Genomic DNA, 56,940 nt, shown 5'->3' with positions numbered 1-56,940 from the left:
TGAAAAAAGATGTGGAGAAAGCCAAGGGTTTGAGTTGTCATGTAGGGATCGATGTCGAATATTATTTCGATGCTATACTCGGGCGGAATGTTCTTCTGACATGCCAGTATTGCTTAAAAATTGGAGACCAGGAATTGAACGGCATTGTTTACATAAAAAGTGACAAAGCTAAGGATCGCCCTCGCTTTCAGCAGTTTATTGGTCAAATATTACATAATGCGAAGCAGAAAGGTGTTATTGAAGAGTATCCAGCCATTGTATATATTTATGGTCATTTCTTGCGCGCTGATATAACCCATTTCAGTGATTTTTGGGCCAAATATAAAACAGTGGTCTCTGGAATAAGACGTACCATTAGTTCCTTGAACGGAGCCTATGCTGTAGATATTGATGATATTGGTGCTCGTCGAACTGGCTCTGGATTGATGAAGCTACGCGATAAGTTCCGAAAAGAAATAGAATGTAAGGTGAAGTTTGTTGACACCTTGCCTTTGACTCCAAGTAGTGCAGGGCTTGATATTGTTGGTGATCTGATCGGTATACCAAAATTAGTCTTACCTGAGGGCTATAGTAAGTCTGATATGAAGCGGTTCATGCTGGAACAGCCCGATTTGTTTCGTGACTATGCTCTACGTGATGCCAAAATTGCAGTGGTTTATGGGCTGAAAATGCAGGGTTTTGCTGAGGGGTTGGGCTTGAAGTCTTTGCCAGCGACCATTGGTTCAATTGCGGTAAATATATTCATCCTGAGCTTGGACAAGCTTGGCCTGGACCTCAATAGCGCAATTGGGGTTGAGGAAATCACAGAGGAGATCTGGGATGAACGTCGAGGCAAACCCCGTACAATTAAGCGTAACCAAGCTACCGCTGCTCGCCTGATATTTGAGGAGTTGGCTCGTCTTTGCTATGCCGGGGGGCGAAATGAAACGTATATGTTCGGGCCTACAGTGTATTGTGTTTTCCATGATGTAGATATTGTCGGTGCCTATTTAACCGCCTTGCTTGGTTTGCGTGTACCTGATTATGAAAATGCACGCCTTGAAAGGGACCCCGATGCCTACCGTGGTGATGTGATGGGTTTTGCGCGGGTACGTTTTAGCTTTCCTGCTGGCACTTCTTACCCTTGCCTGCCTGTTCGCTCACGTGCAGGCTTGATATTCCCTTTGCGTGGGGTCGGCTATTGTGGTGCTGCTGAGATTGAAGCTGCACTGAATATGGGGTGTGATATAGAAATCCTTCAGGGTTGTATCGTGCCATGGGTGAAGGGCAGCCCTCGTATATTCAGTGCCTTTGCTGAGCAAGTGAGGGCTAATCGAGCAAAGTATCCGAAGGGGAGCTTTGAAGAACAGCTATGGAAAGAATGCGGGAACTCATTGTATGGTAAAACTGGGCAGGGTCTGAAAAATAAATCGACCTTTGATATACCAACAGGGTTGAGTAAGGCTATTCCTGCGTCAGCAATCACCAATCCATATTTTGCTGCTTATGTGACTAGCTTTGTTCGCGCAGTTCTTGCGGAGTTGCTGAACAATATTTCGCACCATTACGGGTTAATAAGTGTGACCACAGATGGATTTATTACAACGGCAGACCTTTCCGAGATCCCATTAGACGGGCCCGTGTCTAGTCGCTTTCATAGCCTCTGCCACTCTTCGGAGATGCTGGTAGAGAAGCACCGAGTGCAGCAGTTGATTGCGATGAAGACTCGTGGGCAAGTTACATCCGTTGCGTGTGATGGGTACCCAGAAATACTGGCAAAGGCAGGCGTCAAGCCGCCAGTGCCTCGGCCAGAACATAACAGCTATATGCTCGACCTGTTTCTTCAGCGCGAGCCCGACCAACGTACTGATGCAAGCCACCTAATATCGACGTCTGAGCAGTGGAGAACTGAATCAGACCTCGTGATGTTACAAAAAACACGGCGCTTAAATTTAGAGTTCGACTGGAAGCGGCGACTGGTGAACCCTCGGATGACTGGTGTTGCTGGAGTCGAGCATATCTCTTGTGACAGCGAGCCTTGGGAGACCATCGAACAATGCGAACACGCACGCGCCCTCTTTGATGGTTGGCGTTTACAAGGTAACTGCCTCAAGACCATGGCTGACTGGGCCAGTTGGGAGGACTACTACGAATCGGCCTTGGCTTTACAGGGTTCCAAGATGCGGGTCTGCGCGGATGGCTCGCTGGGCATCTTTACCCGCATTCTGACCCGCTCATTGGTGCAGAAAGCGTGGTACGGCCATACCATGAGCTACAGCGAGATTTCGGCGTTGCTGACGTCGGTGGGCTTGCCCGTGACAGTTGACACCTGCAAGAACAGCAAGCGGGCCAAGCTCTTTGAGCATGTTGTACCGGTGACTGGCGAGGTGCTGCGGGTGCTTGGTCTGCTGCTACGTCAGCTCCCTAGATACCCTCTTGAGCCACTGTTTAAGCCCGGGCGGGTGGATGAGGTTAAACGTCGTTTGGCTGAGATGGGGGTTACCCATGGGTGAACAACAATACGGTCCTCAGATCCTGTTTGAAGCGCAGGCCATGTATCAAGCTATGAAGGTTAAGACCAACTACAATCGGCGAGAGATTTCGGACTTGATCACGCAGCATGTGCCTAGCTTAGCAAATGCGCCCCAGTTCAGGATGGAGTTATCGTCTTTAGTTTTGCGGAAGACTGGGTGGGGCCGGAGGGTCTTCATCAACCAGTTGTTTGACTTGATCGCGGGTCACTTTGGGATCGATGCTCCTCATGATGTGGCCCCTGTTTATGCTTGGGCCACAGCAGCAGCCCCAGAGCCTGTGAATTTAATGGTGGAGGTTGATGACATCCTAGATCTTGATCTAGACCTCCTTGGTCCCGAATCCCCTCCTTGGGGGTAATTATCAAAACGCCGCAGCGAGTTCTGCGGCGTATTTACAGTGACTAATGGCGATTAGGGAGTTCTAAGTCATCTCCCCATTGAATTATCTCATTAGTCCAAGCTAGGACAAGGCATAGACCTAGTCTTTCCACCCCCCACTTACGTCGTTCACTTCCAGCATAACCACCATAAATTTGATATATTTTCTCTTCATAGTAATTTTCAAAGTCACCATAGGCTGTGCTTTCAAGATGAATGCTCAAATCTATATCAGAGCCACATCTTTCTTTTATAAATCTCAAAAGCCTTTTTGATTCAATGGCTTGATGTACTTCATCGATTGTAATGTCGTTATATTTACCTGAGTCAATCAGGCTGTTTATTTGCAGGATGAGTAATGTTAATGCTGTTATCTTCATTTTTTATCCTTATAGTGGAACGGTTTGAAGGGGGGGGGGCACAGCACACTCTACTAATATATATGTAATGCGCTGTGATAAAAATTTCTTTTAAGTGGCTATGTTGATAACCATGTTGCTGCATAGTTAGGATTTATTAATATATACGATATTGCCAGCAGTACTAGTGAAAATATGAGCCATCCTTTTCCTGAAAATGAATATGTGAGCCCTGTCAGTTTCAACCAAAGAGGCTGCATAATCCCATAAGATCTCTGGTTCATTAAAGATATAATATGTAATTGGGATAAGAATATAAATAGTACGACAACAAATAAAATGCCAACACCTAAAACATGCATTAAAACAAAGTAGCGTCCGTAATCACTTAATGCTTTGAAATAAAAACTCCATAGCGAATATTCACTGGCAAGCTTTGATATCTCCGGGTCGAAACTAGAATGTGCTAGATTAAATAAATATAAACATCCACAAAGAAGTACAGATGGGGATATCAGATGAAAAATCCAATCCCTCGATGTTATCTGCCCCTTCAAAAATGCCATTAGTATAGAAGTCATAGAAAACGTTATTGCGAACAGCAATGCGAAGGACATGTAATAATGAATCTGATTTACATATATTGCGTATTTCCAAACTATAAAACCAAATCCCAATAGGAATAGCATCCCTAATCCTTCATCAGATTGGGTATTGGTGGAACTTGACTTTACGTGGGTTACGTAAATGTTTTTAGTCTGCACGACTGTTACGGGGGTTGTGCTTTGGGGTTTTTCAGTTAGACCTGAAAAAATAGCTCCAAATACAATCCCCATTATGGGGCCTATGACCATGCTTTGGAATATAGGGTCGTTGAAGGCACTAATTAGAACGTCCATATTTACTCACTGTTAAATAAAGTGTTTTCCAAATGAGCATTGATGATAAATGGTCCATCATCAATGCTCCTCAGTTATACGCCTAACCTCAATGAGGCAATGATCGCCAATGTGAACAGACGTACTCCAAGCGACCCTGACGACGACGTACATAGGCACAAACATGAACCGATTTATCGTTGTTCATAGCTGACCCCCTCCATTTAGTTGGATTTGTTAGGGAGGAATCTCTGGACATCAAGGCACGAAGAGTACAAAATTGCGTGTGAACAACAAGTTATACCCTGGGGGGAGACCTCCAATATGAATCCCTACACACCTATTGCTTCTTACGTGGGTGTGTAACTGCCCTGCTAAATAGCCGTTATCGTTGGCGCGATGCGGCTATTTTTTTTTACCCCGTCAAACAGGGCTCAATCACATTTGTGTCGTTCTGACTTACCTGTGCTGTATCACTTTCCCCCTTCTTTACCTTCCTGTGCACTTGGCTTTTTAATGATATTGCCATACCATACACATACGAGACTATCACAGAACAAAATGGAGATCAACACAATACATTTTGTGTATCCATGTGGAGGTTGAAATGACATCAAATGTGAGTTCCTTTCGTTCCCTTGTGGAAGACCGCTCTTTGTCACAGGCTGAGCGACTTGCATTTATTGATTATAAAATCATGTACTTAGGTGAGGTTTCACGTCAGGATATCATCGAGGAATTCAGCATTGGTCAGGCTGCGGCTTCAAATGACATGCGACTTTACAGAGAGTTGAGGCCTGCAAACTCTCGCTTAGATCACGCAACGAAGCGAACGATCATAACTCCTGAAACATATGTACCATTGGTTAATATTGATGCTCATACGGCTCTTGATTTTATAAAGAATGGGTTTTGTAGGAGCAGGTTAGAGCCTGGGGTACCAAGTCTACCAGTTGAGACCATTGACCCCCGTTTGGCGCCTGGAGCCCTTAACGATGAGCAGGTTGCTGCTGTTACTAGAGCAATGAAAGGGCAGTATGGGGTCGAATGTGAGTACGAATCTCATAATAGTGCTAACACGGATAAACGGGTGTTATTTCCTATTGCGTTGTTTGTGGATAGACAGAGTTGGTATGTGCGAGCTTTTGACCAAGGTGCAGCTAGGTTTAAAAACTTCAAACTCTCAAGAATAAAAAGCACACCGTGTGCGTTAGGCTCTGACCTTCAGTTTCCAAAGGTCGGCGGGTATCTGGAAAAAGATACTCAATGGCATACATTGGTTCCACTTGAGTTGATTGTGGCGGATCCTGAAAACGTTCAGCAGCTTACAAGAGAGTTTGGATTGGAGCATGGGCGTAAGATAGTTATCTGTAGGGCCGCGCTAATATATTTCGCTAGGGTTAATTGGCGTATTGATGTAGAGAATGGTGATAAAAATATATTTTATTTCAAACTTTCGAATTTAACTGCATTAAAACAGATGGGTTTGGGGGATGAATTGATGAAATCTATTAAGTTTGGCTCATGACTTAATACTCTTGTAAACAGGAAGGTATATTAAATCTGGTAATAAATAGGTATACATAATAATAAGTGAGCTTAGTTTCAGTTGAAGTGAGCAACCAGATTGGATGCCTTGGGCTGATTTGAAGCGGTACATGGACTGTTAATCCGCAGGTCGCTGGTTCGAGCCCAGCAGGAGGAGCCAAACCGAAAAGCCCTTGTCGCAAGACAAGGGCTTTTTTTCTTTGGTTCAATACCGCTTTTTTACCATAACAACAATCACACACGCACAGAATGACGGCAGGATAGATATGGAAAATCAAGTAGTTATAGACTCAAAGGGGCGACTGGCCACCATCCGCGAGTGGCTTGAGCCCGTGCTGGTGCTGCTGATCCTGGGCAGCCTGTTTGGCTACCTCGGCAGCCAGATGGGCCTCTCCGCCATGGTCAACACCCTGTTCAATACCGCCCACCAGCTGCTGCTCAATACCGTGCTCTTCATCATGGGGATCACCGTACTTTCCGGCGCTCTCAGCCAGCTGTTGAGCGAATTCGGGGTGATCCGGCTGCTGGAGGTGCTGCTGGCACCCCTGATGAAGCCGGTGTTCCGCTTGCCGGGGCGCACCGCGCTGGCGGCGCTGATGACCTTCTTCTCCGATAACCCGGCGGTGATCAGCCTTGCTAAGGACAGCCGCTTTCGCAAGGGCTTCACCCCCTGGCAACTGGTGTCTCTGACCAACTTCGGTACCGCCTTCGGTATGGGCCTGATCGTGGTGACCTTTATGGCCACCCTGCAGCTACCGGGCGGGGAGTCCACCGCCAGCGCGGCGCTGATCGGTCTGCTCGGCGCTCTGGTTGGCTCGGTGGTATCTACCCGACTGATGCAGCGGATGATCCGCCCGCTGGTGGGTGAGGTGCTGGACGATGAGCCGACTGATGCCAAGGGGCACAAGGTCGGGGTCAGCAAGGAGGCTGCGCCGGGCTGGCTGCGGATCCTCAACTCATTGCTCGATGGCGGCAAATCCGGTGTGGAGCTGGGGATGGCGGTGATCCCGGGCGTGCTCATCATCAGTACCTTCGTCATGCTGCTCACCTTCGGTCCGGGGGAGAAGGGCTATACCGGCGAAGCATTTCAGGGGGTTGCCCTGCTGCCGGTGCTGGCTGCCAAGGTAAGCTGGCTGTTTGACCTGCTGTTTGGCTTCCAGCAGCCGGAGCTGGTCGCTTTCCCGGCTACCTCGCTCGGTGCGGTCGGTGCCGCCATGTCGCTGGTGCCTCCATTTATTGCCAAGGGGTGGATCACCGGCAACGAGGTGGCAGTGTTTACCGCCATGGGGATGTGCTGGAGCGGCTTTTTGAGCACCCACACCGCCATGCTCGATGCCCTCGGCTATCGTCATCTCACCTCCCGTGCCATTGTCGCCCACACGGTCGGTGGTCTGTGCGCCGGGGTGGCAGCGCACCAGCTTTATATGCTGCTGGGCTGAGCAGAGTGAAAAAAGAGAGGGGCGCTGCGGTGCCCCTCTCTGTATCCTGCTGACGAAAATCGCCTATTCGTTATGGCCGATCAGGCTCTGCGTGATCACCGCTTCCGGCATCATCTCCCGCAGCCCGGCAATCAGTTTTTTCCCCGCCTCATGCAGCGCAGCCAGCGGCATCTCGGGCAGGCTCTCCAGAATGAACCACATCTGGCCCGAATCGATACTCAATCTGGTGCGTACACCCTGCCGCCAGTTCCAGCGCCGACAGGTGACCCCCTTGTCATCCCGCCAGACCACCTCGCCGGGCTCCACCGCTTCGTGGGTCGGCTCGCCTCCCTTCATGGTATCGAACAGCTCGCTGCCATCGGCCACCACCAGTCGCGGCAGCCCCTCATAGGCGAGCAGGTTTTCGCCCCCCACCGGAATGGCGTAGCGGATGCTGATGGCGTTGTAGAGATCGACCACGGGATCGATGGCCGGCAGGTTGCCATCGCGGGCGACCCGTTTTCTCAGGGCCTCGGCGGAACAGGGAGTCCGCTGTGGCTTGGCGCCGAACTTTCTGAACAGATCGCCCCAGGCTGCGAGATGCGCCTCTGCCCACGGTACATCGGCGGTCAGCATGGCGGTGCAGGCCTCATCAAGGGCGCGTGCGCCCACGTTCGGGTCGACCACGGCGGCGGCCTGCACCGTGATGCTCAAAGCGCGAAAGCCGGGAGCCAACTGGCTGACTTCGGGGGAGATATGGGGGGTGATCAGGGACATAGCGACTCCATAAACGAAAAAGGCAGGGAGAAGGCGGCTGCCGGCCAGCATAGCGGTGACGGCAAATCCGGTTTGAGAGCCATCTTGCGCGAACATGTCAGATAAGAAAATTTACATGATCTTAATAGCTATAAGTTTCATGAATGAAAAATGATGTGATCGAGGGGATGGCGGGCATGTACCGGCATATAGCGAAGAGGAGCCCTGCCGCCTCCGGTTTGCTGCGGCAATGCCTCTTTGCCGCTTCGATCTGCAGCGGCAGCCGCTGGCCGCCCGGCCCTCTTGTGATGACCCCAGTTGCAATGCCAGAACACAAGGCGGCGATTCAAATCACTCGGTGACTCAATGAGTTGGTTTCGCCCTGCGCTGTTCACTAAATTCTGGCCCCGCTTATGCACTCATCTAGGCAACACCATCAAGGGTCGTTGTCGCGGAGAGATATCATGATCAGCTGCCTGCTTCCCCTTGCCTCGATCGCCCTCAAGCTGGGCAGCCAGCTGCTTGGCAGCAGTAGCAAACCCCAGCCCGTGCAGCCTGCCGTACAGGAGGAGCACCTTGCCCCGACCGTCCAGAGCCTGTTCCAGCGGCTCGGTATCAGGGATGCCGACAGCGAACAGAACCGCTCGGCCATCAACCACTTTATGGGGGGGCTGATGCAGACCCTGGGGCAGGAGAATAGTGGCCAATCCCTCCCGGCTGCCATCGACAGTGCCCGCAACCAGCTGGCGAGCGGTACCCAGAGTACACGCCTCGATGCCCTGCAAAGTGAACTCGATACCCTCAAGGGCACCCTTGGTGCCAGCGATCTCAATCTCGATCGGTTGCTCGGCGCCTTTAAACAGACCCTGCCCAATGGCAAGGGAGATGGGGTTGGCAAGCTGCTAAATGCCAGCGCGTGAGTTAAAAACAGCTATTAAAAATGCGATAATTCCAGCGGGAGTTTTAGTTATCAAACCAAATGTAGTAATGCTGAGCAGGTGCGCTGATATGACTGTTAACCGAAGCTGTGTAGAGATAAGGAAATATAAAGTCGGTGATGAAACTCGATTATTTAGCGTTTTCTTGTCGGCAGTGCACGATATAGCCTCATGCGACTATACCGCTGAACAGATTCAAGCGTGGGCTCCTGATGATATATCTCCAGAACTGTGGGCTGACCACATAAGAGCTTTGAAGCCTTTTGTAGCCGAAATTGATGGTGACATTGCCGGGTATGCAGATATTCAGCCAAATGGTTATATTGATCATTTCTTTGTGGCTGGACATTACGCTAGACAGGGGGTGGGAACCAAGTTGATGACGCGTATCCATGAAAGCGCCAAGGAGCAAGGTATTTTCGAATTAACGGCTGATGTAAGCAAAACCGCTGAGCCTTTTTTTTCATATCATGGTTTTCAGGTGGAAGAGCGGAGATATCCTGTTCGTCGTGGTGTGACATTGCAAAATGCATTGATGCGGAAAAAATTATTACCAACAGGCTAGTTTGGTGAAACTGAAAAGCATCAGCGAAATCTGTTGTTCAATCTAATTTCTCCATTACTTATCCTGAATTGAATTCGTTATTTACCATAAAAATGGCAACCATTGGTTGCCATTTTTGTTCAATGTCAGGTAACGATCATCGTGGCTTAACCCACCCGTTTGGCCAGCCACTGCTCTGCGGCGGTAAGGGCCGCTTCTATCTGCTCGCGGGCGACACCGCCTTTGGCAACCCGCTTGGCCAGGGTCGCTTCCAGTTCCAGATTGGGGTAGACGTCGAACTCGATCACCGGGCTGAAGCGCTGGAACTCGCCGATGGAGAGCTCCTCCAGCGGGCGGCCCACGCTGATGGCAAAGACCACGGTTTCGCCGACGATATGGTGCGCTTCACGGAACGGGATCCCCTTGGCCACCAGATAGTCCGCCAGCTCGGTGGCGTTGGCGTAGCCGCCTTGCGCCGCCGCCATGGTGCGCTCGCCATTCACTTTCAGGTCGATCAGCACCAGCGCCGTCATATCGAGGCAGTCGTGCCAGGTATCGAGGGCATCGAATAGCCCCTCCTTGTCTTCCTGCATGTCCTTGTTGTAGGCCAGCGGCAGCGCCTTGAGGCTCATCAGCATGCCCATCTGGGCGCCGACTACACGACCAGTCTTGCCGCGAATAAGCTCCAGCGCATCGGGGTTTTTCTTCTGCGGCATCAGCGACGAGCCGGAAGTGACCGCATCGGAGAGCTCGACAAAGCCCGCCTCGCCGGTGTTGTAGAAGATAAGGTCTTCGGCAAAGCGCGACAGGTGGGTCATGGAGAGGGACGCTACGTGCATCAGCTCCACCACGTGATCCCGATCGGAGACCGAATCCAGACTGTTGCGGGTGGCACCGGTAAAGCCCATGTCGAGCGCCAAGGCTTCGCGGTCGATGGCATAGGCAGTGCCCGCCAGCGCGCCGCAGCCGAGTGGGCTGGTGTCGAGGCGCTTGAGGGCATCCTGCAGCCGGGAGTAATCCCGCTCCAGCATCTCCACATAGGCCAGCGCCCAGTGGGCATAGGTGACCGGCTGGGCCCGCTGCAGGTGGGTGTAACCCGGCAGCACGGCAGCCTGATTGGCACGGGCGGAGGCGACGAGCCCTTGCTGCAGAGCTGTGATGGAGCCGAGCAGCAGCTCGCCCTGTGCCTTGCACCAGAGTTTCAGGTCGGTGGCGACCTGATCGTTGCGCGAGCGGCCGGTGTGCAGCTTCTTGCCAAGATCGCCGACGGCGGCGATGAGCTGGCTCTCGACCCAGGAGTGGATATCTTCGGCGTCCGAGCTCAGGATCTGCTGAGGATCCTGCTGCACCGAGGCGAGCAGCACCTCCATCGCCTGTTGCAGTTTGCCCTGCTCATCGGCGGTCAAGACGCCCACTTTCACCAGCGCTTTGGCCCAGGCCATGGAGCCCTGAATATCCTGCTCCGCCAAGCGGTAATCGAACCGCAACGAATCGTTGAACTGCTTGAACCGGCTATCGGCTCCCTGACTGAAGCGTCCACCCCAAAGTGCCATACTGCTCTCCTTGAATGCGTTGTCGGCGGCGCCCTGGCCACCGAGCTTGAAATCGTGCCCTGTTTTTCTGCGAGCCTGTTATCTCACAGAAGCGGCCGGGGCGCTGCCGCTCTTGTCACACCTGCCGATGATGGCTAAGGGGCCATCATCGGCCTATAGAAGAGGGGGCCATGCCCCCTCAATGGAATCAACGGGTTATCGCGCTTGCTTAACCGTGGGTGTGGTCGCCACCGATAGCCTGATGTTGCTCCTTCATGGCGCGGATCCGGCTGGCCAGGGTGTAGAGACGGATAAAGCCTTCGGCATGGCTCTGGTCATACACTTCATCGGCCCCGAAAGTGGCGAAGTCTTCGGAGTAGAGGCTGTTCGGCGACTTCTTCTGCACCGCGGTGACCTGACCCTTGTACATCTTCAGCACCACTTCACCGTCCAGATCTTCGGCGATGGCGTTGGCAGAGGCGAGGATCGCCTTGCACAGCGGGGTGAACCAGCGACCGTCATAGACCAGATGGGAGAACTCGGCACCCAGCTTCTCCCGCCAGGCGCGGGTCGGGCGATCCAGTACCAGCTCTTCCACGGCGCGCAGCGCGGCGACCATCACGGTACCGCCCGGGGTTTCGTAGCAGCCGCGGGACTTCATGCCCACCATCCGGTTTTCGGTGATGTCGATGCGGCCCACGCCGTGCTTGCCGGCACGCTCGTTCAGGGTCATCAGGATCTGGTGCGGGCTGAGCGGCTGGTCGTCAACGGCCACCACTTCACCCTGCGCCACGGTCAGCTTGACGTACTCCGGCTGGTCCGGTGCCTGCTCGGCCGGTACGGTCCACTGCCAGACCGCTTCGGAGGGCTCGTTCCAGGTGCTCTCCAGCTCGCCACCCTCGGTGGAGATGTGCCAGGCGTTGGCATCGCGGCTGTAGATCTTCTTCAGGGTCGCCTTGCAGGGGATGTTGCGGGTCTCCAGATAGGAGAGCAGATCTTCCCGGGAGCGCATGTCCCAGATCCGCCACGGGGCGATCACTTTCAGCTGGGGCGCCAGCGCGGCAACCGCACCTTCGAAACGCACCTGATCGTTACCCTTGCCGGTGCAACCGTGGGAGATGGCATCGGCCCCTTCCGCCAGTGCGGCCTCGACCATCGCCTTGGCGATCACCGGACGGGCCATGGAGGTGCCCAGCAGATAGGTGCCTTCATAGACGGCGCCGGTCTTCAGGGTCGGATAGACGTACTCTTTGACGAACTCTTCGCGCAGATCCTTGATGATGCACTTGGTAGCGCCGGAGGCGATGGCTTTTTGCTCGATCCCTTCCAGATCGTCGCGCTCCTGACCGACGTCGGCCACGAAGGCGATGATTTCGGCATCATAGTGCTCTTTGAGCCAGGGAATGATGGCCGAGGTATCCAGTCCACCCGAGTAAGCCAGTACGATCTTGTTGATTCCGCTCATTTTACTTCTCTCCATGATGATTCGATAAAGGGTCGTGATTCAGGTTGATTGCCGCGTTACTTGTTGCCGAGAAGGGTCAGCAACACGGCGTTCTGGATATGCATCCGGTTTTCGGCCTCGTCCATGATGAGGGAGGCGGGGCCATCCATCACCTGCGAGGTGATCTCCAGCTCGCGGTGGGCCGGCTGGCAGTGCAGCACATGTGCAATGCCGGTGCGGTCGAGCAGAGCCTGGTTGATCTGGTAAGGCATAAAGAGGTCTTTGACCTGCTCCATCGGGGTGTTGTCACCCATGGAGACCCAGGTGTCGGTGTAGGCCACGTCGAACCCTTCGATATCCGCCACGTCATCGCTGATGTGGATGGTCGCTCCCGACTTGGCCGCCAGTGCCTGCGCCTGCAGGAAGATCTGGGTATCCGGGCCGTGGCCTTTCGGGCAGATCAGGGTGACGTCGGTGCCCAGGGTCGCCCCCAGCAGCAGCAGAGAGTGGCTGACGTTGTTGCCATCACCGAGGTAGGCAAGCTTCACCTTCGACAGGTCGTCGTAGTGCTCGGCAATGGTCATAAAGTCGGCCAGCCCCTGACAGGGGTGGTAGAGGTTGCACAGGCTGTTCACCACCGGCACTGTGCCGTGCGCTGCCAGCTCGACCAGGGTCTGGTGATCGAACACCCGGGCGACGATGGCATCACACCAGCGCGACAGGTTGGCGGCGAAATCCTTCACCGACTCCCGCTTGCCCAGCGCGCCGTTCTGCTGATCCAGATAGACGCTGTGGCCGCCCAGCTTGGCGATGCCGATGTCGAAGGTGACCCGGGTGCGCAGGGAGGGTTTCTCGAACAGGGTGACCACGCTCTTGCCGGCCAGCGCCTGGCTGTACTTCTTCGGGTCGGCCTTCACTGCTTTGCCCAGCGCAATCAGCGCCTCGATCTGGGCTTTGTTCAGATCACTGTCTTTCAGAAGATGTTGCATCGGATGTTCCTTGTTCCGGTGGAGATCAAATGGCCACTTGAGTGCCGACGGCGCCGCCAGCCAGCAGCTTGAGCAGCTGGTCCGGGTAACGCCAGCTGGCGACACAGACCGGCTTGCCGAGGGTCTGGGCGGCGTGCAGGGCGGCTTCTACCTTGACCGCCATGCCATCGCGGATCACCCCTTTCTCCATCAGATCCAGTGCGGTCAGCTTGTCGAGCTGGGGCACCAGCTTGCCCTTGCCATCGAGGATGCCGCTCACATCGGAGAGCATCACCAGATCGGCACCGAGCGCCTCGGCAATGGCGGTGGCCGCCTGATCCGCGTTGACGTTCATCAGTTGCCCGTCGGCGGTGATGCCGATGGAGCTCACCACCGGCAGGAAGCCCTGACCGAGGATCCCCGCCACCAGTGCCGGATTGCCCGGCTTGCACTCGCCGACCGCGCCGAGATCCGGGTCGAGCTGGGTCACCTGACAGAGGCCGCCATCCGCCAGACAGAGCCCCACCGCCGGAATGCCGGTGGCGATCGCCTTGGCCATCATCTGCTTGTTGGCCGTCCCCGCCAGCGCCCCGGCAATGAAGGGGATCTGCTCGAACGGGGTCACCCGCAGGCCATTCTTCTTGGTGGAGGTGAGACCCAGCCCCTTGAGCAGGTCATCCACCAGACAGCCACCGCCGTGCACCAGCACCAGCGGACGGTGCTGATCGTCGAGAAAGGTTTTGAGGGTGGCGAACAGGGCGGTCAGCGCCTCGTCGTTCTCGATAAGGGCGCCGCCCAGCTTGATTACCAACGTCTGTTTGTCCATGTTCGAGATCCTTCCTAAGTCCTTAAATCAGGCCGGTGGCCGGTTCAAATCCAAATTTGATATTTATGCACTGCATGGCTTGCGAGGCGGCACCCTTGAGCAGGTTGTCGATGGCAGAGACCACCACCAGCATGTTGCCCTGCTGTTGCCAGGCGATATCGCAGTAAGGGGTGTTTGCCACACCGCGAATAGAGGGCATCTGGCCGGTGAGGCGCACCAGCGGCTTGCCTTCGTAAGCCTTGAGGAAGGCCTGATCCACTTGCGTGGGGGTGACGCCGTCCGCCAGCTGCACATAGATGGTGGCCAGAATGCCGCGCACATAGTTGCCAAGGTGGGGCTGGAACAGCACCTCCTTGCCGAGGTGATGGCTGATCTCCGGCTGGTGTCTGTGATTGAAGGTGCCGTAAGGGTTGAGGCTCACTTCGCAGAAGCTGGTGTTGATGGCCGCCTTGCGCCCGGCCCCGGATACCCCGGAGACGGCGTTGATGATGGGCTGCCACCCTTTGGCAATCAGGCCATCCTGCTGCAGCGGCTTGAGGGCGCACAGCGATGCGGTCGGGTAGCAACCCGGCACCGCAATCAGCTGGGCGCTGGCGATGGCATCGGTATTCCACTCGGCCAGGCCGTAGGCGGCCTGATCCAGCCACTGTTCGCTCTGGTGGGTGAAGCCGTAGAAGCTGTCGTAAAAGCCCTGATCCTTGACCCGGAAGGCGCCGGAGAGATCGAACACCGGCAGCCCCTTGGCGAGAAACTTGGGGGCGAGCTCGGCGCTCACCTCGTGGGCGGTGGCCAGCAGCACCAGATCGGCCTGGGTCAGGATCCGGGTCATGCCATCCTCGTCCAGCGGCAGCAGCGGCTGATCGAGGGCGCCGACCCACTGGGGATGCAGGGAAGAGAAGCGCTTGTGGGCATCCTGACTGCCGGCGGAGACATAGAGGCCGAACAGTTTGAGTTGTGGATGGTTCTGTACCAGTGCGGCCAGTTCGGCTCCCGCGTAGCCACTGGCACCGACGATAACGGTGTTGAGCATGTTTGAATATTCCAAATCAGAGTTCGAGATTTACAGCGTGGTGCTGCGGTGCACAAGGGGGTTCGATCGCCCCTGTGCACAAGTGCGGAGGGGCAATTCAGGCGGGTGTGTGTCGTCGGTTATAGATCAGGTGACAGAACATTAACTTTCCCTTACAACTAGAAGCCTTTGTTGGCGAGCTGCTTATCCTGGCAAAAAGACAGAATATTCATGCATTCGCATTGCATTTGTATTTTCTAACAGAAACGTTTTGGGGAAGCAAGGAGGAGCTGATGGCCAATCTGGATTTTTTTTCACTCTACAAGAATATTATTGCGATCCCCTCTATCAGCAGCACGGATCCCAAGTGGGATCAGAGCAACGAGGCGGTAATCCGGCTGCTGGCCGACTGGTTCGGTCAGCTCGGTTTTCAGTGCGAGGTAACGGCGCTCCCCGAACTGCCGGGCAAGTTCAATCTGGTGGCGACGATCGGTCAGGGGGAGGGCGGTCTGCTGCTGGCGGGTCACACAGATACGGTGCCGTTCGATGAGGGGGGCTGGAGCAAGGATCCTTTCAAGGTAACCGAAGAGGGCAACCGCCTCTATGGCCTCGGCACCATCGATATGAAGGGCTTCTTCGCTTTCATAGTGGAAGCGCTCAAAGAGATCGACCTCACCAAGCTGACCAAGCCCCTGCGCATTCTCGCCACTGCCGACGAAGAGACCACCATGGCGGGGGCCCGCGCCATCGCTGCGGCAGCCGAACTGAAACCCGACTACGCGGTGATTGGCGAGCCGACCGGGCTGGTGCCTGTAGTGGCCCACAAGGGGCATATGTCGGAGGCGATCCGCATCACCGGCAAGAGCGGTCACAGCTCGGATCCCGCCAACGGCGTCAACGCCATGGAGATCATGCACAAGGCGATGGGGCAGGTGCTGCGCTTGCAGCAGGATCTGAAAGATCGCTATGCCGACCACCGTTTTGCCGTGCCGCAGCCGACCCTGAACCTGGGTTACATTCAGGGGGGCGACAGCCCGAACCGCATCTGCGGCTGCTGCGAGCTGCACATCGACCTGCGACCGACCCCGCAGGTGGGACCGGACGAGCTGATGGGGATGCTCAAAGAGGCGCTCTCTCCCATCGAAATTCACCAGCCGGGCTGCCTGCATCTGCAGCACCTGCACGAACCCATTCCCGCCTACGCCTGCGCCGATGACTCTGTGCTGGTACGCGAAGCGGAGAAGGCGAGCGGCCGCGCGGCCGAGTCGGTCAACTACTGCACCGAGGCCCCTTTTATCCAGCAGCTTGGCTGCGAGACCATAGTGATGGGGCCCGGTCATATCACCCAGGCACACCAGCCTGACGAGTATCTGGATCTCTCCTTCGTCAAGCCCACCACTGCGGTATTGCAGCATCTGGTTCGTCGCTTCTGCCTCTGAAAAGGGCAGCAAAGGGGGTCAAAGCTGTAAGTAAGTTACATAACAAGCCGGTGCGGGAGTAGTGAGGGAAATACATCTTCTGAATCGGCCTGTTATTTGACCTTGCGCAGACAATCTGGGTAGATTGTCACCCTAAGATGACGGAGCATATGTTGTAATCGCACAACAATAAGTGAGGTCGTCTCGCACCCCGGATGGGTGTCAGGCACCAACAAGATAAGGATGTGGAATGAACGAAAAGTACGCCGCACTACGCGCCAACGTAGGCATGCTGGGTCAGCTGCTGGGCAAGTCCATCAAGGACCATCAGGGTCAGGCCTTCCTCGACAAGATCGAAACCATTCGCCAACTGGCCAAATCTTCCCGCAAAGGCAATGAGGCAGACCGGGAACGTCTGCTTGATACCCTGCGCACCCTGAGCGACGACGAGCTGCTGCCGGTGGCCCGCGCCTTCAGCCAGTTCCTCAATCTGGCCAACGTGGCCGAACAGTTCCACACCATCTCCCGTCGCTGCGAAGAGCAGGTCTGCACTCCGGATCCGCTGGAGCAGATGTTCGACAAACTGAAAGCCTCCAACCTGTCGCAAGAGGCCATCATTCAGGCCGTGCGCGAGCTGGATATCGATCTGGTGCTGACCGCTCACCCGACCGAGGTGACCCGTCGCACCCTGATCCACAAGCATGTGCAGCTCAACGACTGCCTCGAGGCGCTGGAGCTCTCCGACCTGCTGCCCCGCGAGCGGGACAAGATCCTCAATCGCATCGAGCAGCTCATCAATCAGGCGTGGCACACCAACGAGATCCGCGAACAGCGCCCGACTCCGGTGGACGAGGCCAAGTGGGGCTTCGCCGTGGTAGAGAACAGCCTGTGGCCAGCCATCCCCGAATTCATGCGCAATCTGGACGAGCGTCTGCAACACCATCTGGGTGTGCGGCTGCCGCTGGATGCAGCGCCGGTCAAGTTCACCTCCTGGATGGGCGGTGACCGTGACGGTAACCCCTTCGTCACCGCCAAGGTGACTGCCGAGGTGCTGGAGCTGGGCCGCTGGATGGCGGTGAGCCTGTTCTACAAGGACATCCGCGAGCTCACCTCTGAGCTCTCCATGTCCGACTGCACCGACGCCGTGCGCGAGCGGGTTGGCGATCACCCCGAGCCCTACCGCGCGCTGGTGCGCGAGCTGCGCGAACAGCTGCGCGAAACTCAGGAGTACCTGACCGCCAAGGTGCAGGGACAGGCGAGCGAGAGCCGGGATCTGGTCAAGACCACCGCCCAGCTGCGCGAACCGCTGGAGCTCTGCTACCACTCATTGCACGCCTGCGGCATGGGCAACATCGCCGATGGTATGCTGCTGGACGTGCTGCGCAAGATCGCCTGCTTCGGCATCCATCTGGTCAAGCTCGATATCCGTCAGGATGGTGAGCGCCACGGTCAGGTTTTCTCCGAGCTGACCCGCTATCTGGGGCTGGGGGATTACGCCGAGTGGAGCGAGGATGACAAGCAGGCCTTCCTGCTCAACGAACTCAACTCCCGTCGTCCGCTTATCCCCAACGACTGGGAGCCGAGCGACGAGACCCGCGAAACCATCGAGACCTGCCGGGTAATTGCCCGGCACGATCCCGATGCGTTCGGTATCTACATCATCTCCATGGCTGGTGCCCCGTCCGACGTACTGGCTGTGCAGCTGTTGCTGAAAGAGGCGGGCTGCAAGTTCCGCATGCCGGTCGCCCCGCTGTTCGAGACTCAGGAAGACCTGATGGCGGGCACCGCCGTGATGGAGCGCCTGCTGTCGGTGGACTGGTATCGCGGCTATATCCAGGGCCGTCAGTACGTGATGATCGGTTACTCCGACTCCGCCAAGGATGCGGGCATGATGGCCGCCGGCTGGGCCCAGTACGCTGCCATGGAGTCACTGGTAGCGCTGGCCGAGGCCAACAATCTGCGCCTCACCCTGTTCCATGGCCGCGGCGGTACCGTCGGTCGTGGCGGTGCGCCGGCCCAGCAGGCGATCCTGTCGCAACCGCCGGGATCCCTGCGCGGTGGCTTGCGCGTCACTGAACAGGGCGAGATGATCCGCTTCAAGTTCGGCCTGCCGAAAGTGGCGATCAAGAGTCTGGAGCTCTACACCAGCGCCGTGCTGGAAGGGAACCTGCTGCCGCCGCCCAAGCCGAAAGCGTGCTGGCGTGAAGTGGTGGAGCAGCTGGCGACCGTCTCCTGCGATCACTACCGCAGTATCGTGCGCGGCCATCCGGACTTCGTCCCCTACTTCCGCGCCGCCACCCCGGAGATGGAGCTTGGCAAACTGCCGCTCGGCTCCCGTCCCTCCAAGCGCAAGCCCAACGGCGGCGTCGAGAGTCTGCGCGCCATTCCGTGGATCTTCGCCTGGACCCAGAACCGCCTGATGCTGCCGGCCTGGCTCGGAGCCCACAAGGCGCTGCAGCAGGCGATCGACGACGGCAAGCTGGCCGTGCTGGAGGAGATGAGCGCCCAGTGGCCCTTCTTCCGCACCCGCCTCGAGATGCTGGAGATGGTGTTCCTCAAGGCGGACGTCTGGCTCGCCGAGTACTACGACACCCGTCTGGTGCCGCAGGAGCTGTGGGGCCTTGGCAAACAGCTGCGTCAGGAGCTTGCCGAATCCATCGAAGTGGTGCTGAAACTGAGCCCGCGCGGGGATCTGCTGGAGGATCAGCCGTGGATCAAGGAGTCCATCAAGCTGCGCAACCCCTACACCGACCCGCTCAACGTGCTGCAGGCCGAGCTGCTCAACCGCTCCCGCAACCACCCGGAGACCCTGCACCCCGAGCTGGACAAGGCGCTGATGGTCACCATCGCCGGTATCGCGGCAGGCATGCGCAACACCGGTTGATCGCAGACCACTAAAATCACAGAAACAGAAAGGGCGCCCATCAGGCGCCCTTTCTGTTTCTGGTGTTCCCTTGGTCGGCTCGATTACTGGCTCTGCTGCAGTGCCTGTTTCAGGCAGAGAATGTCGAGATCGTCTTCGCTGGTTTTCAGGCGAGCGGTGAGCGCGGCTTGCCCTGCCGGGGTGGCCAGCTGGCGAGTGAGCTGCAGTCGTTCGGCCCTGAGATCGGCCAGATGCTGCTCAAGGTCGAATCCCTCGGGCCTTGCTTGAGAGTTGGGGAGTGTCTCTTCCGTGCAGAGTCTGATCAGGGTATCCATCTTGCTCTGGTACTCCTCCGCATCGGGCTGGTGAGCGCAGCCGGTGAGGAGCAGAGGGAGGACGAGCAGGGACATTCCCGTCGGTAGCCAGCGTAATCGGGTCATATAACCTCGTTGCCTATGGTGAGGGCGAATATCGGTGAAATCGGGGGGTGAGGATAGCATGGGGGGCTGTCGGAAAGGCACTGTCCGGCGGAGCTGCGCACCCCAAATTGCCCTTGCGACTTGCATCACCCTATCGTGAGGCGCAGACTGTTTGGCCTTGTTTTTATGTGATTCGATTCAAGGCAACCATCATGACTCCTGCCATCAACCTGCTGAAGAAGCTCAAGATCCCCCACAAGCTCTACCCCTACGAGTGCGAAGCCCACGACGATTTCGGCAAGCATGCCGCGACCCAGCTCGGGCTGCCGGAGGCGCAGGTATTCAAGACCCTGATCGCCCACCACGACAAACAGGCGGTGGTGGCCATCGTGCCCTCATCCGGCATGTGCAGCCTGAAGCAGCTGGCCAAGGCGACCGGCCTCAAGAAGGTGGAGATGATGAAGCCGGCGGAGGCGGAGAAGCTGACCGGTTACAAGGTGGGCGGCATCAGCCCGCTGGCCCAGAAGAAGCTGCTGCCCACCGTGCTCGACGAGTCGGCCATGCAATTTGACGAGATTCTGGTGAGCGGCGGCAAGCGCGGCCTCTCGGTCGGTGTGGCGCCGCAGGATATGATCACTCTTATGAAGTGGATTGCTGCTCCCATCGGCGAAGAGTAATCGGTGAAGAGTCAGCGACGAAGAGTGATGCCCCGCACGGCCTGACGCTGCCGCCACGGCACGCTAGCGGGCTGACTGGTATAGTGGAAGGAGACTGGCTGCCAAGGATATGGCCCCATGCGAGCATCTGTCAGATCCCTGCTGTGCGCTGTGCTGCTTCTCCCCGCCACGGGTAGTGCTACCCCTGCCTTTACCCTGCACTCCTGTTTTGAAAACAGCGACTCCTACCCCTGGCTGCTGCAGTCGGGGGAGGGGATCGTTCAGTATCACCTCAATCTGGTGGCAGAGCACCTTGGCATCGAAATTCTGATGACTCCACTCCCCTGGAAGCGCTGCCTCTCGCTGGTGAGCTGCGGCCAGATGGATGCTGCCTTCAAGATGAGCTACAGCGCGGAGCGGGCGAGCAAGATAGGCAGTTACCCGATGCGTGGTGACAAGCCGGATCCCGACAAGCGCTTGCTCATCGAAAGCTACAGCCTCTATCAGCTCAAGGGGGGCAAGAGCCAGTGGGATGGCACCACCCTCAGGGTCAAGGGGATAGTGGCGGCCCAGTCCGGTTTCTCCATCGTCGAGTTCCTGCAGGGGGCGGGAGTCGAGGTAGATGACTCCAGCCGGGATCCGCTCATCATATTGAAAAAGCTGGTGATGGATCGGGCCGCCGCCACCGCCTTGCAGACCGAAGTGGCCGACAGCCTGCTGGCGGCCCATCCCGACCTGCAAGGGCAGATCGAGCGGCTGGTGCCGGTGCTGGTGGAGAAGCCCTACTATCTGGTCTTCTCCCACGCCTTCCGCCAGAGCCATCCGCATGAGAGCCAGCAGGTGTGGGATGCCATCGAGGCGGTGCGCAACTCGCCCGCCTATCGGCACTATGTGACCACTTTCAGACAGACCCACCGGGCAGGGGACTAGGGATGATAGCGATAAGCCATGGAACGGCAGAGCGGTTTGCAGGACGGTCGCTGGCGCTGCTGGTGGCCAGCCTGCTGGTGCTGCTCCCGCTGGCGGTCGAGGCGGTAACCCGCTTTACCTATATCAGTCCCGAGAGCGAACGGGATCCGCGCACCACCTACGATCGGGAGCTGCTGCGTCTCGCCCTCGACAAGACGCGCGACCAGTTTGGCGACTATGTGATGGAGGCTGCGCCTCCCATGACCAAGGCCCGCGAGCGGGTCAGCATGCAGCTCGACAGCTTCCCCAACCTCTTTGCCATGGACAGTTACAGCAGCACTCGCGAGGGGCTGGGGCTGGCCTATGCCCGCTTCCCGGTGCATCTGGGGATCGTCAGCTACCGCATCTGTTTTGTCAGCCCGCAGCAGCAGGCGGCAGTCAGGCAGGTGACAGAGCTTGCGGGCCTGCGCCGCTTCACCTTCGGTCAGGGCAAGGGGTGGCTCGATGTGGATATCCTGCGCCACGCCGGGCTGGAGGTGATGGAGGTGGATGGCTACGAGAAGCTGTTCAAGATGGTTGCGCGCGGCCGTTTCGATCTCTTCTGCCGCGGGGTGAGCGAACTGCGCAGCGAACAGCTCACCCACGACGAGGTGGAGGGGCTCAAGGTCGACGATGCCCTGATGATCTACTACCCGCTGCCCCGGGTTTTCTATACCAACGCCAACAACCGCGAGGCGCTCAAACGGGTCGAGCAGGGGCTGCAAATCGCCTGGCAGGATGGCTCGCTGCAGGCGCTGTGGCGCAAGAGCTTCGGCCCGGCCATCGCCTTTGCCCACCCCCGGCAGCGGCGGCTGATCAAGCTGGAGAACCCCTTCCTCAAGGGGATCAGCTTCGATTACCGCCCCTATTTCTACAATCCGCTCACCGATCGCTTCGGCGATCAGTGAGGCTCTCGCCACTTGCGGCACAGCTCTAGCCAAGCCTCGGCAGTGTGCGACAGATAGCGCTCGCGCGGCCAGATCACCCCGAGTCGCCAGCTCAGCTCGAGCTCCAGTGGTCGCAACACCAGGCCGTCTGGTATGAGCCGATTGCAGACCGGCTCCGGCAGAAAGGCGATCCCCATGCCGCTGCGCACCATGGCGGTGAGAAAATCCCACTGACTGCTGCGCGCCGCCACCTGCGGCACAAAGCCAGCTTCCTGACACGCCTGCTCCAGCCGTTCGCTCAGGGTGAATGCCAGAGTCTGGGTATAGAGCAGGAAGGGCTCATCCTGTAGGGATTCCAGTCGCAGTGGTGCATCGCCGTGCCAGCGTGGCTGGTCCGGCAGTACTACCCGGATCGGGTATTGATCCAGATCTAGCGCGTTGAGGGCGCCTCCCTCCTTGGTCGGCAGCATGGTGATAGCGATATCCAGCTCCCCCTCCAGCACCGCCTGTTCGATCAGGCGGCCGCCATACTCCACCAGCGTCAGCTCCACCTTGGGGTAGCTGGTGCGGTAGGCGCGAATGAGATCAGCGTAGAGGTGACCCACCATGGGGGGAATGCCGAGGGTGAGGCGGCCATGCTGCAGGCTCTGCAGATCCGCCAGCTCCGCCTCCAGCTGCTGCATTTCGGCCAGAATGGTCTGGGCCCGCTGGAACAGCACCTGCCCGCTGTCGGTCAGGGTAAAGCGACGCCCCTCCCGGTTGAGCAGGGGCAGGCCCAGCTCCTCCTCGATATTGCGGATCATCTTGCTGATGGTGGGCTGGGTGACGAACAGCTTCTCCGAGGCGCGGGTGAAGCTCTGCTCCCGAACCAGTTCGACAAAGTAGCGCAGGGCGCGAATATCCATGGGCTCTCCCGGGATAACAATGGCTCTAATCATGCCAATATGGCATGAAATGACTCATTCTAATTCATTTCATGAAGGATCTGAGCCTCTCAACGGGGGTGAGGCGTGCTGCGGGCAGGGGATAAACAGGCTGGCCGATCGGATGGCTGGAAAAACGTGGGGCGGCCAGGGTGGCCGCCCGTATGTATTCAGTTGCCGCGCAGGGCGGCGGTGAGCGCCGAGAGGGAGAGGCGCTGGCGCCCGCTCTGGTCGAAGTTGGCATCGTCCAGCCAGCGGCCAAGGGTCGCCTGCAGGGCTGGCCACTCGCTGTCGATTACCGAGAACCAGGCGGTATCGCGCGAGCGCTCCTTGTCGACCCGGGCCTGCCGGAAGATCCCCTCGAAGGTGAAACCGAGCCGTAGCGCCGCCTGCCGGGAGGGGAGGTTGAGGGCGTTGCACTTCCACTCGTAACGGCGATAGCCGAGGGCGAAGGCGCGTCCCATCATCAGCGCCATGGCGGCGGTGGCGAGCCGGGTGCGGCGCATCGCCGGGGCGAAGTGGAGCCAGCCCACCTCGATGCTGCCAGCGAGAGGGTCGATGCGCAGAAAGCTGGCGAGTCCGAGGGCGCGCCCGCTGGCGGCATCGACGATAGCGTAGAACTGGGGATCCCGCCCTGCCGCCATGCGCGCCAGCCATCCCTGCCACTCGGTGCGGCTCGGGAAGGGGCCGTTGGTGAGGTAGGTCCAAAGGCTCCCGTCATCCTCGTCGAAGGCTTGCCAGAGGCTCGCTTCGTGGCGGGCCGGATCGAGCGGCTCGCAGCGACAGCCCCACCCCTCAAGCAGTTGCGCGTCGGGGAAGCGGGCGCCGTCCCAGCCGGCGACCAGCGGCCCGAGCGGTTGGCCAAACTCGTTGATCTCAGCAGCCACAGCGCACCTCCTCGTTGGCCAGCTGACCCGGCTCGTCGCCGAGCGCGACCGCAAAGCCATCCCGCTGCCACCAGTGGAGGCCACCGATCAGCTCCTTGACCCGAAAACCGAGGCGCGCCAGCTTGTAAGCTCCCTGAGTCGATCCGTTGCAGCCGATGCCGTCGCAGTAGCAGACGTAGATGGCATCGCGATCGAGCCCGGCCACCCGCTCGGGCACCATCTCCCGGTGCGGCAGGGAGATGGCTCCGGGAATGTGGCCAGCGGCGTAGTGCGCTGGCGAGCGGGTGTCGATGACGACGATGCCGGCCGTTGCCGCCATCAGGTCGGCGGCCAGATCGGTGGCATCGGTGCGGCAGGCAAGCTGGGCTTCGAAGAAGAGGGCTGCCTGCTCGGGCGAGAGCAGGCCGGTGGAACGAACGTGACTCATGATTAACTCCTTGTCTGATGGCAGAGCTCCACTCTAGCGGCATAATGGTTCACACGGATGTACCAATTCTGCTGGATGGAGTAGACCAATGAGCGCCTTGCCGACCCTGTTTGCCGAGAACGATGCCAGCCTGCCGGTGCAGGAGCGACTGGTGCGCACGGTGCGCGATGCCATCCTCGCCGGTCACCTGCCGCAGGGCAGCCGCCTGCCGCCGAGCCGGGTGCTGGCACGGGATCTCTCCTTGTCGCGTGGCACGGTCGAACAGGCTTATGGCCGGCTGGAGGCGGAGGGCTACCTGACCCGCCGGGTCGGCGTGGGCAGCTTCGTGGCGCTGGCGGTGGTGCCCGCACCGCGCAGCAGTCAGCGCGGTGGCGCTCCCCTGTCCAGGCGCGGGGCGGCGATCCTCGCCAGCGGCGCCTGTCAGGAGGAGGTGGGTACTCCGCACAGTTTTGCCAGCGGTCAGGGCGACACGCTCGCCTTTCCCCGCGAGCTGTGGGGGCGGCTGTTGCAGCAGCAGTGGCGTCGGCACGGGCCGCGTCTGATGCAGTATGGCGATCCCGCCGGTCTGCCCGCCCTGCGCCAGGCCATCGCCGCCTATCTGGTGCAGTCGCGCGGACTGGTCTGCCACCCGGAGCAGGTGCTGCTGCTCACCAGCTCCCAGCAGGGGATCCAGCTCGCCGCCCAGCTGCTGCTCGACCCCGGTGATACGGTCTGGCTGGAGGAGCCGGGTTACCTCGGCGCGCGCAATGCGATGCAGGCCGCCGGGGCGCACCTCCATCCGGTGCCGGTGGATGAGGAGGGGCTCAACCCGGCGGGCGATCATCCGGCGCCGCGCCTCATCTACACCACCCCTTCCCACCAGTATCCCCTCGGCATGGCGATGAGCCTGCCCCGGCGCATGGCGCTGCTGGCCCGCGCCGAGCGGGAGCAGGCCTGGATCCTGGAGGATGACTACGACGGCGAGTTTCAGTACGACCAGCGGCCGCTTCCCTCGTTGCAGGGGCTGGATCGCAGCGGTCGGGTCATCTATGTGGGTACCTTCAGCAAGGTGCTGTTCGGTTCGCTGCGCCTCGCCTATCTGGTGCTGCCACCGGCGCTGCTGGAGCCCTTTGCCCGTGCGCGCGCCGCGTTCGACGGCCACAGCAACCAGCTGTTGCAGGCGGTGACTGCCGAGTTTCTGCAGGGGGGCTACTTTGCCAGCCATCTACGCCAGATGCGGCTGCTCTACCGCAGCCGGCGGGATCTGCTGCTGGCTCAGCTGGCCGAACAGTGCCCGCAGTTGACCCCCATCCACACCGGTGCCGGATTGCAGTGCAGCGCGCTGTTGCCTCCCGGTGGCGAGGCGCGCTGGACAAACATGGCCAACCGGCAGGGGTTGGGATTGCGACCCTTGCGTCCCTTCTATCTGGGAGAGGCGGAGCGGGAGGGGTGGCTGCTCGGCTATGCCGGCCTCGATAACGGCACCCTGCGCCAGCTCTGCCGCGACCTTGGCCGCATACTGCGGGAGGGGTGATGCATTCCTTTCAGGCATGAAATTGATAATTTAAATTCATTTCTGGAAGGTTTTGCCTCTCTCTATACTGTGAACCAGTTCACAGAAAGACCCTTAATCATGAAATCCCTTGCCCTGCGCTGGTTACAGACTCCCTTCCAGATTGTGTTGCTGGCAGCCATCTGGCTGCTGGCCGATACCGCGGTTCGAACCCTCCATCTGCCGCTGCCCGCCAACCTCACCGGCATGCTGTTGCTGCTGGCCTGCATCCTGCTCGGAGTGGTCAAGGCCGAGTGGTTCAGTGCCGGTGCGCGCTGGCTGCTGGCGGAGATGCTGCTCTTCTTCGTCCCCGCCGTGGTGGCGGTGGTCAACTATCAGGAGCTGCTGCTGCAAGAGGGGTGGCGCATCATGGTGGTGCTGCTGGTGAGCACCACTCTGGTACTCGGCACCACGGCACTGGTGGTGGATCGGGTGTACCGCCTCGAACTGAAACTGGCCCGCCGGAGTCGCCGTCATGTCTGATACCCTGCTCGGGCTGATCTGTTTCGCCCTCACCCTGCTCTTCTACTACGCCAGCAAATGGCTCTACGGCAAAAAGCGGATCCTGCCGCTGATGCCGCTGCTGCTGGCGCCGACCCTGCTGGTGGCCGTGGTGCTGCTGTTCCACATCCCCTATCAGGACTACATGGCGGAATCCCACTGGCTGCTCTGGCTGCTGGGCCCGGCGACCGTCGCCTTCGCGGTGCCGGTCTACGAGAACCGCCAGCTCATTCGTCGCCACTGGCTGTCGCTGTCGGTGGGGGTGGTCGCCTCGGTCATCATGGCGGTGGGGAGTACCGTGCTGCTGGCCCGCTGGCTCGATCTCTCCGACATGTTGCAGCGCAGTTTGGCGATGCGCTCCATCACCACGCCGTTTGCGGTGGAGGCGACCCGCGCCATCGGCGGTCAGAGCGATCTCACGGCGCTGTTTGTGGTGCTGACCGGCGTCATCGGCATGGCGGTGGGGGAGAGCGTGCTCACCGTGCTGGCCATTCGCAGTCGTCTCGGCAAGGGGGCGGGGTTTGGCGCCTCGGCCCACGGCGCCGGCACCGCCAAGGCTTATCAGATGGGCAATGAAGAGGGGGTGGTCTCCAGCATGGTGATGATGATTGCCGGCATGGTGACCGTGCTGCTGGCGCCCCTGCTGGGCCGGATGTTCTGGTAGGCTGAGCTTCCCTTTACAAGGCTGCTCGTCCCGGCGCTACACTCTAGTGAGCGTGTATTCCCGGGATGAGCAGTATGACCTTTCATCGCCTCGCGTCCTTCTTGCTGCTGTGCAGCCTCTCACTTCTTGCCGCCCCCCTGCGGGCGAGCGACGTCTTTACCCATATCAGCCCGGAGAGCGACCGGGATCAGCGCACTATCTATTTTCGCGAGCTGCTGCAGCTGGCGCTGGAGAAGACCCGCGACAGCTTCGGCGACTACGAGCTGCGGGCGGCGCCGCCGATGAACCGGATCCGGCTGCGGCAGGTTCTGCAGACCAACCTCTATCCCAACTTCTTTGCCGTCGATACGCCGCAGCCCGATAGCGGTGAGGCCCTCGACTATGTCCGCTTTCCGGTTGAGCTCGGCATCCTCGGCTATCGCATTTGCTTCGTCAGCCCGCAGCAGGCGAAGGCCATTGCCGGGGTGACCCGCTTCGAGCAGCTCAAGCAGTACCAGAACGTGCAGGGGCGCGGCTGGCAGGATGCCGCCATTCTGCGGGCGGCCGGTCTGCAGGTGCAGGAGGTGGACAGCTACGAACGGCTGTTCAAGCTGGTGGCACGCGGGCGGGCCGATCTCTTCTGCCGCGGCGCCAACGAGCTCTTCACCGAGCTGGAGCAGCACCGGGATCTGCCCGGCCTCACCGTGGAGCAGCATATCGCCCTGCACTACCCATTCCTCCATCTCTTTTACACCTTCAAGGAGAATCAGGCGGGGATCCGGCGCATTCAGGCCGGGCTCAAGCTGGCGTGGCAGGATGGGTCGCTGCAGCGACTCTGGCTGCACCACTTCAAACCCTCCCTCGATCAGGCCAGGCTCCATGAGCGGCAGTTGTTCGAGCTGCCCAATCCGTTGCTCAAAGGGATCGACTTTGATTACGACGCCTACCACTACGATCCGGTGACCGGGCGTTTTGGCCCCGGCTTGCCCTGAGTGAAGCGAAAACACGGCCAGCCCTGCGGCTGGCCTTTTTGCGCTGAAAATCATTCCAAAGTGGCATGATGTTTATTATTTAAATTCATTTTTAGAATGATTTTCTGCTGCATATACTGGCTTTGCTTCACGGTATCGGCGCAGCGACACTGTCCGAACCGTCCAGTTCAGGCGTCTTGGTGTCCGACATGAAGGCGTCCATCACCGATCGGGGCATGCCCCGGATTTGTTACCGCTGACGGAGCCTTCACATGTTCTCTTCTGCTACCAACGCGCTCATTGTCGAAGGGGGCGCCATGCGCGGCATCTTCGCCAGTGGCGTGCTCGATGCCTTCGTGGAAAGCCACCACTACCCGTTCGATTTCGTCATGGGCGTCTCGGCCGGGGCGACCAATCTGGTCTCTTACCTGAGCGAGCAGCCACGCCGCAGCCATCACATCATCACCGAGCTGGCCTGCAGCAGCGACTTTCTCGACCCGCTGCGCTTCGTCAAGGGGGGCGATCTGGTGGATATCAGCTGGCTCTGGCGAACCAGTCGTTACCGTTTTCCCCTCGATCTCGACACCTTCTCCGCCTGCCGCATTCCCTTCTATGCGGTCACCACCGATGTGGCGACCGGTGAAGCCGTCTACCTGCCGGTGCGCCCCGACAACATGGACGAGGTGCTGACTGCCACCTGCGCCCTGCCGGTGGTGCAGCACGAGACTCCCTCTGTCGATGGCCGTCCCATGGCGGATGGCGGCATCAGCGACTCCATCCCGGTGATCGAGGCCTATCGACGCGGGGCACGGCGGATGACGGTGGTGCTCTCCGAGCCGCGCGGTTATCGCAAGAAGCCGGCCCGCTTCTGCTGGATGGTGAAGGCGCTGCTCAAGACCCAGCCTGCACTGGCACAGGCGATGCTGGCACGGGATGTGGCCTACAACCGCGCCCTCGACTTTATCGAAACGCCGCCCGCCGATTGCGAGATCGAGGTGATCGCGCCACCGGCCGGTTTTCCGGTCTCCCGCTTTACCCGCGATCAGCTCAAGCTAGAGTCCGGCTATCTGCAGGGCTACTGGCAAGGGCGCCAGAGTCTGCTGCGGGCGGCTGGCGAGGTGATGGCAGTCGCCTGAGGGCCAAACATTGATTGGATGAGTCTGGCAGTATCAAAGGTCGGTTCATTCCTCTATTTGCGTTGTAGCTGTTGATCCGCCATCGGCATGACTTGCTAGCCGGCAGCAACCAGGTGACATATAGATTCATCCCATTATTTGATGGTTGATGACGGGGCATCCTTTTCCCTTATTTTCACCTATGTTGTTTTTGGTCGCTATTTATATGCCGGGGAGGATTGTCTGAAAATTGAAAAGGAATATTGTTATGGCAACCCAAGAGTTGGAATTGTGCGTAGCTGAAAGCCACTATTACAATATTGTCGCAGAGCTGCTTGAATATGCCGGTGTGACGATTAATGGCCCCCAGCCATATGATATCAAAATAAATAATCACCTCTTTTTCTCCCGGGTTATCAAAGAGGGGTCGTTGGGACTGGGTGAGAGCTACATGGATGGCTGGTGGGATTGCCCGCGGCTTGACATGCTGTTCCATCGCCTGCTGGTGGCCGGAGTTGAAGAGCGTGTTCCGCGTCACCTCTCCGACATTGCTTATGTACTCACCAGCCGACTGGTGAACAGGCAGAGTCGCAGACGTGCCTGGCAGGTCGGGCGGGAGCATTATGATCTTGGCAACGATCTGTTTGAACTGATGCTGGACCCCTATATGCAGTACTCCTGTGGTTACTGGGCCAGTGCCGATAATCTGGAGCAGGCGCAGAGCGATAAACTGCACCTGATTTGCGAGAAGCTGCGGCTGCAAAAGGGGATGCGGCTGCTGGATATCGGATGTGGCTGGGGTGGACTGGCACGTTTTGCTGCCGAGCATTATGGGGTGTCGGTGGTCGGTGTGACCATCTCGGCGGAGCAGCAGGCGCTGGCACAGGAGAACTGTTCCGGGTTGCCGGTCGAGATCCGTCTGCAGGATTATCGCGATCTCAACGAGCAATTTGACCGGATTGTATCGGTAGGGATGTTTGAACACGTCGGGCCGAAAAACTATGCGACCTATTTTGAGGTGGTCGCCAATAATCTGGTAGAAGATGGCCTTTTCCTGTTGCATTCCATCGGCTCAAATAAAACTGATTTGAATGTGGACAAGTGGATTGATAAATATATTTTTCCGAATGGTTGTCTCCCCTCGATATTGCAAATAGCCCAGAGCAGTGAAAAACAATTTGTCATGGAAGATTGGCATAATTTCGGTGCCGATTATGATCGCACCCTGATGGCCTGGCTGACTCGTTTCAATGCGGCCTGGCCGAAATTGAAGTCGCATTACAACGAGCGATTCTACCGGATGTTCACCTATTACCTGAATGCTTGTGCCGGGGCATTCCGGGCGCGGGATATTCAGCTCTGGCAGGTGCTGTTCAGCCCCAAAGGGGTGACCGGCGGGATCCGTGTACCCCGTTAGGGCGTGGGGCGCTGGTGCGAATGAAAAGGGGAACCTCGCGGTTCCCCTTTTGCATGCTTGAGTGGCAGCCTGTGTTTACAGCATCTGCTTGAGGCGATAGAGCAGATCCAGCGCCTGCCGCGGGGTGAGCTCGTCCGGACGCACCGCTTCCAGCTCATCGACTACCGGATGGCTCTGGGGCGCCATGGCCACCGGGGCCGGGCGAGATTCGCCACCGGCCACCGGGGTAGCGCTTTCCAGCTCGTGCAGTTTGTGACGGGCCTGCTGGATCACCGATTTGGGTACCCCCGCCAGCGCCGCCACTTGCAGACCGTAGGAGCGGCTGGCCGCCCCCTCCTGCACCGCGTGCATAAAGGCGATGGTGTCGCCGTGCTCCACCGCATCGAGGTGGACGTTGGCCAGCCCGCTCATCAGCTCCGGCAAGCGGGTCAGCTCGAAGTAGTGGGTGGCAAACAGGGTGTAGGCGCCAATCTTGCTCGCCAGCTGCTCGGCGCAGGCCCACGCCAGCGAGAGGCCGTCGTAGGTGCTGGTGCCGCGGCCAATTTCGTCCATCAGCACCAGACTGCGGGCGGTGGCGTTGTTGAGGATGTTGGCGGTCTCGGTCATCTCCACCATAAAGGTGGATCGGCCGGAGGCGAGATCGTCCGATGCTCCGATGCGGGTGAAGATGCGGTCGATGGGGCCGATGCGGGCGCTGTCGGCCGGGACGAAGGCGCCGATGTGGGCCAGCAGCACGATTAGCGCGGTCTGGCGCATGTAGGTCGATTTACCACCCATGTTGGGGCCGGTGATGATCAGCATCCGCCGCTCCCGCTCCAGCCGGATGGGGTTGGCGATGAAGGGGTCGGTCATCACCTGCTCCACCACCGGATGGCGGCCCGCCTCAATGATGATCTGATCTTCGTCGATGAGGGTGGGGCAGCGGTAGTCGAGGGTCTCGGCCCGCTCGGCCAGGTTGGCCAGCACGTCCAGCTCCGCCAGCGCGGCAGCAGACTCCTGCAGATCGCCCAGATGCGGCAGCAGGGCATCGAGCAGCTCTTCGTAGAGGCGTTTCTCCAGCGCCAGCGCCTGCGCCTGGGCGGTGAGCACCCGATCCTCGTACTTTTTCAGCTCGTCGATAATGTAGCGTTCGTTGTTCTTGAGGGTCTGGCGGCGGATGTAGTGGGCCGGCACCAGATGGCTGTTGGCGCGGCTCACCTCGATATAGAAGCCGTGCACCTTGTTGTAACCCACCTTGAGGGTGTTGATGCCGGTCAGCAGCTTCTCCCGCTCCTCGATGCGGGCGAGGCTGGCGGTGGCGCCGTTGGCCAGATCCCGCAGCTCGTCCAGCTCGGCGTTGAACCCTTCACGGATCACGCCGCCATCGCGGATCAGCACCGGCGGCACCTCCATCACGGCGCGTTCCAGCAGGTCCAGCAGCTCGGGGAAGGTGCTGGCCCGCTCGCGCAGCTGCTGCACCGCCTCGTGCTCGCTCTCCGCCAGCAGGCGCTGCAGTTCGGGCAGCTGGGCAAAAGCCTGCCGCAGCCGGGTGAGGTCGCGCGGACGGGCCGAGCGCAGGGCGAGGCGTGCCAGCACCCGCTCCACATCGCCGACCTGACGTAGCAGACCACCCAACTCGTCATAGAGGTTCTGCTCGATGAGCTCCGTGATGGTGCTCTGGCGACCTTTCAGGATCACCCGATCGCGGATCGGCTGGTGGATCCAGCGTTTGAGCAGCCGGCTGCCCATCGGCGTGGCGGTGCAATCGAGCACGGCGGAGAGGGTGTTGTCGTGACCGCCGGCCAGATTCTGGGTCAGCTCCAGATTGCGGCGGGTGGCGGCATCCATGATGACCGCGTGATCGGGCTGCTCGAGGCGCACGCTGCGAATGTGGGGCAGGGCGGTGCGCTGGGTGTCCTTGACGTACTGCATCAGGCAACCGGCAGCACACAGGGCGGTCTCGCTCTGTTCGACGCCAAAGCCCACCAGATCCTGGGTACCGAATTGTTGGCAGAGCAGCTTGCGGGCGGTACCGAGCTCGAACTCCCACTCCGGGCGTCGGCGCAGACCGCGGCGTCCCTCGACGTGGTGCAGGAAGGCGAAGGATTCGGGGTAGAGCAGCTCCGCCGGATTGGTGCGCTGCAGCTCCGCCAGCAGGGTCTCTTCCTTCTCGAACTGGTTGATGAAGAAGCGGCCGGAGCCAATGTCCATGGTGCCGTAGCCGAAGCGGCGGCCATCGTGATAGACGGCGGCGATCAGGTTGTCCTGTCGCTCGCTGAGCAGTGCCTCGTCGGAGACGGTGCCCGGGGTGATGATGCGAATGACCTTGCGCTCCACCGGCCCCTTGCTGGTGGCGGGATCCCCCACCTGTTCGCAGATGGCGGCCGATTCGCCGAGCTGCACCAGCTTGGCCAGATAACCCTCGATGGCGTGATAGGGCACGCCTGCCATCGGGATGGGGCTACCGGCCGACTGGCCGCGCTTGGTCAGGGAGATATCGAGCAGCTGGGAGGCCTTGCGGGCATCGTCATAGAACAACTCGTAGAAGTCGCCCATCCGGTAGAACAGCAGGATCTCCGGGTTCTCGGCCTTGAGGGTCAGATACTGCTGCATCATGGGCGTGTGGGCGCTGAGATTGGCGCTTGGCGCAGCGCCAGTAGCTTGGTGTTGTGCGGTCATGTTCTATTCCAGAAGGGGCCTCTGCGGGCCCGGGTCTGCGGTGATGAGCCTTGAGCTTGATGGCGCCATTCTACACATAAGCGCCGCGCCGGGGGAGGTTGGCTCGCGCCACCATTTGGCTGATGCGCGTCATCAGCCTTGTGACAATCAGCTCAGTTGCGAGGGGCTGCGGCGGGATCGCATAATGTGCCCTTTCCACGCATCAGAAGGAGCGGTGATGAAACTGGACGCAGAGATAGAGCACCTCGCCATCGAGCTGGGGCGGGCCCTTGGTCAGCGGGGCTGGCTGGCGGCGACCGCCGAATCCTGTACCGGCGGTGGAGTGGCTACGGCCATCACCGACATCGCGGGTAGCTCCGGCTGGTTCGATCGCGGCTTTGTCACCTACACCAACGAGGCCAAACAGCAGATGCTGGGAGTTAGCCGCGAGAGCCTTGAGCGGCACGGCGCGGTGAGCGAGGCGGTGGTGCTGGAGATGGCCCGTGGCGCGCTGGCGCACTCGTCTGCCTCCATCAGCGTTGCCATCAGCGGCATCGCCGGCCCCGGCGGCGCCACCGAGGGCAAGCCGGTCGGCACTGTCTGGTTCGCATGGGCCGACAGCAATGGCCGCCACCACTCCCTGCTGGCCCGCTTCGACGGGGATCGCCGGCAGGTGCGCCAGCAGGCGGTGAGACAGGCCTTGTCGGGTCTGTTGGCCCTGCTCAGATAAATTGGGCTTGATACTGTATGAATAGACAGTATACTTAGCCCAACTTCATTTTTTACTCACGATTTCCAGCGGAGATTGGCATGGATCAGAACAAACAGAAGGCACTGGCGGCTGCGCTGGGTCAGATTGAAAAGCAGTTCGGCAAAGGCTCCATCATGCGTCTGGGCGACAGCAAGACCATGGATATCGAAGCCATCTCCACTGGCTCCCTCTCTCTGGACGTAGCGCTGGGGATCGGTGGTCTGCCGTGTGGTCGTATCGTCGAGATCTACGGCCCGGAATCTTCCGGTAAAACTACCCTCACCCTGCAGGTGATCGCCGAAGCCCAGAAGAAGGGCAAGACCTGTGCCTTCGTCGATGCGGAGCACGCGCTGGATCCCATCTATGCCGCCAAGCTGGGCGTCAACGTCGACGACCTGCTCATCTCCCAGCCGGATACCGGTGAACAGGCGTTGGAGATCTGCGACATGCTGGTTCGCTCCAACGCCGTTGACGTCATCATCGTCGACTCCGTGGCGGCCCTGACTCCGAAAGCGGAAATCGAAGGCGAGATGGGTGACTCCCACGTTGGCCTGCAGGCCCGTCTGATGTCCCAGGCGCTGCGCAAGCTGACCGCCAACATCAAGAACGCCAACTGCCTGTGCATCTTCATCAACCAGATCCGGATGAAGATCGGCGTCATGTTCGGCAGCCCGGAGACCACTACCGGTGGTAACGCGCTCAAGTTCTACGCCTCCGTGCGTCTGGATATCCGTCGTACCGGCGCCATCAAGGAAGGCGACGAAGTGGTCGGTAACGAGACCCGCGTCAAGGTAGTGAAGAACAAGGTGGCTCCTCCCTTCAAGCAGGCCGAATTCCAGATCTTCTACGGTGCCGGCATCTCCAAAGAGGGCGAGCTGGTGGATCTCGGCGTCAAGCACAAGCTGATCGACAAGGCGGGTGCCTGGTACAGCTACAACGGCGAGAAGATTGGTCAAGGCAAGGCCAACGTGATGAAACTGTTCGCCGAGAACAAGGCGCTGGCTGGCGAAGTGGAAGCCAAGCTGCGCGAGCTGCTGCTCTCCGGTGCCGTACCTGTCGATGACAAGGCTGCATCGGTTGAGGCAGAAGAGTTCGATGCCGAAAGCGAACAAGAGTTCGAATAAGGAACAAAGGAAGGCCGGGTAGATACCCGGCCTTGTTATTTATGATGGTAGATGAATCCGTGACCGAACCGCTCGAGCCCGCCGAGCCGACCTTTGCCGAACAGCTGGCCGCTGCCCGCGGCTATGCCATGCGCAGTCTGGCCCGCCGCGAGAGTGCCGAGTCGGAGCTGGCCAGACGCTTGCGCCAGCAGGGCTATCAGGAAGAGGTGATCGAGGCGGTGGTCGACTACTGCCGCGGTTATAACTGGGTCAATGACGAACGCTATGGTGCCATGGCGGTGCGGGCCGGTGCCGCCAAGGGACATGGCCCGCTCAAGATCCGTTTCGACCTGCGTCGCAAGGGACTGAACGATGGCCAGATCGATGCCGCTTTCGAGCAGCCGGAGCTGGACTGGTTTGAGCTCGCCTTCGCTCTGCTGGAGCGACGGGCAAAAATTGCCGATCTGGCCGATTTCAAGCTGCGGATGAAGTGGCTCAAATATCTGCTGGGGCGCGGCTTTACCCAGGATCAGGCCCGTTATGCCATCTCGGCCCTGCAGGAGCGAGAGGAGTAACGCCACTGCGTGGCAACAGTCGTTTCAGCTCTCCTTTTTGTATGTTTTTCCTGCCGGCTCAGTAGCTTGCGAGCGCAATCCCGAAAAAGCCGCCTTTTGTTCATCTCATCCCTCTTTATGCGCTGCTTTTTTGCCTCTCGACAGTGAAAAAAGCCACTGTGGGCAGCGGCGCTCTTTTCTGGCCCGTTTATGTGCGCTTTTTCGCCCGTGGCGGCCCTGTCCGTTTTACTTTACCCCGCAGAAAACTTACATTAATGCGGTTAAAAGTCCGTATTCGAATCAAGCAGGATTTTCCATGTATATGTCCACGTCAGAGATTCGCGCTGCGTTTCTCGAGTATTTCCGTTCCCAGGGGCACCAGGTTGTCTCCTCCAGCTCGCTGGTACCGCATAACGACCCGACCCTGTTGTTTACCAACGCGGGTATGAACCAGTTCAAGGATGTGTTCCTTGGCGCAGACAAGCGTGCCTACAATCGCGCGACGACTTCCCAGCGTTGCGTGCGTGCCGGTGGTAAGCACAACGATCTGGAAAACGTCGGCTATACCGCTCGTCACCACACCTTCTTCGAAATGCTGGGCAACTTCAGCTTCGGTGACTACTTCAAGCAGGATGCCATCAAGTTTGCATGGGGCTTCCTGACCGAGGTGCTGCAGCTGCCGAAAGATCGCCTGCTGGTGACCGTCTACGCGACTGACGATGAAGCTTTCGACATCTGGGAAAAAGAGGTCGGTGTCCCGGCCGATCGCATCGTGCGCATCGGTGACAACAAGGGCGCCCCTTACGCTTCCGACAACTTCTGGGCGATGGGCGATACCGGCCCGTGCGGTCCCTGCACCGAGATCTTCTATGACCACGGCGATCACATCTGGGGTGGCCGTCCCGGCTCACCGGAAGAGGATGGCGACCGTTTCATCGAGATCTGGAACGTGGTGTTCATGCAGTTCAACCGTCAGGCTGACGGCACCATGGAGCCGCTGCCGCGTCCGTCCGTGGATACCGGCATGGGTCTGGAGCGTATCTCCGCCATCATGCAGGGTGTGCACTCCAACTACGAAATCGACATCTTCCAGGCGCTGATCAAGAAAGCGGCCGAGATTGTCGGCACCACCGACCTGAGCAACCAGTCCCTGCGCGTTATTGCTGACCACATCCGCTCTTGCGCCTTCCTGGTGGCAGATGGCGTGATGCCGTCCAACGAAGGTCGTGGCTATGTGCTGCGTCGCATCATCCGCCGCGCCGTTCGTCACGGTCGCAAGCTGGGCGCTACCGATGTCTTCTTCTACAAACTGGCTGCCGAGCTGGCAGTGCAGATGAAGGATGTCGCTGCCGAGTTGATCGCCCAGCTGCCGCTGGTCGAGCGTGTGCTGCGCATCGAAGAGGAGCAGTTCGTCCGCACGCTGGATCGCGGTCTGCTGCTGCTGGAAGACGCTCTGGCCAACCTGGGCGATGCCAAGGTTATTCCGGGCGAAGTGGTGTTCAAGCTCTATGACACTTACGGCTTCCCGGCCGACCTGACTGCCGACGTGGTGCGCGAGCGCGAGATCGGCATCGACGAAGAGGGCTTCAAGGCCGAGATGGAGAAGCAGCGTGCTCGTGCCAAGGAAGCGTCCAGCTTCGGCGTGAACTACAACGAGATGCTCAAGCTCGACTTCGAGACCCCCTTCACCGGTTACAAGACCCTGAGCGAGCGCACTCGCGTGGTCGGCATCTACAAGGGTGTGGAAGAGGTGAGCGGTCTTATCGCCGGTGACGAAGCGGTCATCGTGCTGGAAGAGACCCCCTTCTACGCCGAGTCCGGCGGCCAGATTGGCGACAGCGGTACCCTGAAAGTGGACGATGGCATCTTTGCCGTGACCGACACCCTGAAAGCGGGCAAGGCGATCATCCACAAGGGCTACATGGAGCTGGGCACCCTGGAGAAAGGGGCCGAGGTTGAGGCCGTGGTGGACGCTGACCGTCGTCAGGCCATCGCCCTGAACCACTCCGTAACTCACCTGCTGCACGCTGCCCTGCGTCAGGCTCTGGGCGAGCACGTCACCCAGAAAGGTTCTCTGGTTGGAGCCGAGCGCATGCGTTTCGACTTCTCCCACTTCGAGGGGCTGACCATGGCGACCATTCGCCGGGTCGAGGAGCTGGTCAACAACCAGATCCGCGCCAACCACGAAATCACCACCCAGCTGATGGATCTGGAAGCGGCCAAGTCCGCCGGTGCCATGGCGCTGTTTGGTGAAAAATATGAAGACGACGTGCGTGTCGTGCGCATGGGCGACTACTCCACCGAGCTGTGCGGCGGTACTCACGCCAAGCGCACCGGTGATATCGGCTTCTTCAAGATCATCGCCGAGAGCGGTATCGCTGCTGGCGTGCGCCGTATCGAAGCGGTGACCGGCAAAGCGGCCATCGACTTCATGCACCAGGTTGGCGAGCAGATCGAAGAGGCTGCTGCCTTGGTGAAAGGCGACCAGTTCTGCATCGCCGACAAGGTTCGCCAGATGCTGGACAAGGCCAAGATGATGGAGCGCGAGCTGGAGCAGCTCAAGGCCAAGCTGGCTGCTCAGGCCGGTAACGACCTGCTGGGTCAGGTGATCGAGATCAACGGTCAGAAGGTGCTGGTTGCAGCGCTGGAAGGGGCCGATCCGAAATCCCTGCGCGGCATGCTGGACGAGCTGAAGAACCAGATGAAGTCCGGTGTTGTGTTGCTGGCAACCTGTGCCGATGGCAAGGTCAACCTGATTGCGGGCGTCACCAACGACCTGACCGGCAAGGTCAAGGCCGGTGAGCTGGTCAATCTGGTTGCCCAGCAGGTGGGTGGCAAGGGCGGTGGCCGTCCGGACATGGCACAGGCGGGTGGTACCCAGCCTGAGGCGGTGCCGGCAGCGCTGCAATCCGTTCACTCCTGGCTGGAAGAGCGCCTGTAATCGGGCGAGGTGATCTGTGGCACTCTATGTACAGAAGTACGGCGGCACCTCGGTCGGCACACTGGAGCGGATCGAGGCGGTAGCTGAGCGGGTCGAGCAGACCCGCGCCCAGGGACACGACGTGGTGGTGGTTGTCTCCGCCATGTCGGGCGAAACCAACCGGTTGCTGGGCATGGCCCAGCAACTGGATCCTGATGCCAACCGGCGCGAGATGGATGTACTGGTCTCCACCGGTGAGCAGGTCACCATAGCGCTGCTGGCCATCGCGTTGAACAAACGCGGTTGCCCGGCGGTCTCGATGACTGGCGATCAGGTACGGATTCATACCGATTCCGCCTATGGTAAGGCGCGCATCACCCACATCGACACCGAGCTGGTTCATGCCGAACTGGCTGCGGGCAAGGTGGTGGTGATCGCCGGTTTCCAGGGCCGTGACGAGCATAACGCCATCACGACGCTGGGCCGCGGCGGTTCGGATACCACGGCAGTTGCCGTGGCGGCGGCCATCAAGGCCGATGAGTGCCAGATCTTTACCGATGTGGATGGGGTATACACCACGGATCCGCGCATCGAGCCCAAGGCTCGTCGTCTCGACACCATCACCTTCGAGGAGATGCTGGAGATGGCCAGTCTCGGCGCCAAGGTGCTGCAGATCCGCTCGGTGGAGTTTGCGGGCAAGTACCGCGTCCCGCTGCGGGTGCTGTCGAGCTTTGTCGACGGAGAGGGAACCTTAATCACATATGGAGGTGAGAGGATGGAAGCTCCCCTGGTATCCGGGATCGCTTTTAACCGCAACGAGGCCAGCCTGACCATTCTGGGTGTGCCGGACAGACCGACCGTGGCTGCGCAGATCCTGAACCCGATCAGCGACGCCAACATTGATGTCGACATGATTGTGCAAAATACCCTGGGAGATGGCACCGCCGACTTCACCTTCACGGTGAATCGTGACGACTACCGCCGTGCCCGTGCGCTGCTGGAGGAGACCGCCACTGAGCTGGGTGCCTCCTGCGTGCAGGGGAATGGCGAGATTGCCAAGGTCTCCATTGTCGGTGTCGGCATGTGGAACCATCCCGGTGTTGCGCGCACCATGTTCAAGGTATTGGGCGAGGAGGGGATCAACATGCAGTTGATTTCTACCTCTGAAATCAAAATCTCGGTGGTGATTGACGAGAAGTATCTGGAGCTGGCGGTGCGGGCCCTGCACGCCGCTTTTGGATTGGATCAAGCGCCCCAAGAGCAGCCTTTGGGCTAACAATCGCTGATTGATTTAGTTTCAACCATTTACCATATCGGTATCTTTGTAAGATAATGTCGCATATCGATATAAAAACAAAACAGGATACAGGAGCAAGCGAATGCTTATTTTGACTCGTCGTGTAGGGGAAACCCTGATGATTGGTGATGAAGTGACTGTCACCGTACTGGGCGTTAAAGGTAACCAGGTCCGTATCGGTGTTAACGCGCCGAAAGAGGTCTCCGTACACCGCGAAGAGATCTACCAGCGCATCCAGGCTGAGAAAGTACCGGGTCAATCCGGCTTCTAAGCGGCTTTAATGGCTGTGACAAGGCGACACCTCATGTGTCGCCTTTTGTTTTTTAAGGCCAGGCAAAACCGCGCTGCAAGGTGCAAAAGAGCGGGATAAGTGTCGATATTGTTTGAATATTCCACGCTTTGGCCAAATGCTGAGCGAACACGCTTTTTTCTCCAAAAAAGTGTTTGACTAAAAATCCCTGTGAAGTATTATCAGCCCCGCAAACGGAGAGGTGGCCGAGAGGCTGAAGGCGCTCCCCTGCTAAGGGAGTATGCGGCTTATACCCGCATCGGGGGTTCGAATCCCCCCTTCTCCGCCATTTTGCGCCCGTAGCTCAGCTGGATAGAGTACCTGGCTACGAACCAGGTGGTCAGAGGTTCGAATCCTCTCGGGCGCACCATATTCGACTCTTTGGAGTCATGTGTTGGCCATCAGCAAGTCAGCACTGAAAAAGGCTTACTGTTGAGTAAGCTTTTTTTATCGTTTGAAAACAGGGCGCCCGTAGCTCAGCTGGATAGAGTACCTGGCTACGAACCAGGTGGTCAGAGGTTCGAATCCTCTCGGGCGCACCATTTCAAACAAATACAATGATTTATGAGCGCCCGTAGCTCAGCTGGATAGAGTACCTGGCTACGAACCAGGTGGTCAGAGGTTCGAATCCTCTCGGGCGCACCATGTTTCAAGCAGTGCAACAATTTATGAGCGCCCGTAGCTCAGCTGGATAGAGTACCTGGCTACGAACCAGGTGGTCAGAGGTTCGAATCCTCTCGGGCGCACCATATTTCAAGTAGTGCTACAAGTTGTGAGCGCCCGTAGCTCAGCTGGATAGAGTACCTGGCTACGAACCAGGTGGTCAGAGGTTCGAATCCTCTCGGGCGCACCATACAGACAGCCTCGACTTCGGTCGGGGCTGTTTTTTTATGAGTATTTTCCACCCTCTACCATCTCGCTTGTTCCCGCTAATGGTACTGCAACGGCCTCTTCCCAGCTTGCTGCAACACCCGTATTCCCACTTCTTCCTGCCCGTTTCCCCTCGTTAGCCTACAGCGTCAAAACCTCGCTGTTTGCTGTGGCTGATCTTGCATGCGTGGATACCTGTTCACTATCGCTAAATGCCTTTAACACGCTCCTGCGCGGTTTGGGGGCAATAAAAAAGGATGCTGCAGCATCCTTTTTCAGTAGGAGTGATTCACTCAGCTTTTCAGCCATTTGCGAATGCGGTTGGCATCGCCGACCGGGGTGCGTTTGCCCACCGAGTTGAGCAGCACGATGGCCAGCTCGCGGTTGTCCGGCTTGGCCCGCATCACCAGGCAGCGGCCCGCTTCATCGGTAAAACCGGTCTTGGAGAGGCGCACATCCCAATCCGGGTTTTTCACCAGCGGGTTGGTGTTGTTGAACATCAGGCTGTAGGCTGGGGTGCTGAAACGCATCTCGCGGTTCTCGTCCTGAGTGAACTGGCGGATCAGCGGCTGGCGATAGGCGGCAGCCACCAGCTTGGCCAGATCCTGCGCGGTCGCGACGTTGCGGGTCGAGAGGCCGGTGGAGTCGTAGAAGTGGGTATTGCGCATGCCCAGCTGACGGGCCTTGTTGTTCATGGCGCGCACGAAGGCGCTGCGGCCGCCCGGGTAGTGGCGGCCGAGGGCCGAGGCCATCCGGTTCTCGGAGGACATCAGCGCCAGATGCAGGGCGTCGCGGCGGGTCACCTTGGTGCCCATGCGAATGCGTGAGTGGGTGTGCTTGACCCGGTCGATGTCATCCTTGTCGACCGTGATGATCTGATCCAGATTCTGCCGGGCTTCCAGTACCACCAGCGCCGTCATCAGCTTGGTGAGGGAGGCGATGGGGCGGGCCTTGTTGGCATTCTTCTGATAAAGGGTCTTGCCCGAGTTGACGTCTACCACCAGTGCGCTTTCCGAGCGTACATCCAGCTTGGCAGGGCTGGGGGCGGCACCCGCCGCAGGCAATCCCAGCATTCCCATCAAGCCGACAACCAGCGCAACTGCGCGAATCCGACACCGCATACTACCGACTCCATTCCCATCGAAAAAAGGCGCTAGATTCACTCATTTTTGACCGGGCTTTACAAGGGGCGATCGAGACTATTTCTGCGCTTTGCGCAAAAGCGGGATCAAAAAAGCCCTCCATGGGAGGGCTCTTCGTGCAGGCATGGTCAGCCGGCGTCAGTTCTGGGGCCGGGTGGACTTGCGCTTGCTGATCCAGCGCCAGATGAGGGCGATGACGCCACCTACCAGCAGCACCACCGGCAGGTAGATGATGATGCTGAGGAACTGGGACTGATATTCGGCCGCCAGTTTGGTGTGGCTCAGGTAGTAGCCGAAGCCCACCAGCGGGCAGATCCACATGATGGAGCTGATCAGATTGACGATGAGAAAGCGCCCCTGCGGCAGTTCGGTGGCGCCGACTATGTAGGGGTAGGCGGTGCGGACGAAGGCGATGTAGCGGGCGGTGATCAGGGTGATGATCCCGTATTTGTCCAGCAGGTAGTAAACCTTCTGCTGGTGCTTCTCTTCCACATGGGAGAGCAACCGGTGGTAGAGCTGGGTATGGCCGAGGAAACGCCCCTGCATGTAGCCGAGCCAGGTGCCGACGAAGGTGGCCATGATCAGCAGCGGGATCACCCCGAAGGAGAGCACGTCCTGATAGATGAGGACGCCGGTCAGGATCAACAGGCTGTCGCCGGGCAGGAAAGCGGTGGGGATAAAGCCATTTTCCAATACCAGAAAGGTCAGTAAGACGGCGCAAACCATGAAGGCCATCTTGGGATCGGACAGGGTCACCAGATCCTGATGCATAAAGGCGTGAGCCAGTTGGTAAAACCGCTCCATACTTGCAAACTCCGCAGGTTAGCTGGGTTGATCGGTCAAGGGCATGGCGAGCACCTTGTCGATGCGCAGACCATCCATGTCAACAATTTCCAGTTGCCACTGTTCCAGGGTCACCAGATCGCCGGTGTGTGGAACACGACCAAGGAGCAGCATGATAAGCCCTCCGAGGGTGTGATAGTGATGTTTTTCTTCTTCCGGCAGGCGAACCAGCTCCAGACAGTCCTTCAACTCGGGCAGCGGGATCAGGCCATCGAGCAGCCAGCTGCCGTCGGCGCGCTGGAATGCCCAGTTGTCCTCGCCATCCTCCTGCTGGAAATCCCCGGCCAGCGCCTCCAGCAGATCCTGCTGGGTGACCAGCCCCTGCAGCTCGCCATACTCGTCCACCACCATCACCATCTGTTCGCTGTGGGTGCGGAAGTGGTTGAGCAGCTCGACCCCGTTGAGGGTCTCGGGCAGCAGGCTGCAATCCTCGGTCAGGGCCGCCAGAACGATGGGCTCTCCCTTGATGTAGGCGTGCAGCACCTTGCTGACGTTGATGACCCCCACCAGATCCGACAAGCTGCCGTCGCAGACCGGGAAGAAGCTGTGACGATACTCCACCAGCCGTTGCAGATTGGCCTCCAGCGGCAGCGCCAGGTCCAGATAGCGGATATCGCTGCGCGGCACCATCAGGGAGGAGAGGCTGCGCTCGTCTAAACGAAACACGTTGCGCAGCATGGTGTGTTCGTGATCCTCGATCACCCCGGCTTCCGACCCCTCTACCAGCATGGCATGGATCTCCTCCTCGGTGACGTTGGCGTTGCCATTCTGGTTGACCCGCAGCAGGCGCAAGGTGGTGTTGGTGGATGCCGAGAGCAGCCAGACGAAGGGGCGGGTCATGATGGCAAGCCACAGCATGGGGCGCGCCACCATACAGGCGATGCGCTCGGCGCTGAGTTGGCCAAGCCGCTTGGGCACCAGTTCACCGACCACGATGGAGAGGTAGGTCACCCCCACCACCACGATGACGGTGGCGATAAGTCCGCTGCTCTTGGGGGAGAGTCCCCACTCCTGCAGCCAGAGGGAGAAGGGCTGCGCCAGCAGGGATTCGCCATAGATACCGTTGAGCAGGCCGATGGAGGTGATGCCGATCTGCACGGCGGAGAGGAAATGAGTCGGGTTTTCGCCGAGTTTGAGTGCGATGGCCGCCGAGCGGCTTCCTTCATTGGCCAGCTTGCCAAGGCGCGCCTTGCGGGCGGTGACGATGGCGATTTCCGACATGGCGAAGAGGCCGTTAAGCAAGATCAATCCCAACAGGATCAACAGTTCCATACTGCAGCTGCACTCCTTGAGTAGAAAATATCGCTGGCAGTGTAATGAATTTGGCAGCGATGTGCTTGTGAAAGCGGGTGATCCTGCTCGCTAATTTGATCTCGCAGGGGCAGGGCGTGACGCGGGGGGATGAGAAAAGGGCGGGAGATCCCGCCCTTGGCATGATTGCAGAGTCCCCTGTCAGAACTGCTGGAAGTAGCGCTGGATCTGCTTGGGATCCTTGGTCTGGGTCAGGGAGAGCATCAGCAGCACCCGCGCCTTCTGCGGGTTGAGGGTCTCGGCGGCGACGAAGCCGTACTTGGCGTCATCGATCTCGGCATCCAGAGTGGTGGAGCCGGTCGGTACGCGGGCGGAGCGCACCACGCGGATGCCATCCTTGCTCGCCTGAGCCAGGGTGTCGAACAGGGTGTGGTAGAGGTTGCCGTTACCCACCCCGGCGCTGACGATGCCGTCGAACTTGGCATCCACCATCGCCTTGGCAGGCAAGTCGGTGGCGTTGGCGTAGCTGTAGACGATGCCCACTTGCGGCAGCTTGTCGAGCTTGCTCACGTCAAACGGGGTCTTGCTGGTGTGCAGACGGGCCGGGCTGCGCTGATAGTCGATCTTGCCGTTGTGGATGTAACCCAGCGGGCCGAAGTTGGGGGAGGCGAAGGTCTGCACGCCTGTGGTGTTGGTCTTGGTGACGTCGCGGGCATCGAGCACGGTGTCGTTCATCGCTACCATGACGCCACGTCCCTTGGAGGCGGGGTCAGAGGCGGTCACCACAGCGTTGTAGAGGTTCATCGGGCCGTCGGCACTCATGGCGGTGGAGGGGCGCATGGCGCCGACCAGCACTACCGGCTTGTCGCTCTTGACGGTCAGATTGAGGAAGTAGGCGGTCTCTTCCATGGTGTCGGTGCCGTGGGTGATGACGATGCCATCCACGTCATCCTTGGCCAGCAGCTCGTTGACCCGCTTGGCCAGCTTGAGCCACACCTCGTCGTTCATGTCCTGGGAGCCGATCTTCACCACCTGCTCACCCTGCACGTCGGCCACGTTTTTCATCTCGGGCACGGCGGCGATCAGGGTTTCGATGGCCACCTTGCCAGCCTCGTAGTTGGACTGGGTAGCGGACTGGCCAGCTCCGGCGATGGTGCCGCCGGTCGCCAGAATGTGCACGTTGGGCAGCGCCATGGCCATCGGGGAGAGGGTCAGGCCGACGACGGCGGCGAGCAGGGTCTTGCGGATCGGTAGGGTCATGCTGCAAATCCTTATGGTTGGAATAATCGCAGCCAGTTTGCCCAGATAACCATCAATATCTGTGATAAAAATCACCAAAAGACAGGTGAGTACAGATTTTTAACCTGTTTTATACCTCTATGGAGATAATTTAACTCGCAGAGAAACCCTTGGCTTCAATCAGGGCGATCAGCTCGGCCTTGCTCAGCGCGCTCTCGATGACGGCCTTGCTGCTGGCAAAGTCGACGGTCGCGGTGGTAACGGCAGGCTGGGCCAGCAGGGCTTTTTTGCAGGCTGGCGGCGCAGCCACCACAGGACATGCCGGAGACGGTGAGTTCGATGGTCATAAATGCTCTCCTCGGTTGATATGGCACAAGGGTAAAGCTGTCGCCTCCGGCAAGGTCAAGCCGTCAGTACATCAACCCCGGATAGTTCATCAGGATTGTTCCCAGTCGGTGGATGGGTGGCATGCGAGCCAAGGTTCATAGTGGCGATGAGGTTGGCAGTTTCCTCTGGCAGGGTCAGTACATAAGACCGAGGTAATTCATCAGAGTTGCCCCAAGGCTGGTAGTGACCAGCGAGCCGAGGGTGGTGGTGGCGATGATGTTCGCTGCCAGCACGCTGTCGCCCCCCATGGCGCGGGTCATCACATAGCTGGCGGCGGCAGTCGGGGTGGCGCTGATAAGAAACAGGATGCCGAGTTCCAGATGGCTGAAGCCGAGCAGGGCCGCCCCCAGAGTGAACACCGCTGGAATGAGGCAGAGCCGCATCACGCTGGCCCAGCCGGTCAGCGCCGCCCCGCCGCGCAGGGCGCCGAGACTGAGGGAGGCGCCGGTGCAGAGCAACGCCAGCGGCAACGTCATGTTGGCGAAGTAGCTGCCGGTGGTGAGCAGCAGCTGCGGCATCTTGATGCCGAGCAGGCTGAAGGGAAGGGCCGCCACGATGGCGATGATGAGCGGATTCTTGATGATGCCGAGCAGGATGGGGCGGATGCCGGTCGCGCCGCCGAGGCTGCGGGTGAGGGTGATGACCGCGAGGATGTTGTAGAGCACGGTGACCGCGCCGACGTAGAGCGCTGCCGCCCCCAGCCCCTCGTGGCCATAGGCGTTCTGCACGTAGGCGAGCCCTATGATGGCGCTGTTGCCGCGAAAACTCCCCTGCACGAAGATGCCGCGCAGTCGCTGCTCGCCGATAAAGCGGCCCGCCAGCAGCTCCAGTACCAGATAGCTGGCGACGGTGGCCAGCAGGCCGTAACCGATAAACCAGGGGCTCGGCATGGTGGCGAAGTTGGTGCCAAGAATGCTGAGAAAGAGCAGGGCGGGCAGGGTGACCTGAAACACCAGCCGGGAGGCGGATTCGGTGAAGGGCTCCGGCAGCAGCCCCAGCCGCTTGAGCCAGATGCCGAGCAGCAGGATCACGCAGATGGGGCCTGTGATGGAGAGGGAGAAGAGCAGACTGGCCAGCAGATCCATGGTGGGCGTCCTCCTGATGCGCCGTCCGAAGCGGGGCAAAAAGGGCATTCTAACGCCATGGGCTTGTATTCACAGGGGTTAATCACAACAATGTGGGCAATTTCCACCGCCTGTGCCAAACCCCAGTGAGTCAATCCATGGACAAGAAACTGACCATCCTCGATATCGCCCGCCTCTCGGGGGTCGGCAAGTCGACTGTCTCCCGGGTGCTCAATCAGGATCCCAAGGTGAAGCAGGAGACCCGCGAGCGGGTGGAGCAGATCATCGCCGAGCACGGCTTCGTGCCGAGCAAGTCGGCGCGGGCCATGCGCAGCCAGAGCCAGCAGGTGGTGGGGATCATCGTCTCGCGGCTCGACTCCAGCTCGGAGAATCAGGCGGTGCGCGGCATGCTGGAGACCCTCTACCAGCGCGGCTACGACGCCGTGCTGATGGAGAGCAAGTTCTCTCCGGCCAAGGTGCAGGAGCATCTGGCGGTGCTGGAGCGGCGCGGAGTGGATGGCATCATCCTGTTTGCCTTCAACGATCTCGACTATGCCGCCATGGCGCCGCTCAGGGATAAGCTGGTGCTGGTTGCCCGCGAATATCCCGGTTTCTCCTCGGTCTGTTTTGACGATGTCGGGGCGGTGCACACCATGCTGGGCCAGCTCGCTGCCCGCGGTATCCGCGATATCGCCTATCTGGGGGTGGATACCGCCGACCTCACCACCGGCCAGCGCCGGCTCGACGCCTACCTCGGCTACTGCGCCGAGCAGGGGCTGGCGGCGCGTAGCGCCCTCGGCGATCTCAGCCTGCAGAGCGGCTACCGGTTGGCTGCCGAGCTGCTTACCCTGACCACCGGCGCGCTGGTCTGCGCCAGCGACACCCTCGCCATCGGTGCGGCAAAATACCTGCAAGAGCAGGGGCGTAGCGAGGTGCTGGTGACCGGCCTTGGCAACAATCCCATGTTCACCTTCCTCTTTCCCAACGCCCTCACTCTGGATCTCGGTTACAAGGGGGCAGGGGAGCAGGCGGCGCGGCAGCTGCTCGGCCAGATCGAGCAGGAGCAGCCGCCGCTGGCGACCATAGCCCCTTGCCGTACCCTGTGACCCCCATCACTCCGGACTGAACAAAAAACGCGCTTTTTGTGACGCTGGCCACGAATTGGGAACGTTCCCATTTTGATCTGGCAAGATTGTCGGCATGCTAAATGGGAACGATACCAAAAACGCTCGAGCCCAAAGAGTGGCTCGCAAGGGCGATGCAGACCACTATTCAATGGCGTCACAGAGGGAAGACCCATGTCCAAGATCAACGCACAGCAGCTTGCCACCCTGATCGACAAGATCGGCGGCAAGGAGAACATCGCCACCGTCAGCCACTGCCTGACCCGATTGCGCTTCGTCCTGAACGATCCGGCCAAGGCCGACAGCAAGGCCATCGAAACCATCCCGGCGGTGAAGGGAAGCTTCACTCAGGGCGGTCAGTTCCAGGTGGTGATCGGTAACGAGGTAGAGCAGTGGTACAAGGCGCTGACCGAGCAGCTCGGCGTCAGCGGTGGCAGCAAGGAGGCCGCCAAGCAGGCGGCGCGCCAGAACATGAATCCGCTGGAGCGGGGTATCTCCCATCTGGCGGAGATCTTCGTGCCGCTGCTGCCTGCCATCATCACCGGTGGTTTGATCCTGGGCTTTCGCAACGTCATCGGCGACATCAAGATGTTCGACGATGGCACCCACACCCTCACCGAGATCAGCCAGTTCTGGGCTCAGGTGCACGCCTTCCTCTGGCTGCTGGGCGAGGCGATCTTCCACTTCCTGCCGGTCGGTGTTTGCTGGTCTGCGGTCAAGAAGATGGGCGGCTCCGAGATCCTCGGTATCGTGCTCGGTATCACGCTGGTGTCGCCGCAGTTGATGAACGCCTACGGCATCGGCCAGCAGACTCCCGAGGTGTGGGACTTCGGCCTGTTCGTGATCCAGAAGGTGGGTTATCAGGCGCAGGTCATTCCGGCGCTGTTGGCGGGCGTGTTCCTCGCCTGGGTAGAGACCAACCTCAAGCGGATCATTCCGGCCTATCTCTATCTGGTGATTGTGCCGTTCGTTTCTCTGCTGCTGGCGGTGATCGTGGCCCACGCCTTTATCGGTCCGTTCGGTCGCTGGCTGGGTGACGGTGTCGGCTTCGCTGCCAAGGCCGCCATGACCGGCTCCTTCGCCCCTATCGGTGCCGCCCTGTTCGGTTTCCTCTACGCGCCGCTGGTCATCACCGGCATCCACCACACCACCAACGCGGTGGATCTGCAGCTGATGCAGAGCATGGGTGGCACCCCGATCTGGCCGCTGATTGCCCTCTCCAACATCGCCCAGGCTTCTGCGGTCGTCGGCATCATTCTGATTAGCCGCAAGGAGAACGAACGGGAGATCTCGGTACCTGCCGCCATCTCCGCCTACCTCGGGGTGACCGAACCGGCGATGTACGGTATCAACCTCAAGTACAAGTTCCCCATGCTGTGCGCCATGGTGGGCTCCAGCCTTGCGGCCCTCATCTGCGGTTTCGCCGGGGTGATGGCCAACGGCATCGGGGTAGGCGGCCTGCCGGGCATCCTCTCCATCCAGCCGCAATACTGGGCCGTTTACTCCCTCGCCATGCTGGTCGCCATCGTGGTGCCGGTGGTGCTGACCCTGCTGGTCTACAAGCGCCAGCAAGCAGCCGGCAAGCTGGCCGAAGCCAGCGCCTGAATCTGATTGTCAGGGCGACCCAAGGGGTCGCCCTCTCCCATTTCAATTTGTGACAAGAGAAAGAGCCATGAGCCAAACACCCTGGTGGCAGAGCGCCGTGATTTACCAGATCTATCCCAAGAGCTTTCAGGATTCCGGCGCCCGTGGCACCGGTGATCTCAAGGGGATGATGGCCCGCCTCGATTACCTCAAGACGCTGGGGGTCGATGCCCTCTGGCTGACCCCGGTCTACGTCTCGCCGCAGGTGGACAACGGCTACGACATCGCCGACTACTACGCCATCGACCCCGCCTACGGCACCATGGCTGATTTCGAGGCGCTGCTGGCCGCCGCCCATGCGCGCAACATCCGTATCGTGATGGATATCGTGGTCAACCACACCTCCACCGAGCACACCTGGTTCAAGTCGGCGCTGGGGGATAAAAACAGCCCCTACCGCGACTACTACATCTGGCGCGATCCGGTGGATGGCGGCGTGCCCAACAACTGGCAATCCAAGTTTGGCGGCAGCGCCTGGGAGCTGGACTCTGCCACCGGTCAGTTCTACCTGCACCTGTTTGCCCGCGAGCAGGCGGATCTCAACTGGGAAAATCCGGCGGTGCGCGCCGAGGTGAAAAACATCATCCACTTCTGGGCCAAGAAGGGGGTGGACGGTTTCCGCCTCGACGTCATCAACCTCATCTCCAAGGATCAGGCGTTCCCGAACGACGAGATTGGCGATGGCCGCCGCTTCTATACCGACGGGCCGCGCATCCACGAATTCCTGCAGGATGTGAGCCGCGATGTGTTTGCCCCGGTGGGAGCCATGACGGTGGGGGAGATGTCCTCTACTTCGCTGGAGCACTGCCAGCGCTATGGTGCCCTCGATGGCTCCGAGCTCTCCATGGTGTTCAACTTCCATCACCTCAAGGTGGATTACCCCAACGGCGACAAGTGGACCAAGGCGCCGTTCGATTTCCTCGAACTCAAGCGCATCTTCAACCACTGGCAGAGTGGCATGCACGGCAAGGGGTGGTCGGCGCTGTTCTGGTGCAACCACGATCAGCCGCGCATAGTCTCCCGCTTCGGTGACGAGGGCGAGCATCGGGTTGTGGCCGCCAAGATGCTGGCCAGCACTCTGCACGGTTTGCAGGGCACCCCCTACATCTATCAGGGGGAGGAGATTGGCATGACCAACCCCGGCTATCAGCGCATCGATGACTATCAGGATGTGGAGAGCCGCAACATCTTCGCCATCAAGCAGGCTGAAGGGATGAGCGAGGCCGAGATCCTCGCCATTCTCGGTGCCAAGTCCCGCGACAACTCGCGCACCCCGATGCAGTGGAGCGCTGCGGCCAATGCCGGTTTCACCAGCGGAACGCCCTGGCTCAAGCCTGCTGCCAACTATTCCGAGGTCAACGCCGAGGCGGCGCTGGCCGACCAGAACTCGGTGTTCTGGCACTATCGGGATCTCATCGCCCTGCGCAAGGCGCACCCCATCTTCACTCAGGGGGATTATCAGGAGCTGCTGACCGGGCACCCGCAGATCTGGGCCTATGCCCGCCGCGCCAACGGTCAGACCCTGCTGGTGGTGAGCAACTTCTACGGCGAGCCGGTGGAGTTTGCCTTGCCTGCCGAGCTGCAAAGCGGGCAAGGTCGGCTGCTGCTCGGCAACTACCCGGATAGCCCGGCCCAACCGCAATCGGGTATGCTGCGCCCTTATGAATCCCTGATCTGGCTGATGGAGTAGGTAATGGAGAAGGTGGTGCGCGGTGCCGAGTGGCAGAAGATGGTTGCGGGGGAGCCTTATGATGCGGGCGATCCCGAGCTGAAAGCGGCGCGCGAGCGCTGCCGCAGGCTCTATCACACCTTCAACACCAGCTGGCAGGAGAAACCGGCACGGGATGCTTTGCTGCACGAGCTGCTCGGTAGCCGCGGCCAGGAGTGTGCCATCAATCCGCCGTTCTTTTGCGACTATGGCGCCAACATCTTCGTCGGCGAGAACTTCTACGCCAACGTCAATTGCACCATCCTCGACGTCTGTGAGGTGCACATCGGCGACAACGTGCTGCTGGCGCCCGGGGTGCAGATCTACACCGCCGCTCACCCGGTGGCGGTGGCGCCGCGCATCAGGGGGGTCGAGTTCGGCAAGCCGGTACGGATCGGTCACAACGTCTGGATTGGCGGCAGTACGGTTATCTGCCCCGGCGTCACTATCGGTGACAACTGCGTCATCGGCGCCGGTTCGGTGGTGACCAAAGATGTGCCCGCCAATGTGGTGGCGGCCGGCAACCCCTGTCGGGTATTGCGGGCGATGACGGCGGAGGAGCTCGCAGGCCTCGAATAGGCATTTTCGAGGGGCTTGGCAGCACTTTTTATCATTTGTTTTTTTAAATGATATTGCCGCCATCATTTGCTTATCGAATGGCTGGTAACCCCTCAAAACGCCCAGTTGGCGCGGTTTCGGGGCGATTTTCCCCTTCCAAAGCATTCACCCGATCTACATGCAACCGGGCCCCGGTTCGGATTATTGTCCATTGATTGCTCATGTCTGGCTGAGGGCGGCCGATACTCTTTGATGCAGGAGGTAACCTATGGACATATCCAGCTCTGCAAATGCGTCGTTCGGTTCTGCGTTGATGGCGGCCAGTCTGGCCAAAAAACAGCAGACCCAAGAGGGCGAATCCGCACTGAAATTGCTGCAAACCGCAGCGCAATCCGCTCCGGCTGCGCCGACATCGGCCAGCGCTTCCCTCGGAAGCAATATCGATATCCGCGTCTGAGCGATAAAAAAGCCCCCATCTCTCGATGGGGGCTTTCTTTTATTGGACTGTTACCTGTCAGGCTCAGACCGGGAAAGGGGCTGGCGCCTCGAAGGTCATCCGCTCGCCGCTGCGGGGGTGGCTGATGGTCAGACTGGCCGCATGCAGATAAAGGTGCGGTGCCGCCGCCAGCGCATCCGGGTTGGCGTAGAGGTTATCGCCGAGGATGGGGTGACCCAGCTCCAGCATATGGACCCGCAGCTGATGGGAGCGACCGGTAATCGGGGTCAGCTTGATCAGGCTGTTGCCATTCTCCACCTTCAGCTTCTGCCACAGGGTCAGGGCATGGCGCCCCTCCTCATGGTCAACTTTCTGTTTCGGCCGGTTGGGCCAGTCGACGCAGAGCGGCAGGTCCACTTCACCCGCATCCTGTTCCGGTTCACCCCACACCCAGGCGAGGTAGTGCTTCTCGGTCTCCCGTTCGCGGAATTGCCGGCTCAGCTCCCGGTGGGAGTTGGGGTTGAGCGGGATCACCAGCACGCCGGTGGTCGCCATGTCGAGGCGATGGGCGGCTGCCGCCTTGGGGTGTTGCTGCTTGACCCGATGGAGCACGCTGTCTTCGTTCTCGGGGCCGCGCCCGGGGACGCTCAGCAGGCCAGTGGGCTTGTTGACCACCATGATGTCCTTGTCCTTGAACAGGATATCGAGCCAGGGTTCCAGGGGCGGTGAGTATACAAACATAGCGTCTCGCATCTTTGGTCAAAGCGGGGGCAAGCCCCCATCAGTTATGGGTTACCACGATAAAAAGTGCATGGCAGCCAACTTGCGTTGGGTTTGGCCATTTCACCGTTTTATCAGTTATGGGTTACCACAATAAAGCGGATGGCATCCAGCTTGAGCTGGGTCTGGTCGATCAGGTGGTGCAATTCTGCCTGCAGATTGCGCAGATATTCCAGCTCGCTGTCGCGCACGTTCGGGTTGACCGCCTTGAGCGCCTCCAGACGATCGAGATCCTGCTGCAGGGTCTGCGCCATCTGGGCGCGGGCCTTGTCGACAATCCCGGCTTTCAGCTCTTCGGCAATCGCCTGACCCTGGCCAATCAGACCGTGGATCACCGGCTGGGATGCTGTCACCAGCTTGCTGCCAAGGTGGCGGTTGACCGGCGTCAGCTGGCGGTTGAATGCATCGAACGCCACCTTCTCGCCGAGGTTGTTGCCGTTTTTGTCCATCAGCAGGCGGATCGGTGTCGGTGGCATGAAGCGGTAGAGCTGGGGATGAGCCGCAGACTCGGCGACGAAGATCAGCTCCAGCAGGATGGAACCGACCGGCAGCGCCTTGTTCTTGAGCAGGGCCACCGAGGTGGCACCGATCTCGGAGCCGAGGATCAGATCGATACCGCCGCGCATCATGGGGTGATCCCAGGAGAGGAACGACATATCGTCCCGCGACAGGGCGGTGGTGCGATCAAAGGTGATGGTCATGCCGTCTTGCGGCAGGCCCGGGAAGCTGGGCACCAGCATGTGATCGCCCGGCATCAGCACCAGCGCGTTCTCGCCGCGATCGTCCTGATTGACGCCGATCTCGTCGAACATCTTGAGGGCGAAGGAGATCATGCCGGTGTCGTCATCTTCGGCGGCCAGCTTCTCGACCAATTGTTTGGCAGCTTCGCCACCGCTGGAGTGGATCTCCAGCAGGCGATCGCGGCCCTGTTCCAGCTTGGCCTTGAGCGGCTCGTGCAACTCGCGGGTGCGGGTCAGCAGTGCTTCGAGGGTCGCCTGATCACCTGTGTTGGCGGCCAGCAGCTCGAACAGCTCGTCACGCACCGCTTCAAATACCGGGCGGGCGGTCGGGCAGGTCTGCTCGAATGCATCGAGGCCATCGTGATACCAGAGCTGCAGGGCGCGCTGGGAGGTACCCTCCAGATAGGGAACGTGGATTTCGACGGTGTTCTGCTGACCGATGCGATCGAGACGGCCGATCCGCTGCTCCAGCAGATCCGGGTTGAGGGGCAGATCGAACAGCACCAGATGGCTGGCAAACTGGAAGTTGCGACCTTCGGAGCCGATCTCGGAGCAGAGCAGCACCTGGGCGCCACCCTCCTGCTGGGCGAAATAGGCGGAGGCCTTGTCCCGCTCGAGGATGGACATCCCCTCGTGGAACACGGCGGCGCGGATCCCCTCGCGGGTGCGCACGGCTTCTTCCAGCGCGATGGCGGTGGCCGCTTCGGAGCAGATCACCAGCACCTTCTGCTGACGGGCAGAGATCAGCAGCTCCAGCAGCCAGTCGACGCGCGGGTCAAACTGGGTCCAGCTGGCGCTGTCGCCTTCAAACTGCTGGAAGATCTTCTCGGGGTAGAGGTAGCGCAGGGCACGGGTCTGCAGATCGCCACCATTGCCACCCATCATGCCCATCACCTTGATGGCGGTCTTGTACTGCTCCGGCAGCGGCATGGGGTAGACGTTGAGGTGACGCTCAGGGAAGCCCTGAATATTGGCGCGGCTGTTGCGAAACAGGACGCGGCCGGTGCCGTGCTGATCCAGCAACTTGGCGACCGCCTGTTGACGGGCGGCGGCATCGCCGAGATCCAGACCGGTCAGTTGATCGGCCAGGATGGCTTTGGCGTTGTCGCTCAGGGTCTCGCCATCCAGCAGCTCTTGCGCGGCGCTGGCGACCTGACCATAGGCCTGCTCCTCGTCGAGGAAGGCGTCGTAGTCGTAGAAACGCTCGGGGTCGAGCAGGCGCAGACGGGCGAAGTGGCTCTGGTGGCCCAGCTGATCCGGGGTGGCGGTCAGCAGCAGCACGCCCGGCACCTGTTCGGCCAGCGCTTCCACCATTTCATAGGCACGGCTCGGCGCCTCTTCGCTCCACTCCAGATGGTGTGCTTCATCGACAACCAGCAGATCCCACTCGGCTTCCAGCACCTGCTCGAAGCGACGACGCTTCTTGCGCAGGAAGTCGAGGCTGCAGATCACCAGCTGTTCGGTCTCGAAGGGGTTTTCCGCATCGGCGAACGCCTCGATGCAGCGCTCCTCGTCAAACAGGGAGAAGTGCAGGTTGAAACGGCGCAGCATTTCGACCAGCCACTGGTGCTGGAGCGTCTCGGGCAGCAGGATCAGCACCCGATGGGCGCGGCCGGAGAGCAGCTGCTGATGAATGATCATGCCCGCTTCGATGGTCTTACCCAGACCAACCTCATCGGCCAGCAGTACGCGCGGGGCGTAGCGGTGACCCACCTCGTGGGCAATATAGAGCTGGTGCGGGATCAGGCTGACCCGGCCACCGGCCAGACCGCGGGTCGGATTGCGACGACGCTTGTGCTGGTTGACCAGCGCCTCGTAGCGCAGGGTAAAGCGGGACATCCGATCGATCTGACCGGCGAACAGGCGATCCTGCGGCTTGTTGAACTTGATAAAGTTGTTGAGAAACACTTCCTTGAGGACAACCGGCTCATCATTGTCGGTGCGAACACCTACATATATAAGCAGGCCATCTTTCTCCTGCACTTCGTCGACCGTCATGGTCCAGTCTTCGTGACTGGCAATCTGATCGCCCACATTGAAGCTGACCCGGGTTACCGGCGCCTCTTCTTTGGCATACATGCGGTTTTCACCGGTAGCCGGGAACAACAGGGTAACCATGCGTCCTTCAACAGCAACGACAGTCCCCAAACCAAGATCCGTCTCTGTATCACTAATCCAACGCTGGCCAAGTGCAAAAGGCATTAAACTCTCCAAAGCCCAAGAGTGTGTGAATCGCAAAGGGGCGCTATGTTACCCGAAGGAGTGACCTCGATCACCAAGGATATAGAGGGATGAGATCAAATCATGATGGCCCTGATTTGTCGTAGAGAAGGCACTAAAGAAGATAGCCGGAGGCGACTGTGGTGGGCTGTTTCGTGGAATAAATCATCGTTTCGAACAATAAGTAAGCGGTCGCACAGGAAATGCGAATTTAATGCAAAAACACCCTTGCCAACGTGATCAGGAGCCCTATAATGCGCCTCCATCGACAAGGCAAGCGGCAACGCAGAAAGCCTGAGTCGATAACCTCGAAAAGCCTTTGCAAATAAGGCTTGACTCGAGAAGGCGGTTGAGTAGAATGCCACTCCCGCAGCAGCAAAAGCTGCATCGCTCTTTAACAATTTGAATCAAGCAATCTGTGTGGGCACTCACAGCATCGAGCATCAAAAACAATTTTTGATTTTCAATGTCTGATGAAGTGACCAAAGCAACTTTATGTTGCAGCAGTTAATTCAGCAATTCATTGAGCCGCCTTAATTGGCAACCAAACTTAAATTGAAGAGTTTGATCATGGCTCAGATTGAACGCTGGCGGCAGGCCTAACACATGCAAGTCGAGCGGCAGCGGGAAAGTAGCTTGCTACTTTTGCCGGCGAGCGGCGGACGG

At 59.4% G+C, this 56,940-nt stretch carries 48 protein-coding genes, 6 tRNA genes, 1 rRNA gene and 1 pseudogene (1 of these 56 only partly in view); 35 read left to right on the top strand and 21 right to left on the bottom strand.

Going from position 1 to position 56,940, the window contains the following annotated elements; translation table 11 throughout:
* Positions 1–2,492: the 3' portion of a hypothetical protein gene (locus AAHA41_RS10790; protein ID WP_323071419.1), read on the top strand. It extends 187 nt beyond the left edge of the window; 2,492 of the gene's 2,679 nt are visible here — the last part of the coding sequence; its start codon lies beyond the left edge, outside the window; the stop codon is at positions 2,490–2,492.
* Positions 2,485–2,871: a hypothetical protein gene (locus tag AAHA41_RS10785; RefSeq protein WP_323071421.1), complete on the top strand. Its 387-nt coding sequence runs from the start codon at positions 2,485–2,487 to the stop codon at positions 2,869–2,871. The genes AAHA41_RS10790 and AAHA41_RS10785 overlap by 8 nt, the downstream gene beginning before the upstream one ends.
* Positions 2,872–2,914: 43 nt before the next feature.
* On the opposite strand, the gene AAHA41_RS10780 is transcribed toward AAHA41_RS10785, so the two are convergent.
* Together AAHA41_RS10780 and AAHA41_RS10775 are read right to left on the bottom strand one after the other, a co-directional pair.
* On the bottom strand, positions 2,915–3,271 hold the full coding sequence (locus AAHA41_RS10780) for a hypothetical protein (RefSeq protein WP_257725912.1): 357 nt from the start codon (positions 3,269–3,271) through the stop codon (positions 2,915–2,917).
* 98 nt (positions 3,272–3,369) lie between these two features.
* Positions 3,370–4,149: a hypothetical protein gene (locus AAHA41_RS10775; RefSeq protein WP_164465073.1), complete on the bottom strand. Its 780-nt coding sequence runs from the start codon at positions 4,147–4,149 to the stop codon at positions 3,370–3,372.
* A 586-nt stretch (positions 4,150–4,735) separates the two neighbouring features.
* On the opposite strand from AAHA41_RS10775, the gene AAHA41_RS10770 reads away from it, so the two are divergent.
* Positions 4,736–5,656 carry a WYL domain-containing protein gene (locus tag AAHA41_RS10770; protein ID WP_263085297.1) on the top strand — a complete coding sequence of 307 codons (921 nt, stop codon included), beginning with the start codon at positions 4,736–4,738 and terminating at the stop codon, positions 5,654–5,656.
* Between the two features lie 286 nt (positions 5,657–5,942).
* Positions 5,943–7,115 (top strand): nucleoside recognition domain-containing protein, encoded by a 1,173-nt coding sequence (locus AAHA41_RS10765; RefSeq protein WP_033115906.1) that lies wholly within the window; start codon positions 5,943–5,945, stop codon positions 7,113–7,115.
* A gap of 63 nt (positions 7,116–7,178) precedes the next feature.
* Here AAHA41_RS10765 and AAHA41_RS10760 read toward each other — a convergent pair whose 3' ends face one another.
* Entirely contained in the window at positions 7,179–7,871 is a 693-nt protein-coding gene (locus tag AAHA41_RS10760) for a B3/4 domain-containing protein (protein WP_323070513.1), read from the bottom strand.
* A gap of 443 nt (positions 7,872–8,314) precedes the next feature.
* Here AAHA41_RS10760 and AAHA41_RS10755 point away from each other — a divergent pair, with 443 nt between their 5' ends.
* Together AAHA41_RS10755 and AAHA41_RS10750 are read left to right on the top strand one after the other, a co-directional pair.
* Entirely contained in the window at positions 8,315–8,770 is a 456-nt protein-coding gene (locus tag AAHA41_RS10755; RefSeq protein WP_323070512.1) for a hypothetical protein, read from the top strand.
* Complete coding sequence (locus AAHA41_RS10750) at positions 8,757–9,353, top strand: GNAT family N-acetyltransferase (protein ID WP_323070511.1); 597 nt, start codon at positions 8,757–8,759, stop codon at positions 9,351–9,353. Before AAHA41_RS10755 ends, AAHA41_RS10750 begins: the two co-directional genes overlap by 14 nt.
* Positions 9,354–9,499: 146 nt before the next feature.
* On the opposite strand, the gene argH is transcribed toward AAHA41_RS10750, so the two are convergent.
* From argH to argC, 5 genes are all read right to left on the bottom strand, one after another.
* Positions 9,500–10,885 carry an argininosuccinate lyase gene (gene argH, locus AAHA41_RS10745; RefSeq protein ID WP_323070510.1) on the bottom strand — a complete coding sequence of 462 codons (1,386 nt, stop codon included), beginning with the start codon at positions 10,883–10,885 and terminating at the stop codon, positions 9,500–9,502.
* 208 nt (positions 10,886–11,093) lie between these two features.
* Positions 11,094–12,329 (bottom strand): argininosuccinate synthase, encoded by a 1,236-nt coding sequence (locus AAHA41_RS10740; RefSeq protein WP_033115910.1) that lies wholly within the window; start codon positions 12,327–12,329, stop codon positions 11,094–11,096.
* Between the two features lie 56 nt (positions 12,330–12,385).
* A complete protein-coding gene (locus AAHA41_RS10735) occupies positions 12,386–13,297 on the bottom strand; it encodes an ornithine carbamoyltransferase (RefSeq protein ID WP_162628465.1) in 912 nt (303 codons plus the stop codon).
* Positions 13,298–13,322: 25 nt separating this feature from the next.
* Positions 13,323–14,102, bottom strand: a complete 780-nt coding sequence (argB, locus tag AAHA41_RS10730; RefSeq protein ID WP_043851575.1) for an acetylglutamate kinase — start codon at positions 14,100–14,102, stop codon at positions 13,323–13,325.
* Positions 14,103–14,124: 22 nt separating this feature from the next.
* Positions 14,125–15,132 carry an N-acetyl-gamma-glutamyl-phosphate reductase gene (gene argC, locus AAHA41_RS10725; protein ID WP_323070509.1) on the bottom strand — a complete coding sequence of 336 codons (1,008 nt, stop codon included), beginning with the start codon at positions 15,130–15,132 and terminating at the stop codon, positions 14,125–14,127.
* A gap of 272 nt (positions 15,133–15,404) precedes the next feature.
* On the opposite strand from argC, the gene argE reads away from it, so the two are divergent.
* Together argE and ppc are read left to right on the top strand one after the other, a co-directional pair.
* Positions 15,405–16,550: an acetylornithine deacetylase gene (argE, locus tag AAHA41_RS10720; RefSeq protein WP_071914869.1), complete on the top strand. Its 1,146-nt coding sequence runs from the start codon at positions 15,405–15,407 to the stop codon at positions 16,548–16,550.
* A 229-nt stretch (positions 16,551–16,779) separates the two neighbouring features.
* Complete coding sequence (gene ppc, locus AAHA41_RS10715) at positions 16,780–19,413, top strand: phosphoenolpyruvate carboxylase (RefSeq protein WP_139394027.1); 2,634 nt, start codon at positions 16,780–16,782, stop codon at positions 19,411–19,413.
* A gap of 83 nt (positions 19,414–19,496) precedes the next feature.
* Here ppc and AAHA41_RS10710 read toward each other — a convergent pair whose 3' ends face one another.
* Positions 19,497–19,832: a hypothetical protein gene (locus tag AAHA41_RS10710; RefSeq protein WP_323070508.1), complete on the bottom strand. Its 336-nt coding sequence runs from the start codon at positions 19,830–19,832 to the stop codon at positions 19,497–19,499.
* A 191-nt stretch (positions 19,833–20,023) separates the two neighbouring features.
* Between AAHA41_RS10710 and ybaK the strand changes: the two genes are divergently transcribed.
* From ybaK to AAHA41_RS10695, 3 genes are all read left to right on the top strand, one after another.
* On the top strand, positions 20,024–20,488 hold the full coding sequence (gene ybaK, locus AAHA41_RS10705) for a Cys-tRNA(Pro) deacylase (protein ID WP_108570824.1): 465 nt from the start codon (positions 20,024–20,026) through the stop codon (positions 20,486–20,488).
* Positions 20,489–20,605: 117 nt separating this feature from the next.
* Positions 20,606–21,397, top strand: coding sequence for a transporter substrate-binding domain-containing protein (locus tag AAHA41_RS10700; RefSeq protein WP_323070507.1), 792 nt, complete (start codon positions 20,606–20,608; stop codon positions 21,395–21,397).
* A 2-nt stretch (positions 21,398–21,399) separates the two neighbouring features.
* Entirely contained in the window at positions 21,400–22,323 is a 924-nt protein-coding gene (locus AAHA41_RS10695) for a hypothetical protein (RefSeq protein ID WP_323070506.1), read from the top strand.
* On the opposite strand, the gene AAHA41_RS10690 is transcribed toward AAHA41_RS10695, so the two are convergent.
* The 3 genes from AAHA41_RS10690 to AAHA41_RS10680 all read right to left on the bottom strand — a co-directional run bounded on the left by AAHA41_RS10690 (position 22,317) and on the right by AAHA41_RS10680 (position 24,539).
* Positions 22,317–23,207, bottom strand: a complete 891-nt coding sequence (locus AAHA41_RS10690; protein ID WP_043851567.1) for a LysR family transcriptional regulator — start codon at positions 23,205–23,207, stop codon at positions 22,317–22,319. The two genes, AAHA41_RS10695 and AAHA41_RS10690, sit on opposite strands and share 7 nt — an antisense overlap.
* Positions 23,208–23,395: 188 nt before the next feature.
* Positions 23,396–24,112, bottom strand: coding sequence for a GNAT family protein (locus AAHA41_RS10685; RefSeq protein WP_323070505.1), 717 nt, complete (start codon positions 24,110–24,112; stop codon positions 23,396–23,398).
* Entirely contained in the window at positions 24,102–24,539 is a 438-nt protein-coding gene (locus tag AAHA41_RS10680; RefSeq protein WP_323070504.1) for a rhodanese-like domain-containing protein, read from the bottom strand. Before AAHA41_RS10680 ends, AAHA41_RS10685 begins: the two co-directional genes overlap by 11 nt.
* Before the next feature lie 88 nt (positions 24,540–24,627).
* Between AAHA41_RS10680 and AAHA41_RS10675 the strand changes: the two genes are divergently transcribed.
* From AAHA41_RS10675 to cfa, 6 genes are all read left to right on the top strand, one after another.
* The gene (locus tag AAHA41_RS10675) at positions 24,628–26,052 is read left to right on the top strand and encodes a PLP-dependent aminotransferase family protein (protein ID WP_323070503.1); all 1,425 of its coding nucleotides are present in this window, start codon (positions 24,628–24,630) and stop codon (positions 26,050–26,052) included.
* A 99-nt stretch (positions 26,053–26,151) separates the two neighbouring features.
* Positions 26,152–26,553: a CidA/LrgA family protein gene (locus AAHA41_RS10670; RefSeq protein ID WP_041210812.1), complete on the top strand. Its 402-nt coding sequence runs from the start codon at positions 26,152–26,154 to the stop codon at positions 26,551–26,553.
* Positions 26,546–27,235 (top strand): LrgB family protein, encoded by a 690-nt coding sequence (locus AAHA41_RS10665; protein WP_041210813.1) that lies wholly within the window; start codon positions 26,546–26,548, stop codon positions 27,233–27,235. The genes AAHA41_RS10670 and AAHA41_RS10665 overlap by 8 nt, the downstream gene beginning before the upstream one ends.
* 74 nt (positions 27,236–27,309) lie before the next feature.
* Positions 27,310–28,206: a hypothetical protein gene (locus AAHA41_RS10660; RefSeq protein WP_320655443.1), complete on the top strand. Its 897-nt coding sequence runs from the start codon at positions 27,310–27,312 to the stop codon at positions 28,204–28,206.
* Positions 28,207–28,457: 251 nt separating this feature from the next.
* Positions 28,458–29,321, top strand: coding sequence for a patatin family protein (locus tag AAHA41_RS10655; protein ID WP_041210815.1), 864 nt, complete (start codon positions 28,458–28,460; stop codon positions 29,319–29,321).
* Positions 29,322–29,568: 247 nt separating this feature from the next.
* Complete coding sequence (cfa, locus tag AAHA41_RS10650; RefSeq protein ID WP_041210816.1) at positions 29,569–30,717, top strand: cyclopropane fatty acyl phospholipid synthase; 1,149 nt, start codon at positions 29,569–29,571, stop codon at positions 30,715–30,717.
* A 75-nt stretch (positions 30,718–30,792) separates the two neighbouring features.
* Here the strand turns inward: cfa and mutS are convergent, their stop codons facing one another.
* On the bottom strand, positions 30,793–33,375 hold the full coding sequence (gene mutS, locus AAHA41_RS10645; RefSeq protein WP_323070502.1) for a DNA mismatch repair protein MutS: 2,583 nt from the start codon (positions 33,373–33,375) through the stop codon (positions 30,793–30,795).
* A 217-nt stretch (positions 33,376–33,592) separates the two neighbouring features.
* Between mutS and pncC the strand changes: the two genes are divergently transcribed.
* From pncC to AAHA41_RS10585, 12 genes are all read left to right on the top strand, one after another.
* The gene (pncC, locus tag AAHA41_RS10640) at positions 33,593–34,084 is read left to right on the top strand and encodes a nicotinamide-nucleotide amidase (RefSeq protein WP_033115928.1); all 492 of its coding nucleotides are present in this window, start codon (positions 33,593–33,595) and stop codon (positions 34,082–34,084) included.
* A gap of 80 nt (positions 34,085–34,164) precedes the next feature.
* On the top strand, positions 34,165–35,229 hold the full coding sequence (gene recA, locus AAHA41_RS10635) for a recombinase RecA (RefSeq protein WP_043851986.1): 1,065 nt from the start codon (positions 34,165–34,167) through the stop codon (positions 35,227–35,229).
* Between the two features lie 44 nt (positions 35,230–35,273).
* Entirely contained in the window at positions 35,274–35,783 is a 510-nt protein-coding gene (locus AAHA41_RS10630) for a regulatory protein RecX (protein WP_323070519.1), read from the top strand.
* A gap of 295 nt (positions 35,784–36,078) precedes the next feature.
* Positions 36,079–38,703 carry an alanine--tRNA ligase gene (gene alaS, locus AAHA41_RS10625; RefSeq protein WP_042033273.1) on the top strand — a complete coding sequence of 875 codons (2,625 nt, stop codon included), beginning with the start codon at positions 36,079–36,081 and terminating at the stop codon, positions 38,701–38,703.
* A 16-nt stretch (positions 38,704–38,719) separates the two neighbouring features.
* Positions 38,720–39,958: an aspartate kinase gene (locus tag AAHA41_RS10620; RefSeq protein ID WP_041210820.1), complete on the top strand. Its 1,239-nt coding sequence runs from the start codon at positions 38,720–38,722 to the stop codon at positions 39,956–39,958.
* A gap of 103 nt (positions 39,959–40,061) precedes the next feature.
* Positions 40,062–40,250, top strand: coding sequence for a carbon storage regulator CsrA (csrA, locus tag AAHA41_RS10615; protein ID WP_005305164.1), 189 nt, complete (start codon positions 40,062–40,064; stop codon positions 40,248–40,250).
* Positions 40,251–40,464: 214 nt separating this feature from the next.
* A tRNA-Ser gene (locus AAHA41_RS10610) sits at positions 40,465–40,557 on the top strand.
* A 4-nt stretch (positions 40,558–40,561) separates the two neighbouring features.
* Positions 40,562–40,638: transfer RNA gene (locus tag AAHA41_RS10605), tRNA-Arg, on the top strand.
* A gap of 95 nt (positions 40,639–40,733) precedes the next feature.
* Positions 40,734–40,810, top strand: a tRNA-Arg gene (locus AAHA41_RS10600).
* Between the two features lie 26 nt (positions 40,811–40,836).
* Positions 40,837–40,913, top strand: a tRNA-Arg gene (locus AAHA41_RS10595).
* Between the two features lie 27 nt (positions 40,914–40,940).
* Positions 40,941–41,017, top strand: a tRNA-Arg gene (locus tag AAHA41_RS10590).
* Positions 41,018–41,044: 27 nt separating this feature from the next.
* Positions 41,045–41,121 (top strand) — tRNA-Arg (locus AAHA41_RS10585).
* A 310-nt stretch (positions 41,122–41,431) separates the two neighbouring features.
* On the opposite strand, the gene pbpG is transcribed toward AAHA41_RS10585, so the two are convergent.
* From pbpG to AAHA41_RS10555, 6 genes and pseudogenes are all read right to left on the bottom strand, one after another.
* Positions 41,432–42,259, bottom strand: a complete 828-nt coding sequence (gene pbpG, locus AAHA41_RS10580) for a D-alanyl-D-alanine endopeptidase (protein ID WP_124241562.1) — start codon at positions 42,257–42,259, stop codon at positions 41,432–41,434.
* 159 nt (positions 42,260–42,418) lie between these two features.
* A complete protein-coding gene (locus AAHA41_RS10575) occupies positions 42,419–43,084 on the bottom strand; it encodes a DedA family protein (RefSeq protein ID WP_201915482.1) in 666 nt (221 codons plus the stop codon).
* Between the two features lie 18 nt (positions 43,085–43,102).
* Positions 43,103–44,395, bottom strand: coding sequence for a hemolysin family protein (locus AAHA41_RS10570; protein ID WP_323070501.1), 1,293 nt, complete (start codon positions 44,393–44,395; stop codon positions 43,103–43,105).
* Positions 44,396–44,575: 180 nt separating this feature from the next.
* Positions 44,576–45,634 carry an L-asparaginase 2 gene (ansB, locus tag AAHA41_RS10565; RefSeq protein ID WP_323070500.1) on the bottom strand — a complete coding sequence of 353 codons (1,059 nt, stop codon included), beginning with the start codon at positions 45,632–45,634 and terminating at the stop codon, positions 44,576–44,578.
* Between the two features lie 130 nt (positions 45,635–45,764).
* Positions 45,765–45,960: pseudogene (locus AAHA41_RS10560) on the bottom strand (heavy metal-associated domain-containing protein).
* Between the two features lie 174 nt (positions 45,961–46,134).
* Positions 46,135–47,085, bottom strand: a complete 951-nt coding sequence (locus tag AAHA41_RS10555; protein ID WP_201930718.1) for an AEC family transporter — start codon at positions 47,083–47,085, stop codon at positions 46,135–46,137.
* Between the two features lie 137 nt (positions 47,086–47,222).
* Between AAHA41_RS10555 and treR the strand changes: the two genes are divergently transcribed.
* The 5 genes from treR to AAHA41_RS10530 all read left to right on the top strand — a co-directional run bounded on the left by treR (position 47,223) and on the right by AAHA41_RS10530 (position 52,555).
* A complete protein-coding gene (gene treR / locus AAHA41_RS10550) occupies positions 47,223–48,170 on the top strand; it encodes a trehalose operon repressor TreR (RefSeq protein ID WP_323070499.1) in 948 nt (315 codons plus the stop codon).
* A 192-nt stretch (positions 48,171–48,362) separates the two neighbouring features.
* On the top strand, positions 48,363–49,793 hold the full coding sequence (treB, locus tag AAHA41_RS10545; protein ID WP_104016537.1) for a PTS trehalose transporter subunit IIBC: 1,431 nt from the start codon (positions 48,363–48,365) through the stop codon (positions 49,791–49,793).
* A 67-nt stretch (positions 49,794–49,860) separates the two neighbouring features.
* Entirely contained in the window at positions 49,861–51,522 is a 1,662-nt protein-coding gene (treC, locus tag AAHA41_RS10540) for an alpha,alpha-phosphotrehalase (RefSeq protein ID WP_323070498.1), read from the top strand.
* 3 nt (positions 51,523–51,525) lie between these two features.
* A complete protein-coding gene (locus AAHA41_RS10535) occupies positions 51,526–52,119 on the top strand; it encodes a sugar O-acetyltransferase (protein WP_323070497.1) in 594 nt (197 codons plus the stop codon).
* 247 nt (positions 52,120–52,366) lie between these two features.
* Positions 52,367–52,555 carry a hypothetical protein gene (locus tag AAHA41_RS10530; RefSeq protein WP_019446232.1) on the top strand — a complete coding sequence of 63 codons (189 nt, stop codon included), beginning with the start codon at positions 52,367–52,369 and terminating at the stop codon, positions 52,553–52,555.
* A gap of 63 nt (positions 52,556–52,618) precedes the next feature.
* Here the strand turns inward: AAHA41_RS10530 and rluA are convergent, their stop codons facing one another.
* Both rluA and rapA read right to left on the bottom strand, forming a co-directional pair.
* Positions 52,619–53,275 carry a bifunctional tRNA pseudouridine(32) synthase/23S rRNA pseudouridine(746) synthase RluA gene (gene rluA / locus AAHA41_RS10525; protein ID WP_043852217.1) on the bottom strand — a complete coding sequence of 219 codons (657 nt, stop codon included), beginning with the start codon at positions 53,273–53,275 and terminating at the stop codon, positions 52,619–52,621.
* A gap of 113 nt (positions 53,276–53,388) precedes the next feature.
* Positions 53,389–56,256 (bottom strand): RNA polymerase-associated protein RapA, encoded by a 2,868-nt coding sequence (rapA, locus tag AAHA41_RS10520; RefSeq protein ID WP_323070496.1) that lies wholly within the window; start codon positions 56,254–56,256, stop codon positions 53,389–53,391.
* 570 nt (positions 56,257–56,826) lie between these two features.
* Here rapA and AAHA41_RS10515 point away from each other — a divergent pair.
* Positions 56,827–56,940: ribosomal RNA gene (locus AAHA41_RS10515) — 16S ribosomal RNA — on the top strand; the annotation flags it as partial.

The sequence above is a fragment of the Aeromonas sp. SER genome, assembly GCF_038739615.1.
GTDB classification, from domain to species: Bacteria; Pseudomonadota; Gammaproteobacteria; order Enterobacterales; family Aeromonadaceae; genus Aeromonas; species Aeromonas jandaei.
The sequence above is the reverse complement of the archived record's forward strand: the minus strand, read 5'-3'. Positions and strand labels throughout refer to the sequence as shown.

Bases quoted from the DNA above. Each gene is read 5' to 3' on its own strand.
- AAHA41_RS10710 (WP_323070508.1), bottom strand. From the start codon at position 19,832: ATGACCCGATTACGCTGGCTACCGACGGGAATGTCCCTGCTCGTCCTC.
- AAHA41_RS10690 (WP_043851567.1), bottom strand. From the start codon at position 23,207: ATGGATATTCGCGCCCTGCGCTACTTTGTCGAACTGGTTCGGGAGCAG.
- AAHA41_RS10760 (WP_323070513.1), bottom strand. From the start codon at position 7,871: ATGTCCCTGATCACCCCCCATATCTCCCCCGAAGTCAGCCAGTTGGCT.
- AAHA41_RS10675 (WP_323070503.1), top strand. From the start codon at position 24,628: ATGAGCGCCTTGCCGACCCTGTTTGCCGAGAACGATGCCAGCCTGCCG.
- pbpG (WP_124241562.1), bottom strand. From the start codon at position 42,259: ATGCGGTGTCGGATTCGCGCAGTTGCGCTGGTTGTCGGCTTGATGGGA.
- AAHA41_RS10555 (WP_201930718.1), bottom strand. From the start codon at position 47,085: ATGGATCTGCTGGCCAGTCTGCTCTTCTCCCTCTCCATCACAGGCCCC.
- AAHA41_RS10765 (WP_033115906.1), top strand. From the start codon at position 5,943: ATGGAAAATCAAGTAGTTATAGACTCAAAGGGGCGACTGGCCACCATC.
- AAHA41_RS10770 (WP_263085297.1), top strand. From the start codon at position 4,736: ATGACATCAAATGTGAGTTCCTTTCGTTCCCTTGTGGAAGACCGCTCT.
- AAHA41_RS10750 (WP_323070511.1), top strand. From the start codon at position 8,757: ATGCCAGCGCGTGAGTTAAAAACAGCTATTAAAAATGCGATAATTCCA.
- AAHA41_RS10755 (WP_323070512.1), top strand. From the start codon at position 8,315: ATGATCAGCTGCCTGCTTCCCCTTGCCTCGATCGCCCTCAAGCTGGGC.
- AAHA41_RS10735 (WP_162628465.1), bottom strand. From the start codon at position 13,297: ATGCAACATCTTCTGAAAGACAGTGATCTGAACAAAGCCCAGATCGAG.
- csrA (WP_005305164.1), top strand. From the start codon at position 40,062: ATGCTTATTTTGACTCGTCGTGTAGGGGAAACCCTGATGATTGGTGAT.
- treB (WP_104016537.1), top strand. From the start codon at position 48,363: ATGTCCAAGATCAACGCACAGCAGCTTGCCACCCTGATCGACAAGATC.
- AAHA41_RS10530 (WP_019446232.1), top strand. From the start codon at position 52,367: ATGGACATATCCAGCTCTGCAAATGCGTCGTTCGGTTCTGCGTTGATG.
- cfa (WP_041210816.1), top strand. From the start codon at position 29,569: ATGGCAACCCAAGAGTTGGAATTGTGCGTAGCTGAAAGCCACTATTAC.
- AAHA41_RS10535 (WP_323070497.1), top strand. From the start codon at position 51,526: ATGGAGAAGGTGGTGCGCGGTGCCGAGTGGCAGAAGATGGTTGCGGGG.
- AAHA41_RS10775 (WP_164465073.1), bottom strand. From the start codon at position 4,149: ATGGACGTTCTAATTAGTGCCTTCAACGACCCTATATTCCAAAGCATG.
- argH (WP_323070510.1), bottom strand. From the start codon at position 10,885: ATGGCACTTTGGGGTGGACGCTTCAGTCAGGGAGCCGATAGCCGGTTC.
- rapA (WP_323070496.1), bottom strand. From the start codon at position 56,256: ATGCCTTTTGCACTTGGCCAGCGTTGGATTAGTGATACAGAGACGGAT.
- AAHA41_RS10785 (WP_323071421.1), top strand. From the start codon at position 2,485: ATGGGTGAACAACAATACGGTCCTCAGATCCTGTTTGAAGCGCAGGCC.
- recA (WP_043851986.1), top strand. From the start codon at position 34,165: ATGGATCAGAACAAACAGAAGGCACTGGCGGCTGCGCTGGGTCAGATT.
- AAHA41_RS10695 (WP_323070506.1), top strand. From the start codon at position 21,400: ATGATAGCGATAAGCCATGGAACGGCAGAGCGGTTTGCAGGACGGTCG.
- AAHA41_RS10630 (WP_323070519.1), top strand. From the start codon at position 35,274: ATGGTAGATGAATCCGTGACCGAACCGCTCGAGCCCGCCGAGCCGACC.
- pncC (WP_033115928.1), top strand. From the start codon at position 33,593: ATGAAACTGGACGCAGAGATAGAGCACCTCGCCATCGAGCTGGGGCGG.
- treR (WP_323070499.1), top strand. From the start codon at position 47,223: ATGGACAAGAAACTGACCATCCTCGATATCGCCCGCCTCTCGGGGGTC.
- AAHA41_RS10660 (WP_320655443.1), top strand. From the start codon at position 27,310: ATGACCTTTCATCGCCTCGCGTCCTTCTTGCTGCTGTGCAGCCTCTCA.
- alaS (WP_042033273.1), top strand. From the start codon at position 36,079: ATGTATATGTCCACGTCAGAGATTCGCGCTGCGTTTCTCGAGTATTTC.
- AAHA41_RS10665 (WP_041210813.1), top strand. From the start codon at position 26,546: ATGTCTGATACCCTGCTCGGGCTGATCTGTTTCGCCCTCACCCTGCTC.
- AAHA41_RS10670 (WP_041210812.1), top strand. From the start codon at position 26,152: ATGAAATCCCTTGCCCTGCGCTGGTTACAGACTCCCTTCCAGATTGTG.
- treC (WP_323070498.1), top strand. From the start codon at position 49,861: ATGAGCCAAACACCCTGGTGGCAGAGCGCCGTGATTTACCAGATCTAT.
- AAHA41_RS10575 (WP_201915482.1), bottom strand. From the start codon at position 43,084: ATGGAGCGGTTTTACCAACTGGCTCACGCCTTTATGCATCAGGATCTG.
- AAHA41_RS10570 (WP_323070501.1), bottom strand. From the start codon at position 44,395: ATGGAACTGTTGATCCTGTTGGGATTGATCTTGCTTAACGGCCTCTTC.
- ybaK (WP_108570824.1), top strand. From the start codon at position 20,024: ATGACTCCTGCCATCAACCTGCTGAAGAAGCTCAAGATCCCCCACAAG.
- mutS (WP_323070502.1), bottom strand. From the start codon at position 33,375: ATGACCGCACAACACCAAGCTACTGGCGCTGCGCCAAGCGCCAATCTC.
- argE (WP_071914869.1), top strand. From the start codon at position 15,405: ATGGCCAATCTGGATTTTTTTTCACTCTACAAGAATATTATTGCGATC.
- AAHA41_RS10700 (WP_323070507.1), top strand. From the start codon at position 20,606: ATGCGAGCATCTGTCAGATCCCTGCTGTGCGCTGTGCTGCTTCTCCCC.
- AAHA41_RS10780 (WP_257725912.1), bottom strand. From the start codon at position 3,271: ATGAAGATAACAGCATTAACATTACTCATCCTGCAAATAAACAGCCTG.
- argC (WP_323070509.1), bottom strand. From the start codon at position 15,132: ATGCTCAACACCGTTATCGTCGGTGCCAGTGGCTACGCGGGAGCCGAA.
- AAHA41_RS10740 (WP_033115910.1), bottom strand. From the start codon at position 12,329: ATGAGCGGAATCAACAAGATCGTACTGGCTTACTCGGGTGGACTGGAT.
- ppc (WP_139394027.1), top strand. From the start codon at position 16,780: ATGAACGAAAAGTACGCCGCACTACGCGCCAACGTAGGCATGCTGGGT.
- AAHA41_RS10680 (WP_323070504.1), bottom strand. From the start codon at position 24,539: ATGAGTCACGTTCGTTCCACCGGCCTGCTCTCGCCCGAGCAGGCAGCC.
- rluA (WP_043852217.1), bottom strand. From the start codon at position 53,275: ATGTTTGTATACTCACCGCCCCTGGAACCCTGGCTCGATATCCTGTTC.
- AAHA41_RS10655 (WP_041210815.1), top strand. From the start codon at position 28,458: ATGTTCTCTTCTGCTACCAACGCGCTCATTGTCGAAGGGGGCGCCATG.
- argB (WP_043851575.1), bottom strand. From the start codon at position 14,102: ATGGACAAACAGACGTTGGTAATCAAGCTGGGCGGCGCCCTTATCGAG.
- ansB (WP_323070500.1), bottom strand. From the start codon at position 45,634: ATGACCCTACCGATCCGCAAGACCCTGCTCGCCGCCGTCGTCGGCCTG.